Annotated in this window: 53 protein-coding genes and 2 tRNA genes (1 of these 55 cut by a window edge); 36 read left to right on the top strand and 19 right to left on the bottom strand. The window is 58.7% G+C overall.

Annotated features, from left to right (window positions below; translation table 11 throughout):
* Together AC3WQN_RS09010 and AC3WQN_RS09005 are read right to left on the bottom strand one after the other, a co-directional pair.
* On the bottom strand, positions 1–2,187 hold the 5' portion of the coding sequence (locus tag AC3WQN_RS09010) for a DUF2339 domain-containing protein (protein ID WP_103399752.1). Its footprint begins 1,383 nt before the window's first position; 2,187 of the gene's 3,570 nt are visible here — the first part of the coding sequence; the start codon lies at positions 2,185–2,187; its stop codon lies beyond the left edge, outside the window.
* Positions 2,188–2,314: 127 nt separating this feature from the next.
* Complete coding sequence (locus tag AC3WQN_RS09005; RefSeq protein WP_103399751.1) at positions 2,315–4,765, bottom strand: glycogen/starch/alpha-glucan phosphorylase; 2,451 nt, start codon at positions 4,763–4,765, stop codon at positions 2,315–2,317.
* Between the two features lie 216 nt (positions 4,766–4,981).
* Between AC3WQN_RS09005 and AC3WQN_RS09000 the strand changes: the two genes are divergently transcribed.
* Positions 4,982–5,416 carry a YkgJ family cysteine cluster protein gene (locus AC3WQN_RS09000; protein WP_095077963.1) on the top strand — a complete coding sequence of 145 codons (435 nt, stop codon included), beginning with the start codon at positions 4,982–4,984 and terminating at the stop codon, positions 5,414–5,416.
* 221 nt (positions 5,417–5,637) lie between these two features.
* On the opposite strand, the gene typA is transcribed toward AC3WQN_RS09000, so the two are convergent.
* On the bottom strand, positions 5,638–7,458 hold the full coding sequence (typA, locus tag AC3WQN_RS08995; protein ID WP_103399750.1) for a translational GTPase TypA: 1,821 nt from the start codon (positions 7,456–7,458) through the stop codon (positions 5,638–5,640).
* 139 nt (positions 7,459–7,597) lie between these two features.
* Positions 7,598–9,052, bottom strand: coding sequence for a tRNA uracil 4-sulfurtransferase ThiI (gene thiI / locus AC3WQN_RS08990; RefSeq protein WP_103399749.1), 1,455 nt, complete (start codon positions 9,050–9,052; stop codon positions 7,598–7,600).
* Positions 9,053–9,383: 331 nt separating this feature from the next.
* On the opposite strand from thiI, the gene glnA reads away from it, so the two are divergent.
* The 4 genes from glnA (at position 9,384) to ntrC (ending at position 14,333) form a co-directional block, all read left to right on the top strand.
* A complete protein-coding gene (glnA, locus tag AC3WQN_RS08985; protein ID WP_095077959.1) occupies positions 9,384–10,790 on the top strand; it encodes a glutamate--ammonia ligase in 1,407 nt (468 codons plus the stop codon).
* A gap of 202 nt (positions 10,791–10,992) precedes the next feature.
* Complete coding sequence (locus AC3WQN_RS08980) at positions 10,993–11,499, top strand: DUF4124 domain-containing protein (RefSeq protein ID WP_103399760.1); 507 nt, start codon at positions 10,993–10,995, stop codon at positions 11,497–11,499.
* A gap of 315 nt (positions 11,500–11,814) precedes the next feature.
* Positions 11,815–12,900, top strand: a complete 1,086-nt coding sequence (glnL, locus tag AC3WQN_RS08975; RefSeq protein ID WP_103399747.1) for a nitrogen regulation protein NR(II) — start codon at positions 11,815–11,817, stop codon at positions 12,898–12,900.
* Positions 12,897–14,333 (top strand): nitrogen regulation protein NR(I), encoded by a 1,437-nt coding sequence (ntrC, locus tag AC3WQN_RS08970; RefSeq protein WP_095077955.1) that lies wholly within the window; start codon positions 12,897–12,899, stop codon positions 14,331–14,333. Before glnL ends, ntrC begins: the two co-directional genes overlap by 4 nt.
* 435 nt (positions 14,334–14,768) lie before the next feature.
* Here the strand turns inward: ntrC and AC3WQN_RS08965 are convergent, their stop codons facing one another.
* Entirely contained in the window at positions 14,769–15,209 is a 441-nt protein-coding gene (locus tag AC3WQN_RS08965) for a hypothetical protein (protein ID WP_103399746.1), read from the bottom strand.
* Here AC3WQN_RS08965 and AC3WQN_RS08960 point away from each other — a divergent pair.
* Positions 15,208–15,663 (top strand): tRNA (cytidine(34)-2'-O)-methyltransferase, encoded by a 456-nt coding sequence (locus AC3WQN_RS08960; RefSeq protein WP_032862277.1) that lies wholly within the window; start codon positions 15,208–15,210, stop codon positions 15,661–15,663. The two genes, AC3WQN_RS08965 and AC3WQN_RS08960, sit on opposite strands and share 2 nt — an antisense overlap.
* Positions 15,664–15,764: 101 nt before the next feature.
* Here AC3WQN_RS08960 and secB read toward each other — a convergent pair whose 3' ends face one another.
* Genes secB through AC3WQN_RS08945 form a run of 3 tightly spaced genes read right to left on the bottom strand, consistent with a single transcriptional unit; the run spans position 15,765 to position 16,973 of the window.
* Positions 15,765–16,247, bottom strand: a complete 483-nt coding sequence (secB, locus tag AC3WQN_RS08955) for a protein-export chaperone SecB (protein WP_095144584.1) — start codon at positions 16,245–16,247, stop codon at positions 15,765–15,767.
* Between the two features lie 56 nt (positions 16,248–16,303).
* Positions 16,304–16,558 (bottom strand): glutaredoxin 3, encoded by a 255-nt coding sequence (grxC, locus tag AC3WQN_RS08950; RefSeq protein ID WP_095148220.1) that lies wholly within the window; start codon positions 16,556–16,558, stop codon positions 16,304–16,306.
* A 1-nt stretch (position 16,559) separates the two neighbouring features.
* Positions 16,560–16,973 (bottom strand): rhodanese-like domain-containing protein, encoded by a 414-nt coding sequence (locus AC3WQN_RS08945; protein WP_095144583.1) that lies wholly within the window; start codon positions 16,971–16,973, stop codon positions 16,560–16,562.
* Positions 16,974–17,127: 154 nt separating this feature from the next.
* On the opposite strand from AC3WQN_RS08945, the gene gpmI reads away from it, so the two are divergent.
* The 5 genes from gpmI (at position 17,128) to AC3WQN_RS08920 (ending at position 23,573) form a co-directional block, all read left to right on the top strand.
* Positions 17,128–18,657, top strand: a complete 1,530-nt coding sequence (gene gpmI / locus AC3WQN_RS08940; RefSeq protein ID WP_103399745.1) for a 2,3-bisphosphoglycerate-independent phosphoglycerate mutase — start codon at positions 17,128–17,130, stop codon at positions 18,655–18,657.
* 139 nt (positions 18,658–18,796) lie between these two features.
* Complete coding sequence (locus tag AC3WQN_RS08935) at positions 18,797–20,083, top strand: murein hydrolase activator EnvC family protein (protein WP_103399744.1); 1,287 nt, start codon at positions 18,797–18,799, stop codon at positions 20,081–20,083.
* 31 nt (positions 20,084–20,114) lie between these two features.
* A complete protein-coding gene (locus AC3WQN_RS08930; protein WP_095144580.1) occupies positions 20,115–21,422 on the top strand; it encodes a S41 family peptidase in 1,308 nt (435 codons plus the stop codon).
* 1 nt (position 21,423) lies between these two features.
* Positions 21,424–22,221, top strand: coding sequence for a divergent polysaccharide deacetylase family protein (locus AC3WQN_RS08925; protein ID WP_103399743.1), 798 nt, complete (start codon positions 21,424–21,426; stop codon positions 22,219–22,221).
* Between the two features lie 104 nt (positions 22,222–22,325).
* Positions 22,326–23,573, top strand: coding sequence for a trypsin-like serine peptidase (locus AC3WQN_RS08920; RefSeq protein ID WP_103399742.1), 1,248 nt, complete (start codon positions 22,326–22,328; stop codon positions 23,571–23,573).
* On the opposite strand, the gene AC3WQN_RS08915 is transcribed toward AC3WQN_RS08920, so the two are convergent.
* From AC3WQN_RS08915 to hisB, 6 genes are all read right to left on the bottom strand, one after another.
* Complete coding sequence (locus AC3WQN_RS08915) at positions 23,554–24,309, bottom strand: substrate-binding periplasmic protein (RefSeq protein WP_103399741.1); 756 nt, start codon at positions 24,307–24,309, stop codon at positions 23,554–23,556. The two genes, AC3WQN_RS08920 and AC3WQN_RS08915, sit on opposite strands and share 20 nt — an antisense overlap.
* 66 nt (positions 24,310–24,375) lie before the next feature.
* On the bottom strand, positions 24,376–25,146 hold the full coding sequence (hisF, locus tag AC3WQN_RS08910; protein ID WP_103399740.1) for an imidazole glycerol phosphate synthase subunit HisF: 771 nt from the start codon (positions 25,144–25,146) through the stop codon (positions 24,376–24,378).
* Between the two features lie 9 nt (positions 25,147–25,155).
* Positions 25,156–25,893 (bottom strand): 1-(5-phosphoribosyl)-5-[(5-phosphoribosylamino)methylideneamino]imidazole-4-carboxamide isomerase, encoded by a 738-nt coding sequence (hisA, locus tag AC3WQN_RS08905; protein ID WP_054595157.1) that lies wholly within the window; start codon positions 25,891–25,893, stop codon positions 25,156–25,158.
* A gap of 42 nt (positions 25,894–25,935) precedes the next feature.
* Positions 25,936–26,193 carry a DUF2164 domain-containing protein gene (locus AC3WQN_RS08900; RefSeq protein WP_007989200.1) on the bottom strand — a complete coding sequence of 86 codons (258 nt, stop codon included), beginning with the start codon at positions 26,191–26,193 and terminating at the stop codon, positions 25,936–25,938.
* On the bottom strand, positions 26,194–26,832 hold the full coding sequence (hisH, locus tag AC3WQN_RS08895) for an imidazole glycerol phosphate synthase subunit HisH (RefSeq protein WP_095077942.1): 639 nt from the start codon (positions 26,830–26,832) through the stop codon (positions 26,194–26,196). It abuts the gene before it with no gap.
* Positions 26,832–27,425, bottom strand: coding sequence for an imidazoleglycerol-phosphate dehydratase HisB (gene hisB, locus AC3WQN_RS08890; protein WP_095077941.1), 594 nt, complete (start codon positions 27,423–27,425; stop codon positions 26,832–26,834). The genes hisH and hisB overlap by 1 nt, the downstream gene beginning before the upstream one ends.
* A gap of 395 nt (positions 27,426–27,820) precedes the next feature.
* On the opposite strand from hisB, the gene AC3WQN_RS08885 reads away from it, so the two are divergent.
* From AC3WQN_RS08885 to AC3WQN_RS08865, 5 genes are all read left to right on the top strand, one after another.
* Positions 27,821–28,219, top strand: a complete 399-nt coding sequence (locus AC3WQN_RS08885; protein WP_103399739.1) for an acetyl-CoA sensor PanZ family protein — start codon at positions 27,821–27,823, stop codon at positions 28,217–28,219.
* Positions 28,220–28,303: 84 nt separating this feature from the next.
* On the top strand, positions 28,304–30,529 hold the full coding sequence (locus AC3WQN_RS08880) for an AsmA family protein (RefSeq protein WP_103399738.1): 2,226 nt from the start codon (positions 28,304–28,306) through the stop codon (positions 30,527–30,529).
* Complete coding sequence (gene mutY / locus AC3WQN_RS08875; protein ID WP_103399737.1) at positions 30,526–31,593, top strand: A/G-specific adenine glycosylase; 1,068 nt, start codon at positions 30,526–30,528, stop codon at positions 31,591–31,593. The genes AC3WQN_RS08880 and mutY overlap by 4 nt, the downstream gene beginning before the upstream one ends.
* Positions 31,590–31,862, top strand: a complete 273-nt coding sequence (locus AC3WQN_RS08870; RefSeq protein ID WP_095077937.1) for an oxidative damage protection protein — start codon at positions 31,590–31,592, stop codon at positions 31,860–31,862. Before mutY ends, AC3WQN_RS08870 begins: the two co-directional genes overlap by 4 nt.
* A gap of 103 nt (positions 31,863–31,965) precedes the next feature.
* Positions 31,966–32,041: transfer RNA gene (locus AC3WQN_RS08865), tRNA-Phe, on the top strand.
* A 105-nt stretch (positions 32,042–32,146) separates the two neighbouring features.
* On the opposite strand, the gene AC3WQN_RS08860 is transcribed toward AC3WQN_RS08865, so the two are convergent.
* The gene (locus AC3WQN_RS08860; protein ID WP_103399736.1) at positions 32,147–32,599 is read right to left on the bottom strand and encodes a hypothetical protein; all 453 of its coding nucleotides are present in this window, start codon (positions 32,597–32,599) and stop codon (positions 32,147–32,149) included.
* 261 nt (positions 32,600–32,860) lie between these two features.
* Here AC3WQN_RS08860 and AC3WQN_RS08855 point away from each other — a divergent pair, with 261 nt between their 5' ends.
* From AC3WQN_RS08855 to AC3WQN_RS08840, 4 genes are all read left to right on the top strand, one after another.
* The gene (locus AC3WQN_RS08855) at positions 32,861–33,913 is read left to right on the top strand and encodes a PDDEXK nuclease domain-containing protein (RefSeq protein WP_103399735.1); all 1,053 of its coding nucleotides are present in this window, start codon (positions 32,861–32,863) and stop codon (positions 33,911–33,913) included.
* A gap of 71 nt (positions 33,914–33,984) precedes the next feature.
* Positions 33,985–34,959 carry an alpha/beta hydrolase family protein gene (locus AC3WQN_RS08850; protein WP_103399734.1) on the top strand — a complete coding sequence of 325 codons (975 nt, stop codon included), beginning with the start codon at positions 33,985–33,987 and terminating at the stop codon, positions 34,957–34,959.
* Between the two features lie 38 nt (positions 34,960–34,997).
* Positions 34,998–35,414 carry a hypothetical protein gene (locus AC3WQN_RS08845; protein ID WP_103399733.1) on the top strand — a complete coding sequence of 139 codons (417 nt, stop codon included), beginning with the start codon at positions 34,998–35,000 and terminating at the stop codon, positions 35,412–35,414.
* 5 nt (positions 35,415–35,419) lie between these two features.
* Complete coding sequence (locus AC3WQN_RS08840; RefSeq protein ID WP_095148209.1) at positions 35,420–35,872, top strand: hypothetical protein; 453 nt, start codon at positions 35,420–35,422, stop codon at positions 35,870–35,872.
* Positions 35,873–35,946: 74 nt separating this feature from the next.
* On the opposite strand, the gene gabP is transcribed toward AC3WQN_RS08840, so the two are convergent.
* Positions 35,947–37,338, bottom strand: a complete 1,392-nt coding sequence (gabP, locus tag AC3WQN_RS08835; RefSeq protein ID WP_103399732.1) for a GABA permease — start codon at positions 37,336–37,338, stop codon at positions 35,947–35,949.
* Positions 37,339–37,890: 552 nt separating this feature from the next.
* On the opposite strand from gabP, the gene AC3WQN_RS08830 reads away from it, so the two are divergent.
* The 12 genes from AC3WQN_RS08830 to AC3WQN_RS08775 all read left to right on the top strand — a co-directional run bounded on the left by AC3WQN_RS08830 (position 37,891) and on the right by AC3WQN_RS08775 (position 49,394).
* The gene (locus AC3WQN_RS08830; protein WP_095077931.1) at positions 37,891–38,664 is read left to right on the top strand and encodes an ABC transporter ATP-binding protein; all 774 of its coding nucleotides are present in this window, start codon (positions 37,891–37,893) and stop codon (positions 38,662–38,664) included.
* A gap of 13 nt (positions 38,665–38,677) precedes the next feature.
* On the top strand, positions 38,678–39,433 hold the full coding sequence (locus tag AC3WQN_RS08825; RefSeq protein ID WP_103399731.1) for an ABC transporter substrate-binding protein: 756 nt from the start codon (positions 38,678–38,680) through the stop codon (positions 39,431–39,433).
* A 77-nt stretch (positions 39,434–39,510) separates the two neighbouring features.
* Positions 39,511–40,206 carry an ABC transporter permease gene (locus AC3WQN_RS08820; protein WP_103399730.1) on the top strand — a complete coding sequence of 232 codons (696 nt, stop codon included), beginning with the start codon at positions 39,511–39,513 and terminating at the stop codon, positions 40,204–40,206.
* Entirely contained in the window at positions 40,203–40,892 is a 690-nt protein-coding gene (locus AC3WQN_RS08815) for an ABC transporter permease (RefSeq protein WP_095077928.1), read from the top strand. Before AC3WQN_RS08820 ends, AC3WQN_RS08815 begins: the two co-directional genes overlap by 4 nt.
* A complete protein-coding gene (locus AC3WQN_RS08810) occupies positions 40,873–42,102 on the top strand; it encodes a methyltransferase (RefSeq protein ID WP_103399729.1) in 1,230 nt (409 codons plus the stop codon). Before AC3WQN_RS08815 ends, AC3WQN_RS08810 begins: the two co-directional genes overlap by 20 nt.
* A 297-nt stretch (positions 42,103–42,399) precedes the next feature.
* Positions 42,400–43,641, top strand: a complete 1,242-nt coding sequence (locus AC3WQN_RS08805; protein ID WP_103399728.1) for a cytidine/deoxycytidylate deaminase family protein — start codon at positions 42,400–42,402, stop codon at positions 43,639–43,641.
* Positions 43,642–43,805: 164 nt separating this feature from the next.
* On the top strand, positions 43,806–44,627 hold the full coding sequence (locus AC3WQN_RS08800) for an FkbM family methyltransferase (protein ID WP_103399727.1): 822 nt from the start codon (positions 43,806–43,808) through the stop codon (positions 44,625–44,627).
* 234 nt (positions 44,628–44,861) lie between these two features.
* A tRNA-Thr gene (locus tag AC3WQN_RS08795) sits at positions 44,862–44,937 on the top strand.
* 271 nt (positions 44,938–45,208) lie between these two features.
* On the top strand, positions 45,209–46,195 hold the full coding sequence (locus tag AC3WQN_RS08790; RefSeq protein ID WP_103399726.1) for an Abi family protein: 987 nt from the start codon (positions 45,209–45,211) through the stop codon (positions 46,193–46,195).
* A gap of 1,051 nt (positions 46,196–47,246) precedes the next feature.
* Positions 47,247–48,227 carry an integrase domain-containing protein gene (locus AC3WQN_RS08785; protein ID WP_103399759.1) on the top strand — a complete coding sequence of 327 codons (981 nt, stop codon included), beginning with the start codon at positions 47,247–47,249 and terminating at the stop codon, positions 48,225–48,227.
* Positions 48,224–48,499 carry a hypothetical protein gene (locus AC3WQN_RS08780; RefSeq protein WP_103399724.1) on the top strand — a complete coding sequence of 92 codons (276 nt, stop codon included), beginning with the start codon at positions 48,224–48,226 and terminating at the stop codon, positions 48,497–48,499. Before AC3WQN_RS08785 ends, AC3WQN_RS08780 begins: the two co-directional genes overlap by 4 nt.
* A gap of 286 nt (positions 48,500–48,785) precedes the next feature.
* Positions 48,786–49,394 carry a sce7726 family protein gene (locus tag AC3WQN_RS08775; protein ID WP_103399723.1) on the top strand — a complete coding sequence of 203 codons (609 nt, stop codon included), beginning with the start codon at positions 48,786–48,788 and terminating at the stop codon, positions 49,392–49,394.
* Here AC3WQN_RS08775 and AC3WQN_RS08770 read toward each other — a convergent pair.
* From AC3WQN_RS08770 to AC3WQN_RS08760, 3 genes are read right to left on the bottom strand one after another with little or no spacing between them, the layout of a single operon-like run.
* A complete protein-coding gene (locus tag AC3WQN_RS08770) occupies positions 49,383–50,456 on the bottom strand; it encodes a beta family protein (protein ID WP_103399722.1) in 1,074 nt (357 codons plus the stop codon). The genes AC3WQN_RS08775 and AC3WQN_RS08770 overlap by 12 nt on opposite strands.
* Positions 50,443–51,009: an ImmA/IrrE family metallo-endopeptidase gene (locus AC3WQN_RS08765; RefSeq protein ID WP_103399721.1), complete on the bottom strand. Its 567-nt coding sequence runs from the start codon at positions 51,007–51,009 to the stop codon at positions 50,443–50,445. Before AC3WQN_RS08765 ends, AC3WQN_RS08770 begins: the two co-directional genes overlap by 14 nt.
* A 10-nt stretch (positions 51,010–51,019) precedes the next feature.
* Complete coding sequence (locus tag AC3WQN_RS08760; RefSeq protein ID WP_103399720.1) at positions 51,020–51,592, bottom strand: hypothetical protein; 573 nt, start codon at positions 51,590–51,592, stop codon at positions 51,020–51,022.
* 140 nt (positions 51,593–51,732) lie between these two features.
* Between AC3WQN_RS08760 and AC3WQN_RS08755 the strand changes: the two genes are divergently transcribed.
* The 4 genes from AC3WQN_RS08755 (at position 51,733) to AC3WQN_RS08740 (ending at position 56,558) form a co-directional block, all read left to right on the top strand.
* On the top strand, positions 51,733–52,821 hold the full coding sequence (locus AC3WQN_RS08755) for an AbiTii domain-containing protein (protein ID WP_103399719.1): 1,089 nt from the start codon (positions 51,733–51,735) through the stop codon (positions 52,819–52,821).
* Positions 52,822–53,221: 400 nt separating this feature from the next.
* Positions 53,222–54,565, top strand: a complete 1,344-nt coding sequence (locus AC3WQN_RS08750; RefSeq protein ID WP_103399718.1) for a CHASE2 domain-containing protein — start codon at positions 53,222–53,224, stop codon at positions 54,563–54,565.
* Between the two features lie 35 nt (positions 54,566–54,600).
* Entirely contained in the window at positions 54,601–54,969 is a 369-nt protein-coding gene (locus AC3WQN_RS08745; protein ID WP_095144550.1) for a hypothetical protein, read from the top strand.
* Positions 54,970–55,067: 98 nt separating this feature from the next.
* A complete protein-coding gene (locus AC3WQN_RS08740; protein WP_256587251.1) occupies positions 55,068–56,558 on the top strand; it encodes a M48 family metallopeptidase in 1,491 nt (496 codons plus the stop codon).
* Positions 56,559–56,773 lie beyond the last annotated feature (215 nt).

The following is a 56,773-nucleotide window of genomic DNA, read 5'->3' as shown; positions in this document are numbered from 1 at the left end:
AAAGCTCACACGCTGCTGCAAGTACAGGCTCAACCAGATGATCAACAGACCGCTGGCGGCCCACACCGCACTCGCCGTTTGCCATGGCAAGACGAACAGCACCGCCAGGTTGATCAGCACCAACCCGGCCAGCAACACCAGCGACAAGCCCCGCAGCAGGCGTACATCGCTGCGCACCATGTCATCGCGAGCGGCGAACAACATGCCGCCGATCAGCGCCAGGCCGATCAGCGAAGCCGTCATCAGTCCACTCCAGCCGGCGCCGAGCACGGCCGTCGAATCGTCGCTGGCGCCATGCAGGCGCAGCAGAAACAACACACCACCCAGCAGTTGCACGGCAAACGCTGCGAACAGGAACGTGCGCGATTGCAAGCGCAAGCCGACGAACAAAGTCACCAGGCCGGCCAGCGCCCAGCTGATCGCCGTGCCGTGGGTGAAGAAAAACAGCGGCGCCAGCAGATAGAGAAAGGTCAGGCCGGCGCAGGCCAACACCGGCAAACCCTTTCTTTCCCAGGCATGGGTGTGCTCAGGGGAGGCGCTGCGCAACTGATAGAAGCTGAACAGCAACGCCGCGCCGAGCATCAACGCACCCAGCGGTGGGCCGTCGAGCAGGCTGCCGCCGCCGAAACCCAGTTCACTGAGGAAGGCCAGCGCCGCCCCCAGTTGCAGCAACAAGGCAAAGGCCCGGGCCAATGGCCGATGTTGACGCAAACCGAGCCAATAGATCCCCGCCCCCTCCACCGCCCAGGCCGCCGCGGTCCAGCGCGCCTCCAGCGCCAATGGAATCGCCAGGCTGGCGAAAATCACCCCCAGTGCCAGGCAGGTTTCCGCCAGCAACAAGGCACGGCCACCACTGAGCAAACGCGCCAGCCCCATGTAGACGAAGCCCAGCACCAGGGCGCTGAAGGCGGTGGCGAACTCCAGGTGTTGAACCAGCGCAAACTGCAGGCCGAAGCCCACCAACGGCGGGCCGAACAGCATCGTGCCGTCGACATGATCGCCCTTGCTTGCCGACCAACGCAGCAGCGCCTCACGGCTGTCATCCTCTGGCCCGTCACTCAGCGCCTGCAATTTACGACGGGCGAACAACAAGCCAATGCCCAGGTACATCAGGAAAAACAGGATCAGAAACGGCTCGGTGCTCCACAGCAGTTCCGGCGTATAGGAACGCAGGCCCCAGGCGAAACCGATGCCGAAGGTGCCGGCAAAGCCGATCAGGTTCAGCAGCCTCCAGGCCTTGAACCAGGCAATGGCCAGGATGCCGGCATTGAGCAGGGCGAAATAGCTGAACAGCGCGACATGATTGCCGGCGCCGGTAGAGGTCAGGATCGGCGCGGCAAAGCCACCCAGCGCGGCCACGCAGGCCAGGGCCAGGGAGTCCTGAGTAATGGCCAGAATCGCCGAGAACAGCGTCACGACCACCAGCAGCCCCAAGGCCGCCGTCGGGTCGAGCAACGGGTGCAAGCGCATGGCGGCGAACACCGTCAGGTACAGCACCGCGATCCCGGTACCCTGCAGCATCAGCGCGTACTGGGTGTTGCGTCGTCGCAGCCACCAGCCCAGGCCAAGCAAGGCCAGCGCAGCGGCGGCAACGCCGGCGTAACGCAGTTCAATCGGCACCACCATGCCTTCGGTGGCGTAGCGCAGCAGGAACGCCAAGCCGAAGAACAACAGCACCACGCCGACCCGCAGCACGGTATTGCCGCCGAACAACCAATTGCGCGCCGCCGCGATGCCGCGCTCGATCAGATTCGGCCCACGGGGTTCGGCGGGGGACTGCGGTTGAACGGGTTGTGCAGTCCAGGGATCGACCGGCTCAGGGGTGATTGCGGTCTGTACCGTGGCCATTTCGGGCGGCAACTCCCAGACCAGCTCCTGCATCGCAGGCACGGCTTCCGACAGGGGAGCTTGCTCAACGACGATTTCGGATGAAGGCGCTGGCTCAGTGGCGGGTGTTGCACCCGTGCCGCCGGTTTCGAGCAAGGCAAGCCGCTGCTCGACCGCGCCCAGGGCCACCTTCGCCAGCTCCAACTGACGCCGCTGCTCGCCCGCTTGCGCATTCAGGCGCCGCAGCACAAGCGTCTGGCCGATACCCAGGCCGATCAGCGCGCCAATGAACGCGTCGCCGAAGGACTCATCCAGTATCCAGCCCAGCCCCCACCCAATCAGCATGAACATCCATTGCATGGTCGATATCCCTAAGCGGCCCATGGCAGGGCGAATCCGGGCAGTCCCGCGACCCGGTGCAACTGTTGCTTAGTATATCGATCCGGCCCAACAACCGTTGGGCCGGGGCGCAAAATTGTTACACCCCCTACTCCAACGCCTTCCAGATATCCGTGGCGTACTCGCGAATGGTCCGGTCAGAGGAAAACCAGCCCATTCGCGCGCTGCTGAGTACCGCCGAGCGCCACCACGCCTTCGAATCGTGCCAATGGGCGTCGACCCGCATCTGCGCGGCCCAGTAAGACTCGAAGTCGGCGCAGACCAGGAAGCGGTCGTATTCGATCAACGAATCGATCAATCCGGTGTAGCGCATTGGATCATCCGGCGAGAACACCCCGCCCCGGATCGCTTGCAGGACATCGCCCAGCCGATGGGAAGCGGCGATATCCGGTGCGGCATGAAACTCGTGGTTCTGTTTACGCGCTTCGACCTGCTGGGCGCTCAGGCCAAAGATGAACATGTGTTCGGCACCGATGCGCTCGCACATTTCCACGTTGGCGCCGTCCAGGGTACCGATGGTCAACGCACCGTTGAGGCCGAATTTCATGTTGCTGGTGCCGGAGGCCTCGAAGCCAGCGGTAGAAATCTGCTCCGACAGGTCGGCCGCCGGAATGATGCTCTCCGCCAAGCTGACGTTATAGTTGGGCAGGAACACCACTTTCAGCAGGCCGCGCACCGTCGGGTCATTGTTCACGGTACGGGCGATGTCGTTGGTCAGCTTGATGATCATCTTGGCCTGTTGATAACTGGCCGCCGCCTTGCCGGCGAAGATCTTCACCCGCGGCACCCAGTCCACTTCCGGCTCGGCACGAATCGCCTGGTACAACGCCACGGTGTGCAACAGGTTAAGCAACTGGCGCTTGTATTCATGAATCCGTTTGACCTGCACGTCGAACATCGCCGCCGGGTTGACCGCAACCCCGAGTCGCTCATGGATCAGATAGGCCAGGGCCTTTTTGTTGTGCAGCCGCTGCTCGGCGAACTGCTTGCGGAACGCAGTTTTTTCGGCAAACGCCTCCAGGCCGGACAACAACTGCTCCGGATCATCCAACAGCTCAGGGCCCAATGCATCGACCATCATCGAGGTCAGTTCGGGGTTGGCCTGGTAGAGCCAGCGGCGAAAGGTAACGCCATTGGTCTTGTTGTTGATGCGTGTCGGGTACAGCTTGTGCAACTCGGAAAACACGGTTTCGCGCATCAGCTGGGTGTGCAGGCCCGACACGCCATTGACACTGTGGGAGCCCAGAAAGGCGAGATTGCCCATGCGCACCCGCCGGCCGTTGTCTTCTTCGATCAACGACACCGCGCGCAGCACGTCGAAATCGTGGATGCCCTTGCCTCGCAGCGAGTCGATGTGCTGGGCGTTGATCAGGTAAATGATCTGCATGTGCCGGGGCAGCATCCGCTCCATCAACCCCACCGACCAGGTCTCCAGGGCCTCGGGGAGCAACGTGTGGTTGGTGTAGGACAAGGTGTCGACGGTGATCTGCCAGGCCGCCTCCCACGCCACGTCATACACATCGACCAGTTGACGCATCAGTTCGGCCACGGCAATCGAGGGGTGGGTGTCGTTGAGCTGGATCGCCGCATGATCCGCCAGGGTCAGCACCGAGGTGTGCATGTTGCGATGGCGGCGCAGCAGGTCCTGCAGGGACGCGGCGACGAAGAAGTATTCCTGGCGTAGGCGCAGTTCCTGCCCCGCTTCGGTGCTGTCGGCCGGGTAAAGCACCCGGGAGATGCTTTCGGCGCGAGCCACTTCAGCCACGGCCCCCAGGTGGTCGCCGGCATTGAAGCGCTCCAGGTGCAATTCTTCCATGGCCCGCGCCCGCCACAGGCGCAAGGTGTTGACGCTCGCCCCGCGCCAGCCGACCACTGGCGTGTCATACGCCACCGCCCGCACGGTCTCCACAGGCGACCAGATCTGCTTGCTCTTGCCGTTGGCATCGACAACGGTGGCGACGCTGCCGCCAAAACCGATCGGGTAGATCACCTCTGGCCGCTCGAACTCCCAAGGGTTGCCGAAATCCAGCCAATGCTCGGTCTGCTCCTGCTGCCAGCCGTCGACAATCGCCTGGCGAAACAATCCATGCTCGTAGCGAATACCGTAGCCGTGGCCGGCGATACCGAGGGTCGACATGCTTTCCATGAAACACGCCGCCAGACGACCGAGACCTCCATTGCCCAGCGCCGCGTCCGGCTCCAGCAGCCGAATGCGCTCCAGGTCCACGCCCAGCTCGGTCAGGGCTTCGCGGGCAACGTCGAGCAAGCCGAGGTTGCTCAGGCTGTCGTAGAGCAGGCGACCGATCAGGAACTCCAGCGAGAGGTAGTACACCCGCTTCTGGCCCTTGCGGTAGATCTGGCGCGTGTGATCCATCCAGTGCTCGACCATGTGATCACGCGCCGCCAGGGCGATGGCTTCGAACCAGTCATGGTCGAAGGCGTGATCCGGGTCCTTGCCCACTGCATAAGTGAGTTTGGTCAGGACGGCTTCGCGGAATGCGGCCACCTCAGCTTCGCGAACAAGTGGTTCTTGAGTCATCGATAGGACCTCGGGCGAGCATGGAATTGACTGAGCCTAGACGGTCTGACAAACGGCGCAGGCGCTGGTTCGGGTGTTTTACGCAATGACCTGAATTGAGCGGTTCAGGGGCAAAAGGATGCAGGGGCCGTGCCGGAACCTTGAAAAAGTTGTTCAAAAAACCACCAATCCCGTATGATCCCGCGCCCGGATACAACGCTACCCCTTGGAAACCTGATGAAGCCTCAACTGATCGCCGCCGCGGAACTCGACCGTCTCGAGACCTGGCAGAAATACTCCAGCCATATGTGCGGCGGCTGCGTGTCCAGCTGCTGCACGCTGCCGGTCGAGGTCAAGATCAAGGATCTGATCCGCATCGGCATCGTTGATGAGTTCGAACGCGGCGATCCGCCGAAGAACATCGCCAAGCGCCTGCAAAAGGAAGGGATCGTCGAGCGTTACAACCAGAAGTCGGAAATCTTCACGCTCCAGCGCATGAGCAACAACGATTGCCTGTACCTGGATCGTAAGAGCCGTTTCTGCACTATTTATGACAAGCGCCCGGATACTTGCCGCAACCACCCGAAAATCGGCCCGCGGCCGGGGTATTGCGCGTACAAGCCAAAGGAAGTGGTACGCGAGACCAAGCTACGGACACTCGATAAGTTCTGATCGGGGTTTGATCCGAAGCCTGTTACCTGTGGCGAGGGAGCTTGCTCCCGCTTGAGTGCGCAGCACTCACAAAATCGACGTTAGCTGCAAATATCCTGGGGCCGCTACGCAGCCCAGCGCGAGCAAGCTCGCTCGCCACAGACATCGCACAAACCCCAGACGAACAAAAACGCCCCCGACCGCAAGGTCGGGGGCGTTTTTTTGTCAGCTAACTAAATGACTTAGTTACCGGACTTCTTCGCAGCGCGGGTACGCTCGCTTTCGCCCAGGATCTTCTTGCGAAGACGGATGGACTTAGGAGTCACTTCACACAGTTCGTCTTCTTGTACGAACTCCAGAGCTTGCTCCAGAGTGAACTTGACAGGCGGAACCAGTGCGATGGTTTCGTCTTTACCCGAAGCACGCATGTTGTCGAGCTTCTTGCCTTTAGTCGGGTTCACACCCAGGTCGTTGTCGCGGCTGTTCAAGCCAACGATTTGACCTTCGTAGATGTCCTGGCCGTGTTCAACGAACAGCTTGCCACGCGCCTGCAGGGTCTCCAGCGAGTAGGTCAGCGCCTTACCGGTCGCTACCGACACCAGTACACCGTTCTGACGGCCGGACATGTCGCCGGACTTCATTACGTCGTAACGGTCGAAGATCGAGGTCAGGATGCCGCCACCGGAGGTCAGGGTCAGGAACTCGTTACGGAAACCGATCAAGCCACGAGCCGGGATGTTGTACTCAAGGCGCACACGGCCCTTGCCATCCGGAACCATGTTGGTCAGGTCGCCCTTACGCAGGCCCATTTGCTCCATGATCGCGCCCTGGGATTCTTCCGGCAGGTCGATGGTCACGTTTTCGTACGGTTCGTGCTTGACGCCATCAACCATGCGGATGATCACTTCAGGACGACCAACACCCATTTCGAAGCCTTCGCGACGCATGGTTTCGATCAGTACCGAGAGGTGCAGCTCACCACGGCCGGAGACCTTGAACTTGTCAGCCGAGTCGCCTTCTTCAACGCGCAGTGCAACGTTGTACAGCAGCTCTTTGTCCAGACGTTCCTTGATGTTACGGCTGGTGACGAACTTGCCTTCACGGCCGCAGAACGGCGAGTCGTTAACCTGGAAGGTCATCGAAACGGTTGGCTCGTCAACGGTCAGCGGCTTCATCGCTTCGACGTTCAGTGGGTCGCACAGAGTGTCGGAGATGAACAGCTGGTCGAAGCCGCTGATGCAGACGATGTCGCCGGCAGCTGCTTCTTCAACGTCGATGCGGTGCAGACCGTGGTGACCCATCAGCTTCAGGATACGACCGTTACGGCGCTTGCCGTCGGCGTCGATCGCCACAACCTGGGTGTTCGGCTTGACGCGACCACGAGCGATACGGCCAACGCCGATAACACCCAGGAAGCTGTTGTAGTCCAGTGCCGAGATTTGCATCTGGAACGGGCCATCGCGGTCGACTTTCGGCGCAGGTACGTCGTCGATGATCGACTGGTACAGCGGAGTCATGTCTTCAGCCATGTTGGTGTGTTCAAGACCAGCAATACCGTTCAGGGCCGAGGCGTAGACGACTTTGAAGTCCAGCTGTTCTTCGGTAGCACCCAGGTTGTCGAACAGGTCGAAGATCTGGTCCAGAACCCAGTCCGGACGCGCGCCTGGACGGTCAACCTTGTTGATGACCACGATTGGACGCAGGCCGGCTTCGAAAGCCTTCTTGGTCACGAAACGGGTTTGCGGCATAGGGCCGTCTTGAGCGTCAACCAGCAGCAGAACGGAGTCAACCATCGACATTACGCGTTCAACTTCGCCGCCGAAGTCGGCGTGGCCCGGGGTGTCCACGATGTTGATGTGGTAGCCGTTCCAGTTGATGGCGGTGTTTTTCGCCAGAATGGTAATACCGCGCTCTTTCTCCTGGTCGTTGGAGTCCATCACGCGCTCGTCGTTGAGCTCGTTGCGCTCCAGGGTGCCGGATTGACGCAAGAGTTTGTCTACCAGGGTGGTTTTACCATGGTCAACGTGAGCAATGATGGCGATGTTGCGTAGATTTTCGATCACTTGTGTATCTCGATCAGAGGATTCGGTGTGCTGACAAGTCTTGGCAGCGATTTACAGTAGAGTCAGGCCTTGCCGTTACAGCTTGACGGCAGAGTCGGGGGGCCGGTGACGCAGGCCACAGGCATACAGCCCCGGGCTCTTAGCTCGGTCGATAAACGCGCACATTGGCATGCCCCTCACTGAGCAAATGGTGGGCATGCAGGCGACTCATCACGCCTTTGTCGCAATACAGCAGGTACTGGCGAGTAGGGTCCAGTTCCTTGAAACGAGCGTTCAGTGCATAAAACGGCATCGTTTGTACCTCGACGCCAGCCAATTCCAGCGGGTCGTCTTCAGCGGCATCCGGGTGACGGATATCGATGACGATCTGACCGGCCAGCGCTTCGCTGACTTCTTCAATCTGCAAGTCCTGGCCCAACTCGTCGATCACCCGATCGATCGGCACCAGTTTGGCGTTCTCGAGCGCACGCTCGAGCACGGCCATATCGAATTCTGTCTCTTCATGCTCCACGCGCGGACGCTTGGCGTGGGTCTTGGGGTTCACCGAGATGACCCCGCAGTACTCCGGCATGTGCTTGGCGAAGTCGGCGGTGCCGATTTCGTTGGCCAGATCGATGATGTCCTGCTTGTGACTGGCGATCAGCGGGCGCAATACCAGCTTGTCGGTCACGCAGTCGATCACCGACAGGTTCGGCAGCGTCTGGCTGGAAACCTGGGAAATCGCCTCACCGGTGACCAGCGCCTCGATGTCCAGTCGATCCGCGATTCGGGACGCAGCGCGTAACATCATACGCTTCAATACTACGCCCATATGACTGTTATCGACTTTACCGAGAATTTCTCCCAGCACTTCCTCGAACGGCACACTGACAAATAACACGCGCTGGGAGCTGCCGTACTTCTTCCAGATGAAGTGCGCGACTTCCATCACGCCCAACTCGTGGGCACGCCCACCGAGGTTGAAGAAGCAGAAGTGCGCCATCAGCCCGCGACGCATGATCTGGTAGGCCGCGACAGTGGAATCGAAACCGCCGGACATCAGTACCAGGGTCTGTTCCAGCGCGCCCAACGGATAACCGCCGATGCCGTTGTGCTGGTTGTGAATCACGAACAACCGTTTGTCGCGAATTTCGATGCGGACTTCGATTTGCGGCTCTTTCAGGGAAATCCCGGCGGCGCCGCACTGACGACGCAGCTGGCTGCCGACGTATTTCTCGACGTCCATCGAACTGAATTCGTGCTTGCCGGCACGCTTGCAGCGCACCGAAAAAATCTTCCCGGTCAGCGCCTCGCCGAAGTGCTGCTTGCACTTGGCGACGACGTCGTCGAAGTCGCCCAGCGGGTACTCGTCGACCTGCAGGAAATGCGCGATACCCGGCATGCAGCTCAGGCGCTCAGTCATGTCCTTCAAGGCTTTGGGGTCGGTGACGTGCGTTTCCAGCTCGAGATTGTCCCACACACCGTTCACCACCACAGCCGGGTCCAGATCGCGGAGCACGGCACGGATGTTCTTGGCCAACTGACGGATGAAACGCATCCGTACCGGGCGGCTTTTGATGGTGATCTCGGGGAAGACTTTTACGATTAGTTTCATGAAAACAGCGCGCGCACGGCCAGCCGAAAAAGGGGGGCGCGGATTATAGCGGAAATTGCTCAAGGTTTAACCAGTTAATATGCAGAAGGTTTTCGATGCACCAAAACGGGTCATTTACGGCAGATGGCGCTACATTAGAGGGCGCTATTTTTCGTATTTCAGCGATTTGCGCCTTTATAAGCGTGATATTGGGGCAGAAAACCCAAGTCGGGGCACTGGCATGCAATTTGCTCCCTTGTGAGGCAGGTTGCCTTGGCAGAGTATTCGCGCCGGCATCACCCACATTCCAAGGGCTATCCATTACTAAGCCCGAAGCCACCCGGAGGACACTATGTCGAAGTCGGTTCAACTCATCAAAGATCATGACGTCAAATGGATTGATCTGCGCTTCACGGATACCAAAGGCACTCAGCACCACGTGACCATGCCGGCTCGCGATGCGCTGGATGATGCTTTCTTCGAAGAAGGCAAAATGTTCGACGGTTCCTCCATCGCCGGCTGGAAAGGCATCGAAGCCTCCGACATGATTCTGATGCCGGACGACACCACTGCCGTCCTCGACCCGTTCACCGAAGAGCCGACCCTGATCCTGGTCTGCGACGTGATCGAGCCTTCGACCATGCAAGGCTACGACCGCGACCCACGTGCGATCGCCAAGCGCGCCGAGGAATACCTGAAGTCGACCGGTATCGGCGACACCGTATTTGTTGGTCCAGAGCCAGAATTCTTCATCTTCGACGAAGTGAAGTTCAAGTCCGACATCTCCGGCTCGATGTTCAAGATCTTCTCCGAGCAAGGTTCGTGGATGTCCGACCAGGACGTGGAAGGCGGCAACAAAGGCCACCGTCCAGGCGTCAAAGGCGGCTACTTCCCTGTTCCGCCGTTCGACCACGACCACGAAATCCGTACCTCCATGTGCAACGCCATGGAAGAGATGGGCCTGGTCATCGAAGTTCACCACCACGAAGTGGCGACTGCCGGCCAGAACGAAATCGGCGTGAAGTTCAACACCCTGGTTGCCAAGGCTGACGAAGTCCAGACCCTGAAGTACTGCGTACACAACGTTGCTGATGCATACGGCCGCACCGCGACCTTCATGCCTAAGCCTCTGTACGGCGACAACGGTTCGGGCATGCACGTTCACCTGTCCATCGCCAAAGATGGCAAGAACACCTTCGCAGGCGAAGGCTATGCCGGCCTGTCCGACACCGCCCTGTACTTCATCGGCGGCATCATCAAGCACGGTAAGGCCCTGAACGGCTTCACCAACCCGTCGACCAACTCCTACAAGCGTCTGGTCCCAGGCTTCGAAGCGCCGGTCATGCTGGCCTACTCGGCTCGTAACCGTTCCGCTTCGATCCGTATTCCTTACGTGTCCAGCCCTCGCGCTCGCCGTATCGAAGCCCGCTTCCCGGATCCAGCAGCCAACCCGTACCTGGGCTTCGCTGCACTGCTGATGGCTGGCCTGGACGGCATCCAGAACAAGATCCACCCTGGCGACGCTGCTGACAAAAACCTGTATGACCTGCCGCCTGAAGAGGCCAAAGAGATCCCACAAGTTTGCGGCAGCCTGAAAGAAGCCCTGGAAGAGCTGGACAAAGGTCGTGCGTTCCTGACCAAAGGCGGCGTTTTCAGCGACGACTTCATCGACGCTTACATCGCCCTGAAAAGCGAAGAAGAAATCAAGGTTCGTACCTTCGTACACCCACTGGAATACGAGCTGTACTACAGCTGCTGATCCAGTAGCGCCTGCGCAAGCAGCGTGCCCCTAAAGAGGCCTCCTTCGGGAGGCCTTTTTTGTGGGCTCAATCCAGGCACCTTGATAGAGCGCCTGTTGTATCGAGAAACGCCGGGAAACCATGTGCAACCCTTTCGCGACTTGGGCCAGCCACCCGGCCTGCCTTATGCTGCGAACCAACACCTGCGCATTGGTTGACCTTATGTCTCGCGGTTCTCTGTTGATGTTGCTGCTGATCGCCCTGCCCGCCACTGCACAGATCCATGTGTACACCGACGCTCACGGCAACACCGCCTACAGCAGTCGGCCACCCGATGGCGTGGAAAGCCAGGTGATTGAACCTGCGCCCATGAACACCCTTTCGCTCCCGACATCACCCACCACCGTGCAAGCAGCCCCGCGCACCGAGAACACCCGCGCGTACTCGACACTGGAACTGACCGGCCTGCCCACGCACGAAGCCCTTCGCGCCAACAACGGCACCTTCACCGTTGATGTGCGGATTGAACCGCGCCTGCAGGAAGCCCATCGACTGCGCCTGTTGCTGGACGGCCAGCCCTATGGTCAACCGAGCAACGTACCGCGCCTGCAACTGGTCAACATCGACCGTGGCGAGCACAGCCTCGCCGTTCAGGTACTGGCGGGAGACACCCCGGTGCAACAGAGCCCCGCGATCACCTTCAGCCTGCAGCGGGCGCGCAAACCCTGACGCTCTGACAGGCGGCGATCCGTAACCGCCTCGAAGAAAAAACCAAAATCTTCTTTCTTCTGACGTCATCCAGGTTTACGCACTATATTGGTGCGATTGGTTGCACTCTTGTCACATGACAACCCATTTTGGTTCGAAAATACCCGGCAAAGCTGGCATAGCGCCACGCAACCGAACTTAAAACGCCCGTTTCAGGGGTTTGTTGCTTCTTTTCGGAGCCTTGGTTTGGTTTTTGCATTTTCCTCGCATCAGCGATTTATTCGCGCGCGCAATCCGGGACCGGCCCCGGATTGCCTTGCTCCAAAAGAGGTCCTAATGACCATCAGCGACGCACTGCACCGCTTGCTACTCGACAACCTGACCACCGCGACCATTCTGCTCAATGCCGATCTGCGCCTTGAGTACATGAACCCGGCCGCGGAAATGCTCCTGGCCATCAGCGGCCAGCGCAGCCACGGCCAGTTCATCAGCGAGCTGTTTACCGAGTCGACCGAAGCCCTGAACTCCTTGCGCCAGGCCGTCGAGCAGGCGCACCCGTTCACCAAGCGTGAAGCGATGCTCACCGCCCTGACCGGCCAGACCCTGACCGTCGACTACGCCGTGACACCGATCCTGAGCAATGGCACCACCCTGCTGTTGCTGGAAGTACACCCACGCGACCGCTTGCTGCGTATTACCAAGGAAGAAGCGCAGCTGTCCAAACAGGAGACGAGCAAAATGCTGGTGCGCGGCCTCGCTCACGAGATCAAGAACCCACTGGGCGGGATTCGCGGCGCGGCCCAGCTGCTGGCTCGCGAGCTGCCGGAAGAAAGCCTCAAGGACTACACCAACGTCATCATCGAGGAAGCCGACCGCCTGCGGAACCTGGTGGACCGCATGCTCGGCTCAAACAAGCTGCCGTCGCTGGCCATGTGCAACATTCACGAAGTGCTGGAGCGCGTGTGCAACCTGGTCGAGGCCGAAAGCCAGGGCTGCATCACATTGGTGCGCGACTATGACCCGAGCATCCCGGACGTGCTGATCGACCGCGAACAAATGATCCAGGCGGTACTGAATATCGTGCGCAACGCGATGCAGGCCATCAGCAGCCAGAACGAGCTGCGCCTGGGACGAATCACCTTGCGCTCGCGCGCCATGCGCCAGTTCACCATCGGCCACGTACGCCATCGCCTGGTGACCAAGATCGAGATCATCGACAACGGCCCGGGCATTGCCGCCGACCTGCAGGAAACCATCTTTTTCCCCATGGTCAGCGGTCGCCCGGACGGTACCGGGCTGGGCCTGGCCATTACCCAGAACATCATCAGCCAGCACCAGGGCCTGATCGAATGTGACAGCCATCCAGGCCACACCACGTTCTCGATCTTTCTGCCACTGGAACAAGGAGCCACATCGACATGAGCCGTAGTGAAACCGTGTGGATCGTCGATGACGACCGTTCTATCCGTTGGGTTCTGGAAAAAGCCTTGCAACAGGAAGGCATGACCACGCAAAGCTTTGACAGCGCCGACGGCGTCATGAGCCGCCTGGCACGCCAGCAACCGGACGTGATCATCTCTGACATCCGCATGCCCGGTGCCAGTGGCCTGGACCTGCTGGCCCGGATCCGCGAACAACATCCACGGCTGCCCGTGATCATCATGACCGCCCACTCCGACCTGGACAGCGCTGTCGCGTCCTATCAGGGCGGCGCATTCGAGTACCTGCCCAAGCCGTTCGATGTCGACGAAGCGGTATCGCTGGTCAAGCGCGCCAATCAGCATGCCCAGGAACAGCAAGGGCTGGAAGTCGCCCCGACCCTGACCCGCACGCCGGAAATCATTGGCGAAGCGCCCGCCATGCAGGAAGTGTTTCGCGCCATCGGGCGCTTGAGCCACTCCAACATTACCGTGCTGATCAATGGCGAATCCGGTACCGGCAAAGAACTGGTGGCCCACGCCCTGCACCGCCACAGCCCACGGGCGACCTCACCGTTCATCGCCTTGAACATGGCAGCGATCCCCAAGGACCTGATGGAGTCCGAGCTGTTCGGCCACGAGAAAGGCGCATTCACCGGTGCCGCCAACCTGCGGCGCGGGCGCTTTGAACAGGCCGATGGCGGCACCCTGTTCCTCGACGAAATCGGTGACATGCCGGCCGACACCCAGACCCGCTTGTTGCGGGTACTGGCGGACGGTGAGTTTTACCGGGTCGGCGGCCATGTGCCGGTCAAGGTCGATGTGCGCATCATCGCGGCGACTCACCAGAACCTGGAAACCCTGGTGCATGCCGGGAAATTCCGTGAAGACTTGTTTCACCGCCTGAACGTGATCCGCATCCACATTCCACGCCTGTCGGACCGTCGCGAAGACATCCCGACCCTGGCCAAGCACTTCCTGTCCCGCGCCGCGCAAGAACTGGCGGTAGAGCCGAAGCTGCTGAAAAGCGAAACCGAGGAATACCTGAAGAACCTGCCATGGCCCGGCAACGTACGCCAACTGGAGAACACCTGCCGCTGGATCACGGTGATGGCTTCGGGTCGCGAAGTGCATATCGGCGACCTGCCGCCAGAACTGCTGAGCCTGCCGCAGGATTCGGCGCCGGTGACCAACTGGGAGCAAGCGCTGCGCCAGTGGGCCGACCAGGCACTGGCACGCGGTCAATCGAACCTGCTCGACAGCGCAGTACCCAGCTTCGAACGGATCATGATCGAAACCGCCCTCAAGCACACCGCAGGCCGCCGTCGCGACGCCGCCGTGCTACTGGGCTGGGGTCGCAACACCCTGACTCGCAAGATCAAGGAGCTGGGGATGAAGGTCGATGGCGGGGATGATGACGAGGGGGATGAGGGCTAAACAGCCTTAATCTCTTGTCGGCACTTTAGATCCATTCGCGGGCAAGCCCGCTCCCACATCAGGTTTGCGCAAGCCTGTGGGAGCGGGCTTGCCCGCGATGCTTTTGTGGCCCCCGTGCACCGACTGAATGCAGCGTGAACCGCGATCGCGCACTGCACAGCCCGCTTCATTGCGACTTCGCCACCACCGAAAAACCATCGATAAAATCACCAGAGCCCGTAATGACGGGGCTTTCGCCTGTGCACCCGTTCTTTTATTGCAGCTTGTTAAAACCTGGCACGCCCCCTGCAATAGCTCAGTCACTACCCGGTTTCGGGGACCTTGGTACAGGCAGGCCGGGGATTCCCCTCTTTACACCCGGGGCTCATCACGCAGACCGCGACGAGCCCCTGCCGCTTTGGGGTCCTTGGTACAGGCAGGCCGGGGATTCCCTCTTTATTGCTCCTGGAGATGAATCTCCAATCGCCAGCGATCGTCCACCTCGCTGCCGGCCCAGTCGCCCTTCAATGGCCGGGCCGCCACCAGTGTCAGCAACAGCCCCTTGTCACTTACCCGTACCCGCCAGTTCACGTCCTTGCCATTGAGCCTGAGCTGGCCTTTCTGCGCCTTGCCCTCGGCCTCGAACAGCAGCGCGACGCTACCGTCGATCAACTCGCCGTGCGTCCCGGGTTCGTTGTTGAACCACACCACCAGGCCATCGCCCGTCACCTCGACCTGCTGCAGTTCGGTCGGTTCAGGGCTGGTCAGGCGACCAACCATCAAGCCCACCATCAGGCCGACAATCGCCAGCGAGGCCATTACCCGTGGGAATAGCTTCGGTCGCGAGTCCACTTCAGGCGTAGAATGCTGCCCATCTTTACCTGCGGAGCCGTGCATGTTTCACGTCATCCTTTTTCAACCGGAAATTCCACCGAACACCGGCAACGTTATCAGGCTGTGCGCCAACAGTGGCTGCCACCTGCATTTGATCGAGCCGCTGGGCTTCGAGATGGATGACAAGCGCCTGCGCCGGGCCGGCCTCGATTACCACGAGTATGCCACCCTGCAGCGCCACGCCGACCTCGCCAGCTGTCTGGAAAGTCTCGGCCACCCACGCCTGTTTGCCTTCACCACCAAGGGCTCGCGGCCGTTCCATGACGCCAGCTTCGCCGAGGGTGATGCGTTCCTGTTTGGACCGGAGAGCCGTGGCTTGCCGGCCGAGGTACTGGACGCCCTGCCAGACGGCCAGCGCCTGCGCCTGCCCATGCGCGAAGGCTGCCGTAGCCTGAACCTGTCCAACACCGTCGCGGTTGCCGTGTACGAGGGCTGGCGTCAGCTGGGCTTCAAGTAACACCCGGCGGATCGCTCCCAGGCTCTGCGTGGGAACGAGCAATGGCAGACCCATGAAAAAAGCGCCTGTCACGGCGCTTTTTTCGTTACGGCATCGAATGCTTATTGAACGGTCTGTGTGCCGTCCTGCTGCATACGCTGCAGTTCTTGCGCGTACAGCGCATCGAAGTTCACCGGAGCCAGCATCAGTGCCGGGAACGAGCCACGGGTAACCAGGCTGTCCAGGGTTTCACGGGCGTAAGGGAACAGGATGTTCGGGCAGAAAGCACCCAGGGTGTGGCTCATCGACGCCGGGTCGAGGTTCTTGATCAGGAAGATACCGGCCTGCTGGACTTCAGCGATGAACGCCACTTCGTCACCGTTTTTCACGGTAACCGACAGGGTCAGCACGACTTCGTGGAAGTCTTCTTCCAGAGCCTTCTGGCGGGTATTGAGGTCCAGACCGACACTCGGCTCCCACTGCTGGCGGAAGATCGCCGGGCTTTTCGGGGCTTCGAAGGACAGGTCACGAACGTAAATGCGCTGCAGGGAGAATTGCGGTGCAGTTTCTTCTTCGTTGGCAGCAGTGTTCTGTTGGTCAGTCATCGCAGATCCTTCTTGATCTTGGGTCTTTTAGGTTTGCTTGTTCTTGAACGGAGCAGTCAGGCCTTGAGCAGCGCGTCGAGCTTGCCGGCGCGGTCCAGGGCAAACAGATCATCACAACCACCCACATGAGTGCCGCCGATCCAGATCTGCGGCACGGACGTACGTCCGGCCTTGCTGGCCATATCGGCACGCACCTGCGGTTTGCCATCGACCTTGATCTCTTCGAAGGCTACGCCCTTGTTCTCAAGCAGGTACTTGGCTCGCGAGCAGTAGGGGCAGTAATCGCTGGAATAGACGACGACGTTCGACATATCACTTCACCAGCGGCAGGTTGTCGGCTTTCCAGCTGGAGATCCCACCGGACAGCTTGGCGGCGGTGAAGCCGGATTTCATCAGTTCGCGAGCGTGGGTACCGGCGGTCTGGCCCATGGCGTCGACCAGGATGATGGTCTTGGCCTTGTGCTTTTCCAGTTCGCCCACGCGAGCAACCAGTTTGTCGTGAGGAATGTTCAGCGCGCCAACAATGTGCCCGGCGGCGAAATCCTTGCTCGAACGAATGTCGATCACCACGCCTGTGTCTTTGTTGACCAGCCCGGTCAGTTCGCCAGTGCTCAGGCTGCGGCCGCCGCCTTTCATCTCGTGGGCGATCAGCAACGCCAGCAGAACGGCGAAGATGCCGACAAGCAGATAGTGGGTAGTGGCAAATGCAATCAGGTGATCAACCATCGAAGGAGGTTCCAGGGCGTTAAAATGTCGGCCAGTATACACAGCCACTATGGTGGGCCAAACCCCGTCCGGCGGTGACGGCACCGGAACTTCGCTTTAAACTGCCACTCCCTTTTCCATCGCCCCTTTTTTAACTCAGCCACGAGTGGAATCTATGCCTACCACGCCTAAACCTTTGGTCCTGATGATTCTCGATGGCTTCGGTCACAGTGAGAGCCAGGAGTCCAACGCCATCTTCGCGGCCAGGAAGCCGGTCCTCGACCGTTTGTACGCCACTGTACCGAATGGCCTGATCTCGGGCTCGGGCATGGACGTCGGCCTACCGGACGGGCAAATGGGCAACTCGGAAGTCGGCCACATGAACCTCGGCGCCGGCCGCGTGGTGTACCAGGACTTCACCCGCGTGACCAAAGCCATCCGCGACGGCGAGTTCTTCGAGAACCCAACCATCTGCGCAGCCGTGGACAAGGCCGTTGCCGCCGGCAAGGCCGTGCACTTCATGGGCCTGCTGTCCGATGGTGGCGTTCACAGCCACCAGGACCACCTGATTGCCATGGCCGAGCTGGCCTTCAAGCGCGGCGCCGAGAAGATCTACCTGCACGCCTTCCTCGATGGCCGTGATACGCCGCCGAAAAGCGCCCAATCGTCGATCGAACTGCTGGACGAAGCCTTCAGGACCCTCGGCAAGGGCCGCATCGCCAGCCTGGTGGGTCGCTACTTCGCCATGGACCGCGACAACCGCTGGGATCGCGTCTCCCAGGCCTACAACCTGATCGTCGACGGCAAGGGTGAGTTCAACGCCGCCACCGCCCAGGAAGGCCTGCAAGCCGCCTACGAGCGTGGCGAAAGCGACGAATTCGTCAAGGCCACCACTATTGGCGAGCCGGTGAAAGTCGAAGACGGCGACGCCGTGGTGTTCATGAACTTCCGCGCAGACCGCGCCCGCGAACTGACCCGCGTGTTCGTCGAAGACGGGTTCAAGGAATTCGAACGTGCCCGCCAGCCAAAACTGGCCGGTTTTGTCATGCTGACCCAATACGCCGCCAGCATCCCGGCACCGTCGGCCTTTGCCCCGGGCAGCCTGGAAAACGTACTGGGCGACTACCTGGCGAAGAACGGCAAGACCCAGCTGCGCATTGCCGAAACCGAGAAATACGCCCACGTGACCTTCTTCTTCTCCGGCGGTCGTGAAGAACCGTTCCCGGGCGAAGAGCGCATCCTGATCCCTTCGCCGCAAGTCGCGACCTATGACCTGCAGCCTGAGATGAGTGCACCTGAAGTCACCGACAAGATCGTCGATGCCATCGAACACCAGCGTTACGACGTGATCGTGGTCAACTACGCCAACGGCGACATGGTCGGCCACAGCGGCGTGTTCGAGGCTGCGGTCAAAGCCGTTGAATGCCTGGACCTGTGCGTGGGTCGCATTGTCGAAGCACTGGAAAAAGTCGGCGGCGAAGCGCTGATCACGGCCGACCATGGCAACGTCGAGCAGATGTCCGACGAGTCCACCGGCCAGGCCCACACGGCCCACACCACCGAGCCTGTGCCGTTCATCTATTTCGGCAAGCGCGACCTCAAGGTCCGCGAAGGCGGCGTACTGGCCGACGTGGCTCCGACCATGCTCAAGCTGCTGGGATTGGAAAAGCCTGCCGAGATGACCGGCACCTCGATCCTGGTTTAACGCTCAAAACGCTTCAATAAAGGGCCATAATCCGCTTTTTATGACGAACGCCTCAAAGCAGTTGGCCTTGAGGCGTTTTTTTTGCGGTTCATGGCGGGCATACTAGGCTGTCTTTTTTCCCCCGGTGTCGCCCGCCTCTATGCTACGCGTCCTGATTGCCCTCGCCCTGACCTGCCTGCTCCAACCGGCTTTTGCTGACGAGCGCGCGCAAACCCAACAACAGTTGGACGCTACGCGTCAGGACATTGCCGAGCTGAAAAAACTGCTGGGCAAGCTGCAGGAAGAAAAGTCCGGCGTGCAGAAAGACCTCAAGGGCACCGAGACCGAGATGGGCAAGCTCGAGAAGCAGGTCGATGCCCTGCAAAAAGAGATGAAAAAGAGCGAATCCGAGCTGCAGCGACTCGATACCGAGAAAAAAAAACTCCAGAGCGCGCGCACTGAACAGCAACAACTGATTGCCACCCAGGCTCGCGCGGCCTACCAGAACGGCCGCCAGGAGTATCTCAAGCTGCTACTCAACCAGCAGAACCCCGAGAAATTCGCGCGCACCCTCACCTATTACGACTACCTGAGCCAGGCCCGCCTGGAACAGCTGAAGAACTTCAACGAAACCCTGCGCCAACTGGCCAACGTCGAGCAGGATATTGCCCTGCAACAAGCCCAGTTGCTGGTACAGAAAAGCAGCCTCGACAGCCAGCGCGACGATCTCGAGAAAGTCCGCAAGGAGCGCCAGCAAGTCCTGGCCAAGCTCAACAGCGACGTGAAAGCCCGCGACCAGAAGCTGCAAGCCCGCGAGCAGGACCAGGCCGACCTGTCCAAAGTACTCAAAACCATCGAGGAAACCCTGGCGCGCCAGGCCCGGGAGGCGGAAGAATCGCGGCAAAAAGCGCTGATCGCCCAGCAGGAAGCTGAAAAAAAGCGTTTACGTGAGGCTCAGGCGGACGCCACTGATGCCCCACGCAAACCCGCCCGCTCGACGCCCGGCGCACTGGTTTCAAGCTCTGGTGAAACCTTTGGTGGTCCTTTTGGGTCAACCCGGGGAAAACTTCCCTGGCCAGTTGATGGTCGATTGCTGGCACGTTTCGGCGAAAGTCGCGGCGACGATGCCCGGGCCAAGTGGGATGGCGTGATGATCAGCGCTTCGGCCGGCAGCCAGGTCCATGCTGTCCACGGTGGTCGCGTGGTGTTTGCCGACTGGTTGCGTGGCGCGGGCCTGTTGGTCATTCTCGACCACGGCAACGGTTATTTGAGTTTGTACGGCCACAATCAGACCCTGCTGAAATCGGCGGGCGATGTGGTCAAGGCTGGCGAGTCCATCTCCACTGTCGGTAACAGTGGCGGCCAGGATACGCCCGCGCTGTATTTTGCCATTCGCCAGCAGGGTCACCCGAGTGATCCAGCGCAGTGGTGCCGTGCGCAAGGATAAGCGCACCCTCTCATTCAGGAGTTCGTTCGACATGCTGCATCTGTCCCGCCTTACCTCGCTGGCCCTGACGATCGCCCTGGTGATCGGTGCGCCTCTGGCGTTTGCCGCTGAACCTGCCTCGTCGGCCTCGGCCGCGACGACCAAGGCGCCATTGCCGCTGGACGAACTGCGTACCTTCGCCGAGGTAATGGACCGGATCAAGGCGGCCTATGTCGAACCGGTCGACGACAAGACGCTGCTGGAGAACGCCATCAAGGGCATGCTCGGCAACCTCGACCCGCACTCGGCTTACCTGGGGCCGGAAGACTTCGCCGACCTGCAGGAAAGCACCAGTGGCGAGTTCGGCGGCCTGGGCATCGAAATCGGCGCTGAAGACGGCTTCATCAAGGTCGTATCGCCCATCGACGACACCCCGGCTTCCAAGGCCGGCATCCAGGCCGGCGACTTCATCGTCAAGATCAACGGCCAGCCCACTCGCGGCCAGAGCATGACCGAAGCCGTGGACAAGATGCGCGGCAAGATCGGCGAGAAGATCACCCTGACCCTGGTGCGCGACGGCGGCACGCCGTTTGACGTCACCCTGACCCGCGCGACCATCCAGGTCAAAAGCGTGAAGGCCCAGTTGCTGGAGTCGGGCTACGGCTACATCCGCATCACCCAGTTCCAGGTCAAGACCGGCGAAGAGGTCTCTCAGGCCCTGGCCAAGCTACGCAAGGAAAACGGCAAGAAGCTCAAAGGCATTGTGCTCGACCTGCGTAACAACCCGGGCGGCGTGCTGCAATCGGCGGTGGAGGTGGTCGACCACTTCATCACCAAAGGCCTGATCGTCTACACCAAGGGTCGTATCGCCAACTCCGAACTGCGCTTCTCGGCCACGGGCAAGGATGAAAGCGAAGCCGTACCGTTGGTCGTGCTGATCAACGGCGGCAGCGCCTCGGCCTCGGAAATTGTCGCCGGTGCCCTGCAGGATCAAAAACGCGCGGTCGTGATGGGCACCACCAGCTTTGGTAAAGGCTCGGTGCAAACCGTACTGCCACTGAACAATGACCGTGCACTGAAGATCACCACCGCGCTGTACTTCACCCCGAACGGGCGCTCGATCCAGGCCCAGGGCATTGTCCCGGACATCGAAGTACGCAAAGCCAAGATCACCAGCGAGCAAGACGGCGAGTACTTCAAGGAAGCCGACCTGCAAGGTCACCTGGGCAATGGCAACGGCGGCGCCGACAAGCCAAGCCGTACGGGCGCCAAGGCCAAGCCGATGCCGCAGGATGACGACTACCAACTGGCCCAGGCGCTGAGCCTGCTCAAAGGCCTGAGCATCACCCGCAGTCGCTAAGATGCGCTGGCGGTTATGGCTGGGGCTGTTGTGCTGCCTGGCGAGCGCTGTTCATGCAGCGCCCGCCCTGCCCGGCTCGACACCGCACAAGGCTTACCTGAGCCTGATCATCGATGACCTGGGGCAGAACCTGCCCCGTGATCGTCGCGTGCTGGCGCTACCCGGCCCGGTGACCACCGCCATCATGCCCGACACACCCCACGCCGCCGAATTTGCCCGGGAAGCCCACCGCGCCGGTAAAATCGTCATCCTGCACATGCCCATGGACCCGGCCACCGGCCCGTTCGCCTGGCACCCCGAGCTGTCCGTGGAAGAACTTGAGAATCGCCTGAACGCGGCGTTCAAGGCCGTGCCTTACACCGCCGGCATCAACAACCACATGGGCAGCCGCATGACCGCCCAGCGACCGGCCATGACCTGGTTGATGGCCGAGTTGCAGCAGCGGCACAAATTCTTTGTGGACAGCCGTACCAGCGCGCAAACCGTGGCGGCTGCCGAGGCACAGAAGATCGGGTTGGCCAGCGTGTCGCGGGATGTGTTCCTGGATGACGAACCCACTGAAGCCGCGATTTTTACCCAGCTACAGACCGCTATCAGCCTGGCGCGCAAGCAAGGTTCTGCAGTGATGATCGGGCATCCGTATCCGCAGACATTGGCGGTGCTTGAACGTGAATTGCCCAAGCTCAAGGCTCAGGGCATTGACTGGATTGATATCAGGCAGATGATCAGCGTGCGCGGCAATCGTGCAACGGCAGCGCACGGCAAGGATGGCCAGTACCGCCTCCCGAACGCCCGGTAATTCCTCGCAGCCCACTCCATTTCGCGATAACTATTTATACCTGCCGGTACACCGCCGAGTGCCACGATAGTGCTCACCCTGAATTTCATCACCAAGGAATGGACATGAAATACCTCAGCTTCCTTTGCTTCGCAGGCCTGATTGGCCTGCTGGCTATTTCCGCAGTGCAGGCCCGCGACCTGGGCGAAGGCGCCGTCAACGATTCACCGTCAAGAGCCCTGCAAAACAGTGAGCATTTTTATGAAATCTGGAGCGGTGTGGGACGACTCAGTCTCCAATCGGGCGAGACCTGCAGCGCCGTTCTACTGGATACGCGAAACAGGCAAGGCCGAGCCACCGGCCCTGCTTACCTGCTCACCAGCGGTCATTGCGTGCTCTTTCAGTACGGTTCGGCGCGGACCCATCTGCCTTTGAAAGCCAGCGTCACCTTCCACTACTTTCATGACACGCCACAGCGTAAGCGCCGATACGCCATCCGGACCGCCCGATGGAGCAGTCTGGTCGGGACAGATCTTGCAGTACTCGAGGTCGACGCGACATTGGCGTCGCTGATACAGGCCGGGGTCAACCCGCTCAAGCTGGCATCCCATCAATCCTACGAAAGCCATGATGAGCTCAATGTCGGCGCACCTGTCGGCTTTGCCGAACAGGGGCTTCGATTGAGTGCTTGCACTGAACAAACTGCTGGAACCTTCATCGATTACCCCGGGGTTTTCCCTTTGGCCATGAGAAATCGTTGCGACCTTCGCGCCGGCAGTTCCGGCAGCCCGATGCTGAACCGTAGCACCAACGAAATCACCGGCATCGTCAGCAAGGTCATCACTTCCCGCATGGCTCCATCGTCACCGGGCTGCGAGAACTCAACTTCCTGCGAGGCCGCCCGATTCAACTACAGCTACTCTGCCAACTTCCTGCACAGCTGTTTTATTGATGGCGTCTTCACCAGCAATGGGCCGGACTGTTCGCTGGAGCCGGTCGACCTGATCGTAACGGCGCCCTGGAATTTCCAGTCATACGTTCATAGATCGCAACGTGAGGATGGACAGATCGTGCTGCCTACCTGGGAATTCGGGTTCTCACTCGAGACGCCCTTCTATCGCTACAAAGCGGTCCGGAACGCCAGAGATTGCAAGATCCCCGATAATTACAGCGCCGCAATCGACACTACAGACGCCTATATCAATACTGAAATCGGTCCAGCAATCGGTGCCTGGTCGCTCTGCATCATCGGTGTTGAAAACCGGCAACAGAACCTGACCAGGGCAACATTGAACAACGTATTCATGCAGGGCGCATACCTGAGCGCGACACTGGGGAGTGTCGAGGCAATTGCTACAGATAGCGCGCCATGATGTCGTCCACCCCACCTTCCTTGCGCAGCTCATCCAGCGCAGCCTGAAGCCTGGCGACCACCTCGTCTGGCACGTCCTTGTTCAGCGCCAGGTACAGCTCGGCACTGTTGAACCGCAGCACGGTCTTGAGGCCGGTCACGCCTTCCTGACGCGCCAGGTAGCGCCCGGCGGGGTCGCCAGTGGCCCACAGATCGATCTGGCCGTTGACCAGCTTCTTCGCATTGTCCTGATCGCGCAGCACCACGATCGGTGCCATGCCTTGCTTGGACAGGGTTTCGGCAATCGCATCGCCCTTGTAGGCGCCTATCTTGTATTTGCGCGCCTGCTCCAAAGACTCCAGAACGATCTTGCTGTCAGCCTTGGCCAGCATGATCCAGTCGTCCGGCCCCAGCGGGCCAACCCATTTGAAGAGTTTCTCGCGGTCCGGCAGACGCGCCATGACGAACACGCCATAGCCAGGTTTCTCGAGGGCGAGCTTGTAGATGCGCTCCCAGGGGAAACGCAGTGTCAGACTGTAGGTGACGTTGGCGCGCTTGCAGATCTCGCGGACGATATCCACGGCGATGCCATTGATATTCTCGTCCTGAGCGAAGTTCTTGCCGTTTTTCGCCATGTTGTAAGGCGGGAAGTTTTCCGTCAGCAACACCAGGTCGGGGTTGGTTTTTTCTGCCGCCTGTACAGCAGTGGCAAGCAGTAACGAAGCACTGGCGAGAACGAAGAGCAAGCGTCTGAGCATGTCGGGCTACCGGAATCCATGGCGTGCCCAAGCTTGCCTTGAGCCCGCCATGCTGTCCACCGGCCTTTACCGAACGACGATGCCGCGTGCCGCCATATAAGCCTTGGCTTCCGGGACAGTGTATTCGCCGAAGTGGAAAATACTCGCTGCCAATACCGCGCTGGCATGGCCTTCGATGATCCCGTCGGCCAGGTGTTGCAGGTTGCCGACGCCGCCGGAGGCGATCACCGGGATGCCCAGGGCATCACTGATGGCGCGGGTCACGCCCAGGTCGAAGCCGTTTTTCATGCCGTCCTGATCCATGCTGGTCAGCAGGATTTCGCCGGCACCCAGCCCTTCCATTTTCTTCGCCCACTCCACCGCATCCAGCCCGGTAGGTTTGCGACCACCATGGGTGAAGATCTCCCAGCGCGGGGTTTCGCCCGGCAGTGAAACCTTCTTGGCGTCGATGGCAACGACGATGCACTGCGAGCCGAAATGCTGCGCGGCCTCACCGACGAACTCAGGGTTGAACACGGCGGCGGTGTTGATCGAGACCTTGTCCGCGCCGGCATTGAGCAGGTTGCGGATGTCTTGCACCGTGCGCACGCCACCGCCCACGGTCAACGGGATGAACACCTGGCTGGCCATGCGCTCAACGGTATGCAACGTGGTGTCGCGGCCATCGACGCTGGCGGTGATGTCGAGAAAAGTAATTTCGTCGGCACCTTGCTCGTCGTAGCGACGGGCAATTTCCACCGGGTCGCCGGCGTCACGGATGTTTTCGAACTTCACGCCTTTGACGACCCGGCCGTTGTCCACGTCCAGGCAAGGGATGATGCGTTTGGCCAGCGCCATGGTGAGTCCTCAGCCTTTGTACGAATCGCAGAAAGCTTGCGCTTCGGCGACATCGAGGGTGCCTTCATAAATCGCCCGGCCCGTGATAGCGCCGATGATCCCCGGCGCCTTGGCGTCGAGCAGCGACTTGATGTCACCCAGGTTGTGGATACCGCCGGACGCAATCACTGGAATCCGTGTCGCCGCGGCCAGTGCTGCCGTGTACGACACGTTGCAGCCTTGCATCATGCCGTCTTTGGCGATGTCGGTGTAAACGATCGCGGACACGCCGTCGGCTTCGAACTGCTTGGCCAGGTCGATCACCTGCACGGTACTGATTTCAGCCCAGCCATCGGTGGCGACGAAGCCGTCCTTGGCATCCAGGCCGACGATTACCTTGCCCGGGAACGCACGGCAGGCTTCGGCGACAAAGGCCGGATCTTTGACCGCCTTGGTGCCAATGATCACGTAGCTCACGCCGGCCTTGACGTAGTGCTCGATGGTTTCCAGCGAGCGAATGCCGCCGCCGATCTGGATCGGCAGGTTCGGGTAGCGCTTGGCAATGGCGGTGACGACTTCGCCGTTGACTGGCTGACCTTCAAAGGCGCCGTTCAGGTCGACCAGATGCAGACGACGGCAACCGCCCTCCACCCACTTGGCAGCCATGCTCACCGGGTCATCGGAGAACACCGTGGAATCTTCCATGCGGCCCTGGCGCAGACGAACACAGGCACCGTCTTTGAGATCGATAGCGGGAATAATCAGCATCTGGCAAACCTTCAAAATTGAATGTTCAGCTTGGCTCGGAAATCAGTTTTTCTCGAGCGCCCACAGGTCGCTTTCGATGCTTTCAAACCTCTCTTTGAGGTGTGCCTGCACATCGAAAATCGCCCTGTTGTAATAGTGCGGAGCAATTTCGCGGGTAAACAACTCAAGAATCTCGGCCGCCTCGAAGGAGCCCAGGTCGAGCTCAAAGCGATCTTCCATGAAACGCTTGATCTTGCGATTGGCCTCGCTCTCCTGCTCGGGGGTGAGTGTCAGGATCGGCGGCTTCTTCTTGACTGCCATTTACCAGCGTCCGTCCCACGCCGCGAAGTTCTGCAGCAGTTGCAGGCCATGGGTATGGCTCTTCTCCGGGTGGAACTGCACGGCAAAACGCGAGCCTTCGGCCAGCGCGGCAGCGAAGTCGACACCGTAGTGACCGCCACCCACCACCTGGCGCGGATTACCGGCGGCGATGTAGTAGCTGTGCACAAAGTAGAAGCGCGCCAGGTCCGAAATGTTGTGCCACAGCGGGTGATCCACCGTCTGCTTCACTTCGTTCCAGCCCATGTGAGGGACTTTGAGGTGTTCGCCGTCCTCGATCAGGCCTTTGCCGAAGAACTTCACCTGGCCCGGGAACAGACCGATGCAGTCGACGCCGTCGTTCTCTTCACTGTGCTCAAGCAAGGCTTGCATGCCCACGCAGATGCCGAGGAACGGACGGTCCTGGCTGACTTCACGCACCAGCGAGTCGAAGCCCAGGCGACGGATCTCCGCCATGCAATCGCGAATCGCGCCGACACCGGGGAAAACCACCCGGTCGGCTTCGCGAATCACATTGGCATCGCTGGTGATCAGCACCTTGCCGGCCCCTACATGCTCGAGGGCCTTGGCCACCGAGTGCAGGTTGCCCATGCCGTAATCGATAACCGCGACCGTCTGCATTACAGAACGCCCTTGGTCGACGGCATTTGCCCGGCCATGCGGTCATCCAGCTCAACGGCCATGCGCAATGCACGGCCAAAGGCCTTGAACACGGTTTCGATCTGGTGGTGGGTGTTGTGCCCACGCAGATTGTCGATGTGCAAGGTCACGTTGGCGTGGTTGACGAAGCCCTGGAAGAATTCCTGGAACAAATCGACGTCGAAGCCGCCGACTGTCGCGCGGGTATAGGGAACATGCATCTGCAGGCCTGGACGGCCGGAGAAGTCGATCACCACGCGCGACAGCGCTTCATCGAGCGGCACGTAGGCATGACCGTAGCGACGGATGCCTTTTTTGTCGCCAATGGCTTTGGTGAAGGCCTGACCCAGGGTGATACCGACATCTTCCACCGTATGGTGGTCGTCGATATGCAGGTCGCCCTTGCTCTCGATATCCAGGTCGATCAACCCGTGACGGGCGATCTGGTCCAGCATGTGCTCAAGGAAGGGAACACCGATATTAAATCGGGCCTTTCCGGTGCCATCCAGGTTGATCGAGGCTTTGATCTGGGTTTCCAGAGTGTCGCGCTCGACAGACGCCTTACGTTCGGCCATCACCAGCTCCGCAAAATCATTGGGCGAAAAAGGCAGCCATTATAGGCACGCGAGCGGCAAACAGAAACACGCGAGGTGATATCCCTGACGGGCTGAACCCAATGCCTGCGGGGATATACATGTCAGTACAAGCGCTGGGATCTCTCCCACAGAGTCAGGCGACCTTTCAGTCACGACCTCGTTGCACGCAGGCATGGCCGTTTTGTTGAGTGAAGCCCCACTGGGGGCGACAATGGGTCGCAGAGGGACGGACGAACGGGCAGAGGTTACCATTTGCCCGCAACAGAAAAGCCAGACTGATACCGCCCTTATGGGCCATCTGTCCCGATTGCACGGCAAGCACCCTGCCACCCGCCGGCCGCACGACCCGGTGCGCTCTTTCAAAGGAAACCCTCATGCCCATTGTCGTTGAATCATTGCGCGACCCCAGCTATCAGGATCAGCAGGATCTACAGAAGATTTACCAGGATGCACCGCATTGGCTGTTCGCACCGTTCGACGGTGCCGCGCAACTGATCGAGGACAGCCTGCTTGATGGCGCCCTGATCGCCGGCCGCTTCAATGACCGGTTGCTCGGTGCGGCACGCCTGGAACGGCACTCGAACACCTGGCAACTGTCTCAATTGTGCGTGCGAAAAGTCACCCGCCGCCGTGGTGTGGCTGAACGATTGGTGTGCGAAGCCCAAGCAATGGCTGAACGGGCCGGGGCAGAGCTGCACTTGCTGGCCCCTGCCGGGCACCTTGAAGCCCAGGCGCTGGCCGCCAAACTCAAGCTGCCGCTGGACCCGATCTAAACGCGATCGCTGACCAGTCGTCAGTTTCCGGGCGCTATACTCCCCGGCTAAATTTCGAATTTGACTCTCTACAAGGACTCGCCCATGAAAGCGTTCGGCAAAATCCTGGGTCTGGTACTTCTCGGGCTGTTGCTGATCATTGTGGCCCTGGGCTTTGCCCTGACCCACTTCTTCGATCCCAACGACTACAAAGAAGAGATACGCCAGATTGCCCGCGACAAGGCCCACATCGAGCTGACGCTCAATGGCGATATCGGCTGGAGCCTGTTCCCCTGGCTCGGCCTTGAATTGCACGAAGCCAGCGTTGCCACCCTGGCCAACCCCGCAGCTCCCTTCGCCGACCTGCAAATGCTCGGCCTGTCGGTGCGGGTCCTGCCGCTGCTGCGCCGCGAAGTGCAGATGAGCGATGTCCGCGTCGAAGGCCTGAACCTGCGCCTCAATCGCGACAAGGACGGCCACGGCAACTGGGAAGACATAGGCAAGCCCGTGCCTGTGGCCGGCAAATCCGACGTGCCGGCGGCCAGCAGCGAGCCGGTCAGCCAAACCCCGGCCGCCGTGGAAAAACCCGCCCAACCGATGCGCCTCGACATCGACAGCCTGACCGTGAACAACGCCCGGGTCGAATACTCCGATGAGCGCACCGGCAAGCAGTTCAGCGCCGAAAGCATCCAGTTGAGCACCGGCCCAGTGCACGATGCGACCAACATCAAGGTCAAGCTGACTGCCTTTCTGGCCAGCAACCAGCCGGTTCTGCGGGTCCGTACCGAACTCAACGGCGAACTGCGCTTCGAACGCGCCCTGCAGCGCTACAAATTCGAAGACATGAAGCTGACGGGCGAACTCACTGGCGAGCCTCTGCAAGGCAAGACCGTGACCTTTGGCGCACAAGGCCAATTACTCCTGGATAAAGCGGCCAACGTCGCCGAATGGACCGGCATCAAGCTGTCCGCCAACCAACTGCGCGCCTTGGGTGAGCTGAAGGTCAACGACCTGGACAAGACACCGCAAATCAGCGGCGGCCTGTCGATTGCCCAGTTCGACCTGGCAAAATTCATCGACAGCATCGGGCAAAAACTCCCGGCCATGGCCGAAGGCAGCCTGAGCAAAGTCGAACTGGTCAGCCGCCTGGCGGGCACGCCGACCAGCGTGTCGCTGGACAACATCAACCTGAAACTCGATGACAGCACTTTCAGCGGCCGCATTGCCGTAGAGGATTTCGCCAGGCAAGCGCTGCGCGTGCAGCTCAAGGGCGATACCTTCAATGCCGATCGCTACCTGCCGCCAAAATCCGCCGAAGCCAACAGTGCGGCCGTGGCACGCAAGTCGGAAGTCAGCAGCACCGAAGCTGACGCCATGGCCGGCGCGGGCAACACGTCACTGCCCAATGCCCCCACCAAAGGTGCCTGGAGCAACGACAAGCTGATTCCGGCGGAACGCCTGAGCAAGCTGGACCTGGACGCCGACCTGACCTTTGGCCAACTGACCCTCGACAAGCTGCCGATCCAGAATGCCGCACTGAAAGCCAGCGGCCAGGGTGGCCTGCTGACCCTGCAGAACCTGAGCGGCGAGCTGTACAACGGCACATTCAACGCCAAGGGCACCCTCGACGTACGTCAAGCTGTGCCCGCGCTGAGCATGCAAATGGCAATCAGTCGGGTACCCGCGGAAAAAATCCTCGAAAGCCAGGGCAAGAACCCGCCGGTCAAAGGCCTGGTCACACTCAACAGCAACCTGACCGCGAACGGCAACAGCCAGAAAGCCCTTATCGACAGCCTCAACGGCACGGCCGGCTTTGTGATCAACGACGGCGTACTACTCAACGCCAACCTTGAACAGCAGTTGTGCAAAGGCATCGCCACGCTGAACCGCAAAACCCTCAGCGGCGAACCGCGAGGCAAGGACACTCCCTTCCAGGAGCTCAAGGGCAACCTGACCCTGCGCAATGGCGTGGCCAGCAACCCGGACCTGAAAGTGCGCATCCCGGGCATGACCGTCAACGGTAACGGCGACATCGACCTGCGCGTGCTGGGCATGGATTATCGCGTGGGCATCATCGTCGAAGGCGACAAGAGCGACATGCCGGACCCGGCCTGCCAGGTCAGCGAAAAATTCGCCGGCATCGAATGGCCGCTACGCTGCCGTGGCCCGCTGGAACTCGGGGCCAAGGCTTGCCGCCTGGACAACGAGCGCCTCGGCCAGGTCGCCAGCAAACTGGCCGGCAACAAGCTCAGTGACAAAATCGATGAGAAGCTTGGCGACAAAGTCAGCCCGGAACTGAAAGACGCACTCAAGGGGCTGTTCAAGCGATGAGAGCCGAGCAGTTTTCAACCGCGGTACTGGATTGGTACGACCGCCACGGACGCCACGACTTGCCCTGGCAACAGGGCATCACCCCGTATCGGGTGTGGGTTTCGGAAATCATGTTGCAACAGACCCAGGTCAGCACGGTGCTGAACTACTTCGACCGCTTCATGGCCTCGCTGCCCACGGTCGAAGCCCTGGCGACCGCACCGGAAGACGAAGTGCTGCACCTGTGGACCGGGCTGGGTTACTACACCCGCGCCCGCAACCTGCAAAAGACCGCGAAAATCGTGGTGGCCGAGTACGCTGGCGAGTTTCCACGCGACGTGGAGAAACTCACCGACCTGCCCGGCATCGGCCTGTCCACTGCCGGCGCCATCGCCAGCCTGAGCATGGGCCTGCGCGCACCAATCCTCGACGGCAACGTCAAGCGGGTGCTGGCACGCTTTACCGCGCAAGAGGGCTACCCGGGCGAACCCAAGGTCGCCAAACAGCTGTGGGCCACCGCAGAGCGCTTTACCCCCCAGACCCGCGTCAACGCCTACACCCAGGCGATGATGGACATGGGCGCTACCCTCTGCACCCGCAGCAAGCCAAGTTGCATGCTGTGCCCGCTGGAAAAGGGCTGCGAGGCGCACATGCTCGGCCTGGAGACACGCTACCCGATCCCCAAACCGCGCAAGAGCGTGCCACAGAAGCGCACGCTGATGCCGCTGCTGGCCAACCGCGACGGCGCCATCCTGCTTTACCGTCGCCCTTCCACGGGCTTGTGGGGCGGCTTGTGGAGCCTGCCGGAGCTCGATGACCTCGACGACCTGGAACATCTGGCCCTGCAACACTCGCTGGAACTGGGCCAGCACACCGAACTGCCCAGCCTGGTCCACACCTTCAGCCATTTCCAGCTGGCCATCGAACCCTGGCTGGTCCAGGTCCAGGAGACCGGCCATCACGTGGCCGAGGCCGACTGGCTCTGGTATAACCTCGCCACCCCGCCGCGCCTGGGCCTTGCCGCCCCGGTGAAAAAACTGCTCAAGCGCGCGGCCGACGTATTGAACGCAGGAGAGTCGTCATGACCCGCACCATCATGTGCCGCAAGTACAAAGAAGAATTGCCCGCCCTGGAGCGCGCTCCATTCCCGGGCGCCAAGGGTCAGGACATTTTTGACCACGTCTCGGCCAAGGCCTGGGCCGACTGGCAAAAACACCAGACCCTGCTGATCAACGAAAAACGCCTGAACATGATGAACGCCGAAGACCGTAAATATCTTCAGGGCGAAATGGACAAGTTCTTCTGCGGCGAGGATTACGCCAAGGCCGAAGGCTACGTTCCACCTGCGCAATAATCCCGTAAAAGCGGGGGTTGGATCGTAAGCGACGGTAATAATTAAATTTTTTTTGAAAACTTGCTTGACGACCCCCTGAAAAACCAGTTTAATGCGCCCCGTTGCCCAGATAGCTCAGTCGGTAGAGCAGGGGATTGAAAATCCCCGTGTCGGCGGTTCGATTCCGTCTCTGGGCACCAAATACCGAAAACCCTGAATCGCAAGATTCAGGGTTTTTTTATGCCCGCGATTTAATCAACCTCACCTCCGCGCGCGCGCACCCGATCCTCGATGACCCTCAATCGCTACTGAGCGTCATCCCAGTGGAAGACCAGATTGCGTGCAGCACCACCCGTGCCAATGTCCGCAACATCTCGCCGTTCCTGGCCATTACGCGAGGCGATGACCGAGTACTTGCCCGCAGGCAGTTTCACGTAAACCAGGGGACCTGCCTCGTTCAGAGTCAGTACGGTCTGCCCTGGGGCTTTTTGAATAAGCACATCGACGTCAGCCGTGTATTCATTCTGCGCACCGACGGCGAATGTCATGTGCAGGTTATAGCCCTGCGTTTGCTGAATGCTTTTGGACTCGTCCAGGCCGATACCGCCCGACAGGTAGGTAATCCCGTTTTGCTGTTGTGGCTGGATTTGCACGCCAGCGCTGTCTATCGGTTCAAGACTGGTGGCCTGCACCACGACGGGAAACAACAGCAAGCCGACAGCAACGAGGGGCAACATGAATGAATGAGCGTACTTCATGATGACAACTCCCGGGCTCTGCAGAACCCAATCGTTACTTTTCTTAGATTTCCTGTCGCAGCGTCGCGTTTTAGATCAATTCGTACTTGGACTCACCACGAAATGGACTACAGGTGATATTGCCTCGGCACAAGGCGCCGTCAGCCCGGTCCCGCCAATCCGATAGCCACTTCCTGCCGACTGACCAGCCGCGCCCGGCATCATCGACCACCCAATTCCTGAGACCCTCCCCTGCCTGCTCTTTCAGCCGCGGAAGTACTCATGAGCGAAATCAAATCCGACTCTCAAGACCCACAGCTCGCCTCGCTGCTGGGCCATCTTGGCGAACTGATCCGCCAGGCCCGTCAGAAGGTGCTGCGCGCGGTCGATACCGCACAAGTGCAAACCTGCTGGCAGATCGGGCGACATATCGTGGAGTTCGAGCAGGAAGGCGCCCGGAGGGCGGTATATGGCAAACAACTGTTAGCGACGCTGGCGAAAGTGCTGACGGCGGAGTTCGGGAAAGGCTTTGATAGCTCGAACCTTCGCTACATGCGCCTGTTCTACCAGGCATTCCCAAAGTGTGACGCACTGCGTCACGAATTGAGTTGGACTCACTACCGGGCATTGTTGCGCATCGAAAACGACCACGCCCGCCACTGGTACATGAACGAATCGGCCACCCAGAACTGGTCAACCCGCGCCCTGGAGCGCCAGATCAACACGCTCTACTACGAACGCCTGCTGGCAAGCCGCGACCGCTCTGCCGTGGAACAAGAGGCTGCCACCCAAACCCAACAGTTGATGACCACCCCGCGGAACTTCATCCGCGACCCTGTGGTACTGGAGTTTCTTGGCCTGCCCAATGCCGGCTCGGTTCTGGAAACAGATCTTGAGCAAGCCCTGATCAATCAGCTTCAAGGCTTCCTGCTCGAACTGGGCAAGGGTTTCGCCTTCATCGCCCGCCAACAACGCATCAGTACCGAGAGCAAAGACTTCTACATCGATCTGGTGTTCTACAACTACCTGCTCAAGTGCTTTGTCATCTTCGACCTGAAGCGAGGTGAGTTGACCCACCAGGATGTAGGGCAGATGGACATGTACGTGCGCATGTACGACGACCTCAAGCGTGGAGCGGAGGACGGGCCTACCGTCGGCATTATTCTCTGCGCACGGAAAGATGAATCAGTCGTGCGTTATTCGGTGCTACAAGGCAACGAACAACTGTTCGCCAGCAAGTACAAACTGGTGCTACCCAGCGAGGAAGAACTGCGGGCGGAGCTGGATCGGGAACGGATCGCACTCGAGGAGCGGTTACTCGACCGAAAGCCCTGAAAGACGCAGGTGATTGTTCACAGCCCATGGGAAGACTATCGTTGGCAGCTACCCGCAAAGGTCCGAAGCCAATGAATGTGCAGGACACCCCCTCACGGGCACCGACTCAAATCGAGTTACCGATGCCGGCGGCGCCTCTCAAGGAGCCGTTCAAGGAACCCGCCGCCGACGGCTTCCCCATTGGCGGTTTCACCTGGCGCCACGCCGCTGCGGACGCCTCCAGGGCGGTCGTCATCATCAATGCCGCCACCTCCGTGCGATGCCGCCACTACTCGCGCTTTGCCGACTACCTGTTCGCCAATGGCTTCGACGTCATCACCTATGACTACCGAGGCATCGGCGAGTCTCGGCCGGCTTCGCTCAAAGGGTTGCAAGCGAGCTGGAGCGATTGGGGCGCCCTGGACTTTGAAGCCATGCTCAAGCGTGCCCAGCGCGAATTCCCCGGCCAACCCATCGACGTGGTCGGTCACAGCTTCGGAGGCTGTGGGGCGGGCCTGGCGGACTCAGGGCACGTGATCCGCCGCCTGGTGACCGTCGGCGCGCAATTCGCCTACTGGCGCGACTACGCACCCGCCCATCGCTGGCGCATGCTTGCCAAGTGGCACGTACTGATGCCACTGATCACGCTGCTGTGGGGTTATTTCCCCGGCAAGCGCCTGGGCTGGCTGGAAGATACGCCCGCCGGCGTGGTCCGTGACTGGAGCCTGTCCACCGCCCGCTACGAGAAGCGCTCCAGCGGCCGCGTGATCCACGCCAGGACCGGACAGCTACCCTTCGCTGCCGTGACCGCGCAAACCCTGGCCATCAGCCTCAGCGACGATCCCTACGGTACAATCCCGGCCATCGAACGCCTGCTGGGCTACTTCACCAGCAGTACCAACACCCACCTGCGAATCGCACCCGAAGACATCGGCGAGCAAGAAGTCGGACATTTCGCCTTTTTTCGCAGCCCATACCAAGCCACACTATGGCCCATTGCATTGTCCTGGCTGCAACACGGCGAACTGGCCCCCGATCATCCCGGGCGGCGAGTGCCACGCAGCTGATCGACCTGCGCCCTCTCACGACACACGGAACGACGCCCATGGCCTCCGCCAACAAGCAGCACAAACGCGCCTCCCGCGCCAAAGCCAAGGCCAAGCACAACCGCGTCCAACGGGCCGCCGCGCCAGTGGAGCTGGACCCGAACGACGATCGCATCGACTTCGAGTCGGTGGACCTGACCGAACTGTTCAAGAAAATGATCGACGCCGAGAAAACCAGCCAACAGGCGATGTGCGCGGCCTTCCTCGAAGACCCGCTGCTGGAGCTGGTGTACGAGCAGGAAGGCGAAGAAGGCTCGATGGACTTCATCCTCGCGGCCCTGATCGAATATCGCCAATGGTCCACCGAGACCGACGAGGCCGGCGCCCTGGCCTGGATCGAATCGCCAGCCTTCCAGGCTGACTACGTGGCGGCGTCCGACGCCATCGCGGCTCAAACTCAACACAAAGCGAACTGAATCACATGGCATCCCCGAACAAGCAGCAAAAACGCGCCAAGCGCGCCAAGGCCAAGGCCAAGCAAATCCGCATGGTCGGCAGAAAGCCTCTGGCACTGGACGACGAGCCGGGCCACCTGGCCGAGCCGATCCCCGAGTACACCCTGGCAATGTTCAGCAAGATGCATGACGCGGAAGCCACCAGCCGCAACGACATGCTGCTGATCCTGCTGTCGGAGCTGAGCGGAATCATCAATGACCATCCAGAACTGCTGGACATGGAGAACGCCGAGAACGAAGCCATGGCCGCCACTCACCTGGCCGCCGACATGCTGATCGACTACCGCATGTGGGCCGACGGCATGGACCGCGAAACCGCCCAGGCCTGGCTCACCGAGCCGCAGTTCATCAGCGACTTCGGTCAGGCGCTGGACAGCTACCGCGAGTCGCTGGACGAACCGGACGAAAAGACCGAGTAACGCCCCTGCGCCACGAAAACAAAAACGGCCGCTTGTCATCCCTGACAGCGGCCGTTTTCGTTACGCGGATCGAATCAATTCAGTACCAGCGCACCAAGCTTTTCGCGTTGGCGACGACGTGACACCAACAGGCCAGCCGCAACCACCAGCAAGCTGAGCAAGCCGGTCGCCAGGATCTCCATACGATGGGCTTCCTGGAACAGCATGATGGTCAGCACGCCGATGATGAACAGGATCACCGCGTACGTCAGGCCAGGGAACAGCCACATGCGATAGGTGATGGTTTCACCTGCCGCCACGCGCTTGTGGCGCATGCGCAGTTGCGAGAACGCGATCACCAGGTACACCAGCAATGCGATAGCACCGGAACTCGCCAGCAGGAACTGGAACACCGCCGCCGGCGCCACATAGTTGGCGAACACCGCCAGGAAAGCTGCGGCAGTGGACATAATCACCGCCCAGTAAGGCGTACCCGCACGGTTGGTGCGCTTGGCAGCCGCGGGCGCATCACCGCGCTTGCCCAGGGAGAAGAGCATGCGCGAAGCGGTGTACAGCGCCGAGTTCAGGCAGCTGGTCACGGCAATCAGGACCACCAGGTCAACGATCAGCTTGGCGTTCGGGATACCCATGCGGTCCAGCACGGTCTGGTAGGAACCGACCTGCGCCAGGCTCGGATCATTCCATGGCACCAGGGCGACAACAATGAAGATCGACACCAGGTAGAACAAACCGATCCGCCAGATCACCGAGTTGGTGGCCTTGGAAATCTGCTGGCCCGGGTTCTTCGACTCTGCCGCGGCAATGGTCACGATTTCAGTGCCCATGAACGAGAACATGGTGGTCAACATCGCAGCCAACACCGCGCCCATGCCGTTAGGCAGGAAACCCTGGGTGTCGAACAGGTGCGAAACACCGCTGACCTGGCTGTTGGGCAGGAAACCGAAGATCGCCAGGATGCCGAGGATCACAAAACCGATGATCGCCACGACCTTGATCAAGGCGAACCAGAACTCGAACTCGCCGTAGTGCTTCACGCTGAACAGGTTGGTTGCGGTCAGCAACAAGGTGATGACCAGCGTGAACACCCAGATCGCCACATCGGGGAACCAGGCATTGAGGATGGTCGCGGCGGCGTTGGCCTCCAGCGGAATCACCAGTACCCAGAACCACCAGTACAGCCAGCCGATGGTGAAGCCGGCCCAGTGGCCGATTGCCCGGTCGGCATACGTGGAGAACGACCCGGTGTCGGGAGAGGCGACGGCCATTTCGGCCAGCATGCGCATCACCAGCACCACCAGCGTACCGGCGGCGGCATAGGCCAGCAGCACGGCGGGGCCGGCTTCGGCGATGGCGTGACCGGAACCGACAAACAGCCCGGCACCGATCACCCCGGCGATCGACAGCATGGTCACATGCCGCGGTTTGAGCCCCTGTTCGAGGTCATTGGAGGATTGCGTACTGCTCATTGAAACTACCTTTACGAGGAAAGCGTGGGTACACCCTGCCCCGGGATTGCTTTTCGTAAAAAGAATCCAACAGAGCGTTCCTTATTCTGCACGCAATAATTGCGCCAAAATATTACAGGCCTCCGGTTTACGCGGCCTGCACAACGACCCACCCGCACTCGCAACCCATTGATGTTAATGGCATTTCGCCAGAGCGTTACCGTGCAACACACTTGTTCAACGAACCAACGCACCCAATACCCATGAAAAAAAACGCTCACGCACAATAAAAGTGCCGATCCGCAACGTTTGGCCGGTTTGCGCTTCCAACACCCGCCCAAAGCTGGCACCATCGCGCCTTTTTTTACGCGATACCCACGCAGGCACGGCTTCAAACGGATGTTCGGTTGTTGATGGCGCGACAGTCTGCTGCGCTGATGCGACAACCGGATACACACTGCTCGTCTACGCCCGTGGGGCTGTTGGCCGCGATTCAAACGCTATGCTAGCTTGGCGCCTCGCCAGGACGGCCGCCGACAGCACAAGCACAACAGAACACAATGAGGACCGCACATGGCCGAGGCCACGCCCGCGCTTGAAATCCGCAACTTGCACAAACGCTACGGCCAGCTCGAGGTGCTCAAAGGCGTCTCGCTGACCGCCCGCGACGGCGATGTGATCTCGATCCTGGGTTCCTCCGGTTCCGGCAAGTCCACGTTCCTGCGCTGCATCAACCTGCTGGAAAACCCGCATCAGGGTCAGATTCTGGTGGCCGGCGAAGAACTCAAGCTCAAGCCGGCGAAAAACGGCGAACTGGTCGCCGCCGATGGCAAGCAGATCAACCGCCTGCGCAGCGAAATCGGTTTTGTGTTTCAAAACTTCAACCTGTGGCCGCACATGACAGTGCTCGACAACATCATCGAGGCGCCACGCCGCGTACTGGGGCAGAGCAAAGCCGAAGCCATTGAAGTGGCCGAAGCCTTGCTGGCCAAGGTCGGCATCGCCGACAAACGCCACGCCTACCCCGCGCAACTGTCCGGTGGCCAGCAGCAACGCGCCGCCATTGCCCGCACCCTGGCGATGCAACCCAAGGTCATCCTGTTCGATGAGCCGACTTCCGCGCTTGACCCGGAAATGGTTCAGGAAGTACTAAACGTGATCCGCGCCCTGGCCGAAGAAGGCCGTACCATGCTGCTGGTCACCCATGAAATGGGCTTTGCCCGTCAGGTTTCCAGTGAAGTGGTGTTCCTTCACCAAGGCCTGATCGAAGAGCAAGGATCGCCACAGCAGGTGTTCGACAACCCGCTTTCGGCGCGCTGCAAACAATTCATGTCCAGCAACCGCTAACGGAGCTAACTGCATGCAGACCTACAAGAAATTCTTCCTGGCCGCGGCCGCCACCCTGGTGTTCTCGGCCAACGCAATGGCCGCCGACAAACTGAAGATGGGCATCGAAGCCGCCTACCCTCCGTTCAACAACAAAGATGCCAGCGGCCAGGTGGTCGGTTTCGACAAAGACATCGGCGATGCCCTGTGCGCCAAGATGAAGGTCGAGTGCGAAGTCGTCACCTCCGATTGGGACGGCATCATCCCGGCACTCAACGCCAAGAAGTTCGACTTCCTGGTGTCCTCGCTGTCGATCACCGACGAGCGCAAGCAGGCCGTTGATTTCACCGAACCGTACTACTCCAACAAGCTGCAGTTCATCGCGCCGAAAAACACTGAGTTCAAGACCGACAAGGACTCGCTCAAGGGCAAGACCATCGGTACCCAGCGCGCCACCCTGGCCGGTACCTGGCTGGAAGACACCTACGGCGACGACATCAAGGTCAACCTCTACGACACTCAGGAAAACGCCTACCTGGACCTGACCTCCGGTCGCGTCGACGGCATCCTCGCGGACAAGTACGCCAACTACGACTGGCTGAAAAGCGACGCCGGCAGGAACTATGAGTTCAAGGGCGACCCGGTGAATGAAAGCGACAAGATCGGCATCGCCGTGCGCAAGGGTGACAACGACCTGCGTAACAAGCTGAACGCCGCGCTGAAAGAAATCGTCGCTGACGGCACCTACAAGAAAATCAACGACAAGTACTTCCCGTTCAGCATCTATTGATTCTGACGTGCCTGACCGGTGCCGCCCAGGGTGGCGCCGGTTCTTAGCAAAGCCTGCTGTAACTTGAATAGACATCCATGATTATCGATCTCCAAGGATTCGGCCCGGCGCTCGCCGCTGGCGCGCTGATGACTGTCAAGCTGGCCCTTTCGGCATTGTGCCTGGGGCTGGTGCTGGGCCTGCTCGGCGCCTTGGCCAAAACCTCATCGCACAAGTCGCTGCAGTGGCTTGGCGGTACCTATTCGACCCTGGTGCGTGGCATCCCGGAATTGCTCTGGGTGCTGTTGATCTACTTCGGCACCGTCAACCTGATGCGCGCGCTGGGGGAGTTTTTCGGCAACCCTGACCTGGCGCTCAACGCCTTCGCCGCCGGCGTGATTGCCCTGGGCCTGTGCTTCGGCGCCTACGCCACGGAAGTGTTCCGTGGGGCAATCCTGGCGATCCCCAAGGGCCACCGCGAAGCGGGCGTCGCCCTGGGCCTGTCGAAGTGGCGGATCTTCACCAGACTGATCATGCCGCAGATGTGGCGCATCGCCCTGCCGGGGCTGGGCAACCTGTTCATGATCCTGATGAAAGACACCGCACTGGTATCGGTGATCGGCCTGGAGGAAATCATGCGTCACGCGCAAAACGGCGTGACCATGACCAAGCAACCGTTCACTTTCTACATGGTTGCCGCCTTCATGTACTTGGGTCTGACGGTGATCGCCATGACCGGTATGCACCTGCTGGAAAAACGCGCCGCTCGCGGCTTTGCCCGGAGCACGCAATGAACTGGGAAGTCATCATCAAGTGGCTGCCGAAACTGGCCCAGGGTGCCACCCTGACCCTGGAACTGGTCGCGATCGCGGTCATTCTCGGCCTGCTGCTGGCCATTCCGCTGGGGATCGCCCGTTCGTCGAAACGCTGGTACGTGTGCGCGTTGCCCTATGCGTACATTTTCTTCTTCCGTGGCACCCCGCTGCTGGTGCAACTGTTCCTGGTCTACTACGGCCTCGCGCAGTTCGATGCGGTGCGCAGCAGCGTGCTGTGGCCGTACCTGCGCGACCCGTTCTGGTGCGCCACCGCCACCATGACCCTGCACACCGCCGCCTACATCGCCGAGATTCTGCGAGGCGCGATCCAGGCCATTCCTCCGGGCGAAATCGAAGCGGCCCGGGCGCTGGGCATGTCGCGGCCCAAGGCCCTGTTCTACATCATCCTGCCACGTGCCGCGCGCATCGGCCTGCCGGCCTACAGCAACGAAGTGATCCTGATGCTCAAGGCCAGCGCCCTGGCCAGTACCGTGACCTTGCTGGAACTGACCGGCATGGCCCGCACCATCATCGCCAGGACCTACCTGCCGGTAGAGATCTTCTTCGCCGCGGGCATGTTCTACCTGCTGATGGCCTACGTCCTGGTGCGTGGCTTCAAGCTGCTGGAGCGCTGGTTGCGCGTCGATGCCTGCCAGGGACGCTGATCTGCCGGTGCTGACGGGCGAGCACCTGCTCGCCCGCTTCACGGCACTGAACGCCTTCCTGACCGAGCATCAGGCACTCTGGCGGCCACGACCCTTTACCCATCGGCAACTGCCGTGGGAAGCCGACCATCCAGCGCTCGCCGACTGGTTGCGCCAGCGTTCGCTGGAAGACGCGGAAACCAGCCACAACCACCCTGAACGCTTGCCAGCCCCCGCGCCCTTCCCGGCACTGGCGGCGCAGTCGATATCCCTCAGCGCGGTCGGTGACTTGCCCACCCAGGCCATTGAGCCCGCATCCCCGCGCTTGAACGTCGACGTACCCGGGCGCAAGTGGCAGCAGATCGAAGCCTTCGCCAGCTGCCTGCAGTTCGCCGAAAAACCCCGGCACTGGCTGGACTGGTGCGCAGGCAAAGGCCACCTGGGACGACGCCTGCTGCAAACCGGCCAGCAGTTGACCTGCCTGGAATACGATCCGGCGCTGATTGCCAGCGGTCAGGCGCTGAGCCAACACCATCACCTTGACGCCGCGCACCTTCAACAAGACGTGATGGCCACGGACACACCCGCACGCCTCGATGCCGACCAGACACCGGTCGCCCTGCACGCCTGTGGCGACCTGCATGTGCGCCTGATGCAACTGGCCAGCCACGCAGGCTGCAAACAGTTGGCCGTCGCGCCGTGCTGCTACAACCGGATTGCGACCAGTCAGTACCAAGCGCTCTCCAGCGCCGGCAAAAACTCGGACCTGGCACTGTCCCTCGATGATCTGGCCCTGCCGCTGAGCGAGACCGTGACCGCTGGCGCCCGCGTCCGACGCCAGCGCGACACGTCCATGGCCCGGCGCCTGGCGTTCGACCTGCTGCAACGGCAATTACGCGGCATTGACGAGTACCTGCCCACCCCATCGCTGCCCAGCGCCTGGCTGGACAAACCCTTCGCCGACTACTGCCAAGACCTGGCCGCGCTCAAGGACTTGTCCACAGTCGGCACGCAGGATTGGCCAGCCCTGCAAGCCGCTGGCTGGCAACGCCTGGCCCAGGTACGCAACCTGGAATTGCTGCGCGGCCTGTTCCGGCGCCCGCTGGAGCTTTGGCTGGTGCTCGACCGCGCCCTGTTTCTCGAAGAACAGGGCTATGCCGTTCGCCTGGGACTGTTCTGTGAAACGCCCCTGACACCGCGCAATCTGCTGCTGCTCGGCGAGCGCCGATAAACACCCCGCGCCTGTGGATAACTCTGTTGATGAAATCTGCCAGAAGCCCATGGATCCAAGATTCAAGGCGAAAAACAGCCCTGTCCATTTTTTGCTCAGCCTGTAAAAAAACCCGGAAAACAGGCAGTTGCGCAACAATGAGAACGGATCCACAAATCTGACATTTATCAAGGCGCAAAACAGCCCGTTGTGCATAAGCGTTAAGCCGAATGGTCATAACCGCCCTTCCAGACCTGAACTATCGTTGCCAAGCGCCAGAAATCTCTGCCGCTCACGACAGCAAGGAGCTGGAACACCATGATCACAGTGAACAGTGCACAGGAAGCCGTCGATACCGTCGCCAACGAAGCCATTCTCGCCGCCATTCAACAAACCTTCGCGGTGGGCGGGGCCATCATCAATAACGCCACCGGCGAGGTCATCGCGGCGCTGCATAACAACGTATTGATGCCTTTCCCCGGGAGCAACACCCCCTACTTCCTGCCCCATGACCCGACTGCCCACGGCGAACGACAGCTGGTGGACTGGTATTACGAGAACGCTGCATCCCTGGGCCTGCCGCCACCCGCCCAACTGACGGTCGTCACCACCCTGGACCCTTGCGCCATGTGCGCCGGCTCCCTGCTGACGGCGGGCTTCAACGTCGCGGTGAGTGCGATCGACGACTACGCCGGGATCAACTACAACAGCCAGTTCAACTTCCCGTCCCTGCCACCGCAGATCCGTCAGCAGGCACAAAACACCTGGGGCTATTACGCAATCGCCGCGCCCGTCAGTCGCGCCTACCAAGGCGCCAATAGCCCGGTGTTCAGTGGCCAGTGCATCGACTCGGCAGCGTATTACCTCACCAGCTCGATCTTCTCGGCCAGCGTCAACACCGTGCGCGAAGCGAGTAACAACAGCGGCCTCGATCCTTCGCAACTGCAGAATCCGGCCGATCTGCCGGCCAACAGTCCGGTTCGCCAGGCCTTGGCCGCACTGAGCCCCTACGCCCTGACCGTGCAATGCACCAACCCACGGGATCCGGGTGCAGAGCTGGCGCCACCGCTGCTGGCGACAGCGCAGCAAAGCAGCGTGTTCAACTCGGTGGCCTTGATCGACCCCTTTGGCAACCTGCTGGTATGCCTGGGGGGCATGGAAAACCAGTCGCCGATTCGCACCGCCTTCATGGAAACCACCCGCGGCTATGCGGTGATGCGCTGGACCCTGATGAATGACCCCGACCCGGCGGTGCGTGCCCAGGCCGAGCAATACCTGACGCATCCCAAGTACGGCACATTCGTGTTCCTGTACGCGCCCGACCCGACCACGCCACAGGCCGTGATGACCTTCGGAGCCTATGGCTCGACCATGGAAGGCCCGGTGCCACAAAGCTACCCGTCGAACCTGCAGTACGTACTGTTGCCGGGTAACACCACCGCTCAAGCGCTGTCGCAACTCGCCCAGAACCTGCCGCCCTTCTATACACAGAGCGTGCAAGTGGCGCCTGCCCAGGTGCTGAGCCAGGACCTGATCAACACCGTCAAGAACGGCGTGTAACCGGCCAGGCGACAAGCCCTTCGAACCCTCGAAGGGCTTGTCGCCTACACCCGTATTTGGCGGCTTTGCCGGCACACTTTCTCCGTGATGATCGCTACACTCCGACCCCAGGTGCGTAGCTTTCGCGCCCGTTTCCCAGTCATTCGAGCTATCAGGAAGAGACCGTGACGTTCATTTCTTATGCACAGAACTTCGAAGACATACGGTTGTGGCGCGCGCTGAAATACTACGAGAACGGCTTCTACATCGACGTAGGCGCCAATCAGCCGGTGTCCGATTCCGTCACCAAAGCGTTCTACGAGCGCGGCTGGACCGGCATCAACATCGAACCGCTGCAGGTCTACTACGAGGCCCTGTGCCAAGACCGCCCCAAGGACATCAACCTGCAATGCGTGGCCGGCGAAACCGCCGAAGCCCTGACCTTCTACGCCATTGCCGGCACAGGGATGTCGACCCTGGAACCCAGCGTCGCCAAGGAACGCCTCGAGGCTGGCATGGACGTGCGCAGCCAGACCGTGCAATCGCGCACCCTGAGCTCCATCTGCGAAGAACACGTCAAAGGGCCGATCCACTTTCTGAAGGTCGACGTCGAGGGTCACGAAGAAACCGTCCTGCGCGGGATGGACTTCACGCAATGGCGGCCCTGGATCATCCTCGTCGAAACCCCGTGGACCCGCGACCAGACCTGGGAACAACTGCTGATCGACGCCGGTTACCACCCGGTGCTGTTTGACGGCCTCAACACCTTCTACCTGGCCGAAGAACAGCTACACCTCAAAGGCGCCTTCGACCTGGCGCCGTGCAACATGGACGAGTTCCAGTTCTGCTACGGCCACAAATTCAGCTACCCGGTGTCAGACCTGGAACAGGCCCTGCAAGCCGAACGCCAACGCGCCGACCGCGCAGAAGCTGAACTGCATGCACTGCGCAACAGTCGTTCGTGGCGGGCGGTGGAAAAACTCAAGCGTGTGTTGTTGCGGGCGTAATGGCGAGGCGAAAACACTCGTTACGGTGCCACCGCTATTCACTCAACGATCAGGGACGCGCTCCACCCGATCCGCCTGCACGCACGGCCCGATACCCTGAGCGAGTGAACAAAAACACCGCATTTACCCAAGCCCCACACCCCCAACAGGACCCCAACCAGAGCCCTGCGCAAAAATAGTCTGTTATCAGGGGTTTACAGACGCGAAGCACTCGCTATAATCGTCGCCCAACACGCCGGTATAGCTCAGTTGGTAGAGCAACTGACTTGTAATCAGTAGGTCCCGGGTTCGACTCCTGGTGCCGGCACCATACAAAACGAAGCCCTTGCAGAAATGCGAGGGCTTTGTTGTTTCTGGGGTTTGGAAACTCCCCTGGAAGCTGCCACATTGCGGCGATAAGCCTTATATCCATCGACTGACCAAACATTGCCCGCATGCCTACCCGTTACAATTTCACGTCAGCGCAACGTTGACGGCCTCTTACACCTACCTATAATGCACCCCAACACACCCGCCAAGCCTAGGTTGACCCAGTCAGCAAGCTCAAATCGTGCGGGTTTTTTTTGCCTGGAGAAAGCTACATGAGGCCCTTCGACAAACCGGCCCTCAGCGTAGAACAGCAATTGGAACTGCTAAAGCAACGAGGCCTGCAAGTCGCTAACGACGACCGCGCCATGCGCTTCCTCGAAGTGGTCACGCTGTTTCGCCTGAGCCCTTACATGCGCCCCTTCCAGGAGCAAGGGCCTGAACATACCTTCAAGTCCGGTAGCACACTGAAGGCCGTCGTCGACATCTACCGCTTCGATGGTTCGTTGCGACGCATCTCCATGGATGCCATCGAACGTGTCGAAGTCGCCATGCGAGCGACGATCAGCAATCACATGTGCCCCAAATATGGGCCTGATTGGATAGCTGACGCCTCAGTCTTCTCCTCGTCATACTCGCATGACAATCTACTGCGCCCCCTGCGAGAACAACTGAACAAGGAACGGAACAAACTTGGACGTGAGATTGATCGCATAAAAAAAAGCAATCAGGTTGATGGAATCCAGCAACAACGGATTGAAAATCGCATGCGCGATAACTATTTCCGATTCTACGGGTCGACTTATGCCCATCCTGAGTTGCCGCCCGCCTGGGCTGTTCTGGAAGAGCTCAGCCTTGGAACGGTATCCACCCTCTTCAATGCCATAGGCAAAAGCGTCGACAAAAAAGCGATCGCTAGCAGATTCAATCTGCCCTTCGAAGTATTGGCTTCCTGGCTCCACACCCTGACCTTCATCCGAAACTGTTGCGCCCACCACTCACGGTTATGGAACCGAGAGCTCTCAATTCGACCATCCTTACCAAAAGAATGGGTCATTCCGAATGCACCTGGCGACTGGCCTCAGCCTAAGCAGCGTCTGTACATCGTATTGACGATACTGGCCTATCTAACCGACCTGATCAGTCCAGACAGCCAATGGAAGCTTCGCCTGGCGGAATTCATGGATCAGCAGGAACTGGGCTATTTGAGACTAATGGGATTTCCAGATGATTGGAAACGTCAGCAGCAATGGTGTTTGTAGTAAAGAAGCCAGAAATAAACCTCGATTAATTTCCTGCTTGATCACTCAAGCCAGAAATCGTGGTTTGTCCCCATCGAGCCCTGCGAACCAGACCGGAGCGAACGTCACTCGCCTAAAAGCAAAACGTGGCGCAACTGAGTAAGTGCTCGATCTTCATATCTCAGTGATCTGCTTGTCCACGCGGGCCCATCCAAACAGGGCTGCAAAGCCGCCCTGCTTGGATGGACCTCACTTAAAAAATCTAAAGCCCACACAACTTTCTGTGGAAAACCACTGATTTCCACCGGTGGATAATTTTATCCACAGCCGCAGAACTCCCGAAAATTAGAGTCTTGACCAGAATTATCCACAGGCGTAGAAAAGATCGGGCAAAGCGCTGTCGTTGACAGCAACCCAGGTAGCCAGAGCCTTTGAGGCTACGCCACACCGTGGTGGTTCACCCAAAGTGCGATTAGCGTCCGGCGGCTCGCACGGTCACAGCGATGTGATGGATGCCTACTTCTACCTGAGTGCCCTCTGCGGCAACTCATCCCCCTTTATAGCTGCCCTGCAGCAACCTATCCGCTTGGCCATTTCCTTGCGCCAACCTGCGCCCGTCTCTTTCTCCCGGAAAGAGACGGGCGCTCCTACCGCTGCTGCAGCCCAACTCGTACAGGGCTTTGCGGCATTCCCCCTTGCGACAATCGGCGTGACAAACACCGAAGTCACCAGCAACAGCGATGCAGATGATGGTGCCGCAGCCCAGGGAATGGACTGCACCTGACTGACAGTCAGGCATGCCCCGGTCATCGCATCACTGCCTTCACCCGATTCAGGTTCTCGCGGCATTGGTCTCGTCAGCCAGTGCAGCCTCCACCCGCCCACTTCTTCGGAAGTGTTCAGGAGGCCAGATCATGAGATGCCCAAGCTCCCGGTCGTAAGGAGCCGTCAGTCCCGCGTTAGTGGACAACCCTCACAGGCCGCAGGGGCCTTGATCCCTGATAACACTCAACATCCATGGCGGGATGAAGTGGGGAAATTTCAAGGGTTTGGCTTCGAGAGGAGTTTGATCATGGCATTGGTAGGTAGACGGGATGGGCGCAATTTTGGATGGGGTCGGCAACTGAGCTATGCCGGGCCACAAGCATTGCGCGATCTATTTGGCGGCGGACATTACGGCACGGCCAAGGCACACAGTGATCGGTGGCTGGCGTTTGTGCGGTGGTGTCGGTCGGAGGATGGGCCAGGGTTTAACGATGCACGAAAAATTGATCGGCAGACCTTGCTGGACTACGCCGGGCATCTGCGGCAGCAAGTCGAACAAGGCGCTATCGGCATCGCCACCGCGCAAAACCGGTTATCCAGCGCGAACCGGACCATGGCTGCGCTTCGCGGTGATCAGTATGTGAAAGTGCCGAGTCCGAGCAAGGCGCTAGGTATGCGACGCACCAGTGTTCGTCGCTCGGTGCCGCAAGGCCAAGACCGCGAACACGTGAGGCGAATCGTCGAAGTGCTCTGCGAACACCAAATGCCACGCGCCGCGGCCATCGCGCAGTTGGCGCGAGCCACCGGCATGCGCTTACGCGAGGCTATTTTGGCCGACCTACCGCGTTTAAAACGTGAGGCAGAGCAATACGGCAAGATCAACATCCAGGAAGGCACCAAAGGTGGCCGTTCAGGAGCCTCAGCCCCTCGATGGATAACGATGGATGAGCACATCCACGACGCACTGGCATTCGCCCTTCAAGTCTCGCCCGACGGTAGCCGCAATCTGTTGGCACCAAATGAAAGCTACCGAAACTTCCTACAGGCTGCCGTACGCCCCGCACGAGATATCCTCCATCAGCACAGCGTCAAAGGATTCCACGAATTGCGCGCAGCCTATGCGTGCGAACGCTATGAGCAAATCAGCCAGTACCTCGCGCCCATCAACGGCGGCAACTGCTACAGCCTTGAGCAAAACCTTGATCAAGAGGTACGAACACAAATCAGCTATGAACTGGGGCATGGCCGTATCGACGTGGTCTCGGCTTACATCGGTGGTCGAGAATGAGCCAGCCAATCGATATTGAGCTGTTTCTGATGGGTGTACTGACAGGGTCGCATTCCACGCGCCAGCGTCACCTTCGCCAAGCGAAAGTCATTCAAGTAGCAATATCCAATCGCTGGCACATAGACAATCCATGGGCTTGGCAGCGAAAACATTTGGCATGGTTTCTGAGTCAACATTTGAACCAACACGCAGAGTCGACACGCTATTACTATTTGTTGACCACACATTTGCTCACCCTTCGCTTAGGAAAATCTTGGGAGTTTAAACGTTAGGCAATATTCAGAGGCCAGCAAAAAGCCATCACTCAGATACATCTACAAAACTACGGACAATTCAATCCTAGCTATGCAGGAGAACTACTTGTAGCATTGCTATGCGATGGAAGCGATGAAGAGTGGCGGGTGTTGAAGCGTCAATTCAGGGCTGCGTTAGCACCCTGAATCAGATAAAGATCATGACACCTTAAAGTTATAAACTGTTACTCAAATATACCGTCGAGGCTAGACTAAAAACACTAGAAAAAAGCTAACAACAGTAATTCAAAGGCTTGTCAACCCAATGAAAGAACTAGAAATAAAGCGTGCACTCTTAGAGCATCTAATAAATGATAGCACCACAGAAGCTATCTCTACTGAGTTCCCTTTCCATTTTGGGCGTCGGAGAGCGGATCTTATTTGCGTCCAGGGAGGAGAGGTGTTTGGGTATGAGATAAAGTCAGCCTACGACAGAATTGATAGACTGCCTGTGCAGCTAGAATCATATGAACAACTTTTTGATTATGTATACGTAGTCTGCGACAAGAAACATCTAGCCTCCATTAGAAAACTTGCACCTGAAAAAGTAGGAATTTATATTTGCTCCGAGGAGGGAGTAAGGCGAGTCCGAGCAGCAAGACTAATAAGGAAATTTGACACCTTAATAACGTTAGACGCACTTCCAATAGAGAACTTACGAAAAGAGTTCAAGCTGTCGGGAAAATCAAAATTTGAACTTTGCACCAAGATAAAATCAGCGCACAAAAAAGAAAATATAAAAAAAGCATTCAGAAAATACATCGTTGATAGGTATGGCTCTCGGACCATTACATTCCAAAATGAGATAACAGCCATAGTAACATTGGACGACGTATTTTCCTTAAGCTTACCAGCTAACAAGTTAGGCGCTTAAGATCTTTACTCTTCGAGTCATATAGTTGCAAGCACGAACAGAAATCCAAAATGAAGGACTGATTCCAGAAGGACTCCCTATCGCCGCACTATTTATCTCATCATCTCCCCAAGTACCATTATCCACAAAGTCTGAGTCAGCAATAACTTTTTTTGCGCACCAGATATAAGAACCGCTTTCACGGCGTTTCCGGTAGTAGAAAAACTTACTGTCAGTACAGAAATCTATACGCGGCACAAATGTGCCACCACGCATTTCAGTTTGATTAATATTAATTGATGCGTAGTCACCAAACTGCAAGTCAGGTCGATTTTTTTTCAACTGAAGGTATAGGCCATGCTCGAATATATCAAAATCTCCATATTCGTCCCCCACCCCTTCATTTTTCACTTGCTGGGGGAATGACCCTGATATACATACAACCTTTTCCAGCCAGTTTTCACTATCGTCCATCTCTGCAATAATTTCAAAGGTGCTCTGATAACTTTGTGCGACAGCCCCGATTGAGCTCTTCTTTACTATATCGCGTATACACCCATCATCTATCAGAACATAAAGTTTTGACTCGCCCAAAACAGAAACTATTGGATCTAGTATTTCACTATATTCTTCCTCCTCCAATCCAGTTGGGAGACGAAGAGCCATTTTAGGATACTTATGCGCAACTGCTCGAACAAAGCTTTGGGCCTCATCCAAATCCTCATCATCTTCTAAGTTAATATGAATAACTGGGACTATAGAAAGATCATCATGTGCTTCTAGCCATTCTCTCCAGAAACGATATCCGTCATCTGGCGACAATATACTTTCAATCTGAGAGTTAGTCTGCTTAGGATCGGTGGCAACATCCAATATAAATGGCAGGCCATTCTGAATTCCACGAATCTGATCCAGACGCTTGACAATATCTCCAAGAGAATTTTTCTTGGTTATTCTCGACTTTGTAATTTCATATATTGGAAGTATTTTCTCGCGAGATACCTTATCAACGGAGGAAATTGCCCTAAGCTCTGCATCTTTTGTTTTTAGTACGGGAAAATATATGAAGTTACTCCAATCCATGCCCTTTCATCCCTAATGATTTAGCTCGAACTCTGACGGCCAATGTCGAGACTTTAAAATATTGAGCAACTGCTTCGATGCTTCCGCTAAAAAGTTTGACACGATCTCTAAACAAGCTTTCCGGCATGAGCAACTCACCTGCGAAACGGTTGGCCTCAACCTCCATTGCATTACTATCGCCGTTCCTGAAGAAGTTTTGATCCACGAACTTTAATTGCTGAGATCTATGCCGAGCAAAATGCGCAAGTTCATGCGCCACAGTGAATCTTTGCCGATTTGGATGATGTAACGCATTCACCCTTATTAGCCAGTCTCTCCCATTTTCAGAAAGGCTAAGAGAACCTGAAACTTCATCATCCATAGGGACGCATAAGAACTTTATCCCCAACGCACTTACTAACGCATGAACATCCAAGGGAGAAGTGTCTATGCCCTCTCGCCTAGCCAGTTCTAGCATTTGAGCCACAGTAAGCTTATCCTCCCCCCTAGCCTCTAAGGCGGGACTACCAATCTTACCAACTTGCGGCTTTGCGCTTTTACGGATGAAAGCCATATTTCCCTACCTAATCACCGATTTTTTCGGTGCCTTTTACACAATCTTCTGAACTATCCAAATCAGCTAGCCGATTACTTATTACGATTATAGCATCTTCGCTTGCTTTCATCCTAACGTCGTGATCATCAAGCTCATCCCATACATCGCCGTAGGTCAAATTAATTTTCACAACTTCTTTTTTGGCCTTCTTCTGCACAAGCTTGGTAAAGTCGCCACTTCGTGAAAAATCATTAAACTGTTCTACAGACGCCCTTATAACCTCAGCCCTGGAAGAACTTTTAACTACAACGAAAGCAATAACCAATATTGCAGCATTCAAAGCAATTAGTAAACTGACGATAGTTTGGTAGAAAGCGACCTGCATAGACCATAGACTATCCACCGTAACAATAGATTTCTCTTTTATCATCCGCTCAATTATAACTTGCTCGTACTCACCTAGCTCTTTAAAGTCTTTGACCGGTACAAACTGAGTATGGCTGATTAATATTTCGCTAATCGGCGAAAAATGAATAATCGCCAACGCAAAGACAAGCGCAATGGTGGTAGAAAGAAGCGTCGCAGCTATAAATTTTTTCATTTTATCGTTACATCTTCCATGAGCGACGGTCTCGTGAGTCTGAAAATCTATCCTGGTCAACACCCAGCTAAAGTTCTCATGGCTTTTGGGCGTCGAACTTGATCAATCTAGCGATGGCATTTTGATCCTACGGATCAGACATGGCTGTGTCCAGAGCACAGTTTTCTGTTGAGCGCCCACCCCTTCTGATTCTGACGCTTTTGGGAATCGCCCACATTTCTGTAAACGGCTTTGATGATGCCTTTCCACTGCCCACGACCACTGCAAACAGTCATAACTCAGGGAGTGTGGCATTCTGCCTCTATCTAAAAAAGGGAATGGCAATGGGAAGTCTTGTTTTCGAGCTTCGGGCAGATGCCTGTGATGACAATGTCAATATTCTGAGCCTTCTCCGTAAGGCGCGAGTCGTATCGGCACTGCTGAAGGTGCAGACCATCAGCGCGTGGCTGGAGCATGAGATGGAAGGCTACGAGCTACTGGATGACATTCCGGACTATCGCAAGATAACCGGCAGGGTCATTTATAGGCATCCGAGGCACGGAAGCATTCCAGTAGATGTGGGTCACGCGGAGCTTCAGGGGCTCATGTCGCAAATGGCAATGAATAACCCGCTGAGCCAGCTTCAAGAGTTCACAACGGAGCCGAACAGGGGTCGCACGTTAGGCCTGGCATTCGGGCCTGAGCAATGTAATGAACTGCGGTCTCTATTGCAGACCCCGACCTCAGAATTCATGCTTGAGATTCCTCTGAACCTCATTGATCGAATCGTCTCTTCTGTTCGAAACAGGATCGTCGATTTTGCCGTGGAACTCGAAGCTCAGGGAATTTTGGGAGAGGACGCAACCTTCACAAGAGAGGAGAAACTCGTGGCGAGTCAGAACAATTACAACATCACCATCGGAACCATGAACGGATCTCAAATTCAGCAAGCCACCAATGGCTCTACTCAGACGTATAACCAAACCACGGATCTCGAAGGTCTATCTACGTTTGTTGAGAGCTTGCTTCCAGTCATTGGCCAGTTGAATAGCTCAGTAGAGCGCGAACAGCTCAGGAGTGATTTGGAGACCGTTCGCAGTCAGATAAAGGCTCCAACCCCCAGGTTCGGCATAATCCGCGAAAGCCTACACTCGGTTAGAACTATTCTCGAAGGTACAGCGGGCAACGTGCTCGCAGCACAGTACCTGCCTCTACTAGCTCCTCTCCTAGCTGGTCTTCCGCTTTCATGATCTAGTGGAGGCACGCCTCCACCGCCTCTCCACAATCTTCAATTAATCGCCCTCCCATCTGTAATGCACGCACTGATAAAAGCGTGCTAATGCGATATGAATTCCGGATTCGATTCCACTTAGAGCCATAACTAGCTGATTTATTTATAGTTACTAGTTGGGGTACGCTGAATTTTCCACCGACTTCCAGACCCGCAGGAAACCTGGCCTCGTCGAAAGCTACCGTTCGTCTGGTGCCAAAACAAAGCCCTCGCAGAAATACGAGGGCTTTGTTGTTTCTGGGATTTGAACATCCCTATCCTCCTGCCCTACCCGAATGATGGCACACGGCTATCTTTTTTCTTGACACCCCCTCGCATCTCCCTTAAAAAGCCGGCACATCGCCACTATCGAGCCAAGGATGTCGGCTAAATTCCCCCTGTTCAGCCTCAAGCAGTACGCGCTTGGGTTGGTAGTCCTGCTGATCGCTTTGCTCGACCCTTTTGGGCTGTCGAGTTCGAGCGACAATGCTTCTGCCCAATGGCTGAACCGCATGTTCGCCAGCCTTTACGACAGCAAGGGTCAACAGCAGATCGCGGTCGTGGTGATCGACGATGCCTATCTGCTGCGCAACAACACTTTCTGGCCAATGCCGTATGGCGAGCAGAGCAAGCTGTTCAAGCGCTTGCTGGCTTACAAACCCAAGGCCGTGTTTGTCGATCTCCTGTATAGCCACGACCACTCGCCGGGCGACCCTGCGCAAGGCAGTCAATTACTGGCGAATGTGTTCGACCGCTACCGGCATCAGGGCATTCCCTTGCTGCTGGCCAACACGGGGCGACCGCGCGGGGAAGAGGGGCAAGCCAATACGCTCGAGCACCTGGCCCAGGTCACGACCCCGGTACTGGTGGTATGGAGCGGGGTCGGCGACAAGTATCCGCTGGCCTTTGACACGTCGCTGGGTTTGATGGAGACACCTGCACTCGCGTTGTATCGCCAGTACTGTCAGGCCCATCAATGCCCGGATCTGCCGGGCGATGCGCAAGCGGCTGCGCAGGCGCCGCCAATCGCCATTCAGTGGGGGCTTGAGCTCGCCCCCGAGCAGTCGCGGATTGCCAACACTGCGGACTGTTCAACCGTTGATGGCTTCTTCTCGCAAACGTTCAAGCAGCTGGCCGAGGCGATTTTCTGGAAACTGGGCAAGTCCGCCCAGGCCAGTTGCCCCTATAGCCTGACCCTCACGGCCAGCGACCTGGAAGTCAGCGAGCCACAGGACCGTGCATTGATCGCCGAACTGCTGCGCGATCGACTGGTACTCGTCGGTGCACACATCACCTCCACCGGCGACCTGGTGCAGTCGCCCGTGCACGGCAAGCTTCCCGGGATCTATCTGCACGCCATGGCTCTGGATAACTTGCTCTCCGAGGGCATGTCTTACAAACACGAGCCAGACAGCCTGCCACGCATGGATATCAATTGGCTGGATCTGGTTGAAATCGCGCTGTTGGTGTTGATTTTCGCGCTCAAGGCCCTGCACGAGCACCGAGCGGCCAAGCATCGAACGCTAACGCCATGGCGGCGATGGGAGATCCGGTTTTTCCACTCTCCTTGCCCTTCCTGGCTACTGGTCATGGCGGTACTGACCGTCGCCAGCATCGCGCTGTATTTCGCCAACATCACCCCGGTCAACGTGCTGGGTATCGCCGTGCTTTCTCTGGTGCTGTTCAGCGAAAAAATCGAGGCGCTGCTCGGCTCCAAAAGCTGACGCTCCAGTGTTCGTCTAATTCAAGGAAACCAAGAATGACCAGAACAGCCGTTTTCCTCCTCAGCGTCGTGTTCAGCCAGGCGGCGTTTGCAGCGGCCTCTATTGTGAGCCCTCTCACCAATGACCCAGTGGAAGTACTCGATGAGCAAGGCAAAATGGTGCAAGAACTGCCGCTCAAGGATGTGCCGAAAAATCCGCTGCCGGTGTTGCAGTACAACGAAGCACTGGACCTGGTTCAGGTTGAGATGCTGGGTAAGCGGATCTGGCTGGACACCGTGACCCTGGACATCGATCCCCCCTTGAGCAAGGTGGTCAACCTGCCTTGTCAGAAAATGACTAAAAGCCAGGCCAAGGACAGCGAGAACAACTCGACCATCGGCTTTGGCCCAGGTTGCAACAAGTGAGCGGGCTACGGGCAAAGGGATCGCTGCTGGGGCTCAGCTTCGTCGCCGGGTCGCTACTGAGCGGTTGCAACACCATCAAAGGTGCCGACGATGCCTTTATGAACCTGGTTGGCCCTTCGACTCAGTCGCGGGTGACTGGGCGTTATGTCGAGCACACCGAAGTGCGTCAGTACTACGTGCTGGATGTGCAGCAGCAAAGCAAGCAACGCTTGAGTTACGACGGCCATGCCATCCCTGCCGCACAGACACGCCAGCAAAACCTGGTGGATATCCCGATGCTGCAGAGCTACTTGCAGGGCATCGTCACGCGGCTGTCCAAAGGCTGGCCGGGCGAGCTGCCGAAGTTGCAAGTGCGGATCACCGACAGCTATAGCTTCGGTCCGTCCACCGATCCGTTCGGCAACCTGTTCGTTCCGCTGGGCATGCTCGATAACGTCCAGAGTGAAGACGAAATCGCCGCGATGCTGGGCCACGAAATGAGTCACGTACTGTTGCGCCATCACGACCGCATGGCAGCCTTCGAGCAGCAGAAAGAACTGATGTCTACCGTCGCAACCACCGTGGTGTTTGCTGCCATGGCCAGCAACACGGGCGTGGACAGAAGCTCCGGCCAGATGAAACTGATCAGCAAAGACCCCCTCGGCACCCAGAAGACCATTGGCAACACCGTGCTCTATACCGCACTGGCCAACAGCTTTTCGGACAACATCTGGAGCACCGCCTGGGGTCGTAGCCAGGAAGACCAGGCCGATCTGCTGGGCACCGACCTGATGATCCGCGCAGGCTACGCCCCCCGCGCCGCGACCTACAGCCTGCAACGGCTGAACGACTTCCAGGGCAAGCAGAAACCATTGCTCGGAAGCTTTCTCAGCGCTCGCACCACCGCGATGCAAGCGTCGCTGGAGCAGTTCAACCTCAACCGCTTCACTCAAGAGCTGAACGTGTTCCTCGACCAGGGGCTGAGCACCAGCATCAACGCGGCGGGCCAGTACTTCAACCGCTCGCACATGTCGCCCATGGACCGCGAAGCCGACCTGAAACAGTACCTGCAACGCGAGTACCGTCAGGAGCGCCGCGCCCGGGTCGACCCGCACAGCTGGCCGAAAATGCGTGATGCCGTGCCCGTCGCCGCGGCCCTGCAAGGCTACAAGGACGCCTACACCGCTACCGCGGCCCTGGAACAAGGCAAGGTGCGCGAAGCTGATACTTTCAATCAACGCGCACTGGCGTCCCCGGTGAAGGACCAACCCGGTATCCGTCGCACCGCCTTCAGCGTGCACCTCGCCCAGGGCAAGAGCCAGGAAGCATTGAAAGATCTGGAGTCGATCAAGGACTGGTCCCTGGCCGGACCGTCCATCTACGACCTGATGATCTCGTACCACCTCAAGCGAGGCGATCCGCAATCGGCCTTGACCATGATCGACAAGGCCGAACGCAACCTGGGGTCGCAAGAGCTGTTCATCACCGAGAAGCTACTGGCCAACCAGCAGTTGAAGAACGAATCGCAAGTGAAGAACGTTTTGCGCCAATGCGAACAGTACCCGTCCCGCAAGGAGAGCTGCAAAAAACTGGCGCCGGTCAAAGCATGAGAAACGAGACTCACAACGCTCTGTTGGCGTGAACGCGGTGTAGCCGATAAACGAAAAAGCCCCGAACCAGTCGGCAATGCTGTTCAGTTAAGGATAGGGTTGCTCAATACATCTCCCGTGGCGAGCGAGCTTGCTCGCGCTGGGCTGCAGAGCAGCCCCAAAAACTGTCGTCGAGTTCGTTCTGAAAGACCGCAGTCGCTTTGTTGGGTGCGCTT

Source organism: Pseudomonas sp. FW300-N1A1 (assembly GCF_058789115.1).
The sequence above is the reverse complement of the archived record's forward strand: the minus strand, read 5'-3'. Positions and strand labels throughout refer to the sequence as shown.

What these genes read in the sequence shown, in the direction of transcription:
- AC3WQN_RS09005 (WP_103399751.1), bottom strand. Translation starts at nt 4,765, where the DNA reads ATGACTCAAGAACCACTTGTTCGCGAAGCTGAGGTGGCCGCATTCCGC.
- AC3WQN_RS09000 (WP_095077963.1), top strand. Translation starts at nt 4,982, where the DNA reads ATGAAGCCTCAACTGATCGCCGCCGCGGAACTCGACCGTCTCGAGACC.
- thiI (WP_103399749.1), bottom strand. Translation starts at nt 9,052, where the DNA reads ATGAAACTAATCGTAAAAGTCTTCCCCGAGATCACCATCAAAAGCCGC.
- glnA (WP_095077959.1), top strand. Translation starts at nt 9,384, where the DNA reads ATGTCGAAGTCGGTTCAACTCATCAAAGATCATGACGTCAAATGGATT.
- AC3WQN_RS08980 (WP_103399760.1), top strand. Translation starts at nt 10,993, where the DNA reads ATGTCTCGCGGTTCTCTGTTGATGTTGCTGCTGATCGCCCTGCCCGCC.
- glnL (WP_103399747.1), top strand. Translation starts at nt 11,815, where the DNA reads ATGACCATCAGCGACGCACTGCACCGCTTGCTACTCGACAACCTGACC.
- ntrC (WP_095077955.1), top strand. Translation starts at nt 12,897, where the DNA reads ATGAGCCGTAGTGAAACCGTGTGGATCGTCGATGACGACCGTTCTATC.
- AC3WQN_RS08960 (WP_032862277.1), top strand. Translation starts at nt 15,208, where the DNA reads ATGTTTCACGTCATCCTTTTTCAACCGGAAATTCCACCGAACACCGGC.
- AC3WQN_RS08965 (WP_103399746.1), bottom strand. Translation starts at nt 15,209, where the DNA reads ATGCACGGCTCCGCAGGTAAAGATGGGCAGCATTCTACGCCTGAAGTG.
- secB (WP_095144584.1), bottom strand. Translation starts at nt 16,247, where the DNA reads ATGACTGACCAACAGAACACTGCTGCCAACGAAGAAGAAACTGCACCG.
- grxC (WP_095148220.1), bottom strand. Translation starts at nt 16,558, where the DNA reads ATGTCGAACGTCGTCGTCTATTCCAGCGATTACTGCCCCTACTGCTCG.
- AC3WQN_RS08945 (WP_095144583.1), bottom strand. Translation starts at nt 16,973, where the DNA reads ATGGTTGATCACCTGATTGCATTTGCCACTACCCACTATCTGCTTGTC.
- gpmI (WP_103399745.1), top strand. Translation starts at nt 17,128, where the DNA reads ATGCCTACCACGCCTAAACCTTTGGTCCTGATGATTCTCGATGGCTTC.
- AC3WQN_RS08935 (WP_103399744.1), top strand. Translation starts at nt 18,797, where the DNA reads ATGCTACGCGTCCTGATTGCCCTCGCCCTGACCTGCCTGCTCCAACCG.
- AC3WQN_RS08930 (WP_095144580.1), top strand. Translation starts at nt 20,115, where the DNA reads ATGCTGCATCTGTCCCGCCTTACCTCGCTGGCCCTGACGATCGCCCTG.
- AC3WQN_RS08925 (WP_103399743.1), top strand. Translation starts at nt 21,424, where the DNA reads ATGCGCTGGCGGTTATGGCTGGGGCTGTTGTGCTGCCTGGCGAGCGCT.
- AC3WQN_RS08920 (WP_103399742.1), top strand. Translation starts at nt 22,326, where the DNA reads ATGAAATACCTCAGCTTCCTTTGCTTCGCAGGCCTGATTGGCCTGCTG.
- AC3WQN_RS08915 (WP_103399741.1), bottom strand. Translation starts at nt 24,309, where the DNA reads ATGCTCAGACGCTTGCTCTTCGTTCTCGCCAGTGCTTCGTTACTGCTT.
- hisF (WP_103399740.1), bottom strand. Translation starts at nt 25,146, where the DNA reads ATGGCGCTGGCCAAACGCATCATCCCTTGCCTGGACGTGGACAACGGC.
- hisA (WP_054595157.1), bottom strand. Translation starts at nt 25,893, where the DNA reads ATGCTGATTATTCCCGCTATCGATCTCAAAGACGGTGCCTGTGTTCGT.
- AC3WQN_RS08900 (WP_007989200.1), bottom strand. Translation starts at nt 26,193, where the DNA reads ATGGCAGTCAAGAAGAAGCCGCCGATCCTGACACTCACCCCCGAGCAG.
- hisH (WP_095077942.1), bottom strand. Translation starts at nt 26,832, where the DNA reads ATGCAGACGGTCGCGGTTATCGATTACGGCATGGGCAACCTGCACTCG.
- hisB (WP_095077941.1), bottom strand. Translation starts at nt 27,425, where the DNA reads ATGGCCGAACGTAAGGCGTCTGTCGAGCGCGACACTCTGGAAACCCAG.
- AC3WQN_RS08885 (WP_103399739.1), top strand. Translation starts at nt 27,821, where the DNA reads ATGCCCATTGTCGTTGAATCATTGCGCGACCCCAGCTATCAGGATCAG.
- AC3WQN_RS08880 (WP_103399738.1), top strand. Translation starts at nt 28,304, where the DNA reads ATGAAAGCGTTCGGCAAAATCCTGGGTCTGGTACTTCTCGGGCTGTTG.
- mutY (WP_103399737.1), top strand. Translation starts at nt 30,526, where the DNA reads ATGAGAGCCGAGCAGTTTTCAACCGCGGTACTGGATTGGTACGACCGC.
- AC3WQN_RS08870 (WP_095077937.1), top strand. Translation starts at nt 31,590, where the DNA reads ATGACCCGCACCATCATGTGCCGCAAGTACAAAGAAGAATTGCCCGCC.
- AC3WQN_RS08860 (WP_103399736.1), bottom strand. Translation starts at nt 32,599, where the DNA reads ATGAAGTACGCTCATTCATTCATGTTGCCCCTCGTTGCTGTCGGCTTG.
- AC3WQN_RS08855 (WP_103399735.1), top strand. Translation starts at nt 32,861, where the DNA reads ATGAGCGAAATCAAATCCGACTCTCAAGACCCACAGCTCGCCTCGCTG.
- AC3WQN_RS08850 (WP_103399734.1), top strand. Translation starts at nt 33,985, where the DNA reads ATGAATGTGCAGGACACCCCCTCACGGGCACCGACTCAAATCGAGTTA.
- AC3WQN_RS08845 (WP_103399733.1), top strand. Translation starts at nt 34,998, where the DNA reads ATGGCCTCCGCCAACAAGCAGCACAAACGCGCCTCCCGCGCCAAAGCC.
- AC3WQN_RS08840 (WP_095148209.1), top strand. Translation starts at nt 35,420, where the DNA reads ATGGCATCCCCGAACAAGCAGCAAAAACGCGCCAAGCGCGCCAAGGCC.
- gabP (WP_103399732.1), bottom strand. Translation starts at nt 37,338, where the DNA reads ATGAGCAGTACGCAATCCTCCAATGACCTCGAACAGGGGCTCAAACCG.
- AC3WQN_RS08830 (WP_095077931.1), top strand. Translation starts at nt 37,891, where the DNA reads ATGGCCGAGGCCACGCCCGCGCTTGAAATCCGCAACTTGCACAAACGC.
- AC3WQN_RS08825 (WP_103399731.1), top strand. Translation starts at nt 38,678, where the DNA reads ATGCAGACCTACAAGAAATTCTTCCTGGCCGCGGCCGCCACCCTGGTG.
- AC3WQN_RS08820 (WP_103399730.1), top strand. Translation starts at nt 39,511, where the DNA reads ATGATTATCGATCTCCAAGGATTCGGCCCGGCGCTCGCCGCTGGCGCG.
- AC3WQN_RS08815 (WP_095077928.1), top strand. Translation starts at nt 40,203, where the DNA reads ATGAACTGGGAAGTCATCATCAAGTGGCTGCCGAAACTGGCCCAGGGT.
- AC3WQN_RS08810 (WP_103399729.1), top strand. Translation starts at nt 40,873, where the DNA reads ATGCCTGCCAGGGACGCTGATCTGCCGGTGCTGACGGGCGAGCACCTG.
- AC3WQN_RS08805 (WP_103399728.1), top strand. Translation starts at nt 42,400, where the DNA reads ATGATCACAGTGAACAGTGCACAGGAAGCCGTCGATACCGTCGCCAAC.
- AC3WQN_RS08790 (WP_103399726.1), top strand. Translation starts at nt 45,209, where the DNA reads ATGAGGCCCTTCGACAAACCGGCCCTCAGCGTAGAACAGCAATTGGAA.
- AC3WQN_RS08785 (WP_103399759.1), top strand. Translation starts at nt 47,247, where the DNA reads ATGGCATTGGTAGGTAGACGGGATGGGCGCAATTTTGGATGGGGTCGG.
- AC3WQN_RS08780 (WP_103399724.1), top strand. Translation starts at nt 48,224, where the DNA reads ATGAGCCAGCCAATCGATATTGAGCTGTTTCTGATGGGTGTACTGACA.
- AC3WQN_RS08775 (WP_103399723.1), top strand. Translation starts at nt 48,786, where the DNA reads ATGAAAGAACTAGAAATAAAGCGTGCACTCTTAGAGCATCTAATAAAT.
- AC3WQN_RS08770 (WP_103399722.1), bottom strand. Translation starts at nt 50,456, where the DNA reads ATGGATTGGAGTAACTTCATATATTTTCCCGTACTAAAAACAAAAGAT.
- AC3WQN_RS08765 (WP_103399721.1), bottom strand. Translation starts at nt 51,009, where the DNA reads ATGGCTTTCATCCGTAAAAGCGCAAAGCCGCAAGTTGGTAAGATTGGT.
- AC3WQN_RS08760 (WP_103399720.1), bottom strand. Translation starts at nt 51,592, where the DNA reads ATGAAAAAATTTATAGCTGCGACGCTTCTTTCTACCACCATTGCGCTT.
- AC3WQN_RS08755 (WP_103399719.1), top strand. Translation starts at nt 51,733, where the DNA reads ATGGCTGTGTCCAGAGCACAGTTTTCTGTTGAGCGCCCACCCCTTCTG.
- AC3WQN_RS08750 (WP_103399718.1), top strand. Translation starts at nt 53,222, where the DNA reads ATGTCGGCTAAATTCCCCCTGTTCAGCCTCAAGCAGTACGCGCTTGGG.
- AC3WQN_RS08745 (WP_095144550.1), top strand. Translation starts at nt 54,601, where the DNA reads ATGACCAGAACAGCCGTTTTCCTCCTCAGCGTCGTGTTCAGCCAGGCG.
- AC3WQN_RS08740 (WP_256587251.1), top strand. Translation starts at nt 55,068, where the DNA reads ATGAACCTGGTTGGCCCTTCGACTCAGTCGCGGGTGACTGGGCGTTAT.